The sequence below is a fragment of the Streptococcus sp. KHUD_010 genome (assembly GCF_040207525.1).
In the GTDB taxonomy this organism is placed as follows: Bacteria; Bacillota; Bacilli; order Lactobacillales; family Streptococcaceae; genus Streptococcus; species Streptococcus hominis.
This window is the reverse complement of the sequence record NZ_CP157941.1, coordinates 401814-459484: the sequence shown is the minus strand read 5'-3', so window position 1 is coordinate 459484 and position 57671 is coordinate 401814. Positions and strand designations below refer to the sequence as shown.

49 protein-coding genes and 2 pseudogenes (2 of these 51 cut by a window edge) are annotated in these 57671 nt (G+C 39.8%); 6 read left to right on the top strand and 45 right to left on the bottom strand.

From position 1 onward, the window contains the following. From ABKA15_RS02235 to ABKA15_RS02200, 8 genes are all read right to left on the bottom strand, one after another. On the bottom strand, positions 1-375 hold the 5' portion of the coding sequence (locus ABKA15_RS02235; RefSeq protein WP_049514238.1) for a class I SAM-dependent methyltransferase. The gene continues 360 nt to the left of window position 1, outside the view; the window shows 375 of its 735 coding nt (coding positions 1-375); the start codon lies at positions 373-375; the stop codon falls past the left edge of the window. An 87-nt stretch (positions 376-462) separates the two neighbouring features. Further along, positions 463-828: a ribosome silencing factor gene (gene rsfS, locus ABKA15_RS02230; RefSeq protein WP_049514109.1), complete on the bottom strand. Its 366-nt coding sequence runs from the start codon at positions 826-828 to the stop codon at positions 463-465. Further along, the gene (locus ABKA15_RS02225; protein WP_049514110.1) at positions 829-1341 is read right to left on the bottom strand and encodes a cysteine hydrolase family protein; all 513 of its coding nucleotides are present in this window, start codon (positions 1339-1341) and stop codon (positions 829-831) included. Continuing rightward, a complete protein-coding gene (gene yqeK / locus ABKA15_RS02220) occupies positions 1338-1934 on the bottom strand; it encodes a bis(5'-nucleosyl)-tetraphosphatase (symmetrical) YqeK (RefSeq protein ID WP_049514112.1) in 597 nt (198 codons plus the stop codon). The genes ABKA15_RS02225 and yqeK overlap by 4 nt, the downstream gene beginning before the upstream one ends. After that, the gene (locus tag ABKA15_RS02215) at positions 1924-2565 is read right to left on the bottom strand and encodes a nicotinate-nucleotide adenylyltransferase (protein WP_003028835.1); all 642 of its coding nucleotides are present in this window, start codon (positions 2563-2565) and stop codon (positions 1924-1926) included. Before ABKA15_RS02215 ends, yqeK begins: the two co-directional genes overlap by 11 nt. Positions 2566-2577: 12 nt before the next feature. Next, entirely contained in the window at positions 2578-2889 is a 312-nt protein-coding gene (yhbY, locus tag ABKA15_RS02210; RefSeq protein WP_003039538.1) for a ribosome assembly RNA-binding protein YhbY, read from the bottom strand. Between the two features lie 159 nt (positions 2890-3048). Next, positions 3049-4155, bottom strand: a complete 1107-nt coding sequence (yqeH, locus tag ABKA15_RS02205) for a ribosome biogenesis GTPase YqeH (protein ID WP_049514113.1) — start codon at positions 4153-4155, stop codon at positions 3049-3051. Positions 4156-4157: 2 nt separating this feature from the next. Continuing rightward, positions 4158-4685: a YqeG family HAD IIIA-type phosphatase gene (locus ABKA15_RS02200; RefSeq protein ID WP_049514115.1), complete on the bottom strand. Its 528-nt coding sequence runs from the start codon at positions 4683-4685 to the stop codon at positions 4158-4160. Positions 4686-4834: 149 nt separating this feature from the next. Between ABKA15_RS02200 and ABKA15_RS02195 the strand changes: the two genes are divergently transcribed. Further along, positions 4835-5461, top strand: coding sequence for a TVP38/TMEM64 family protein (locus tag ABKA15_RS02195; RefSeq protein WP_049514116.1), 627 nt, complete (start codon positions 4835-4837; stop codon positions 5459-5461). A gap of 31 nt (positions 5462-5492) precedes the next feature. Here ABKA15_RS02195 and ABKA15_RS02190 read toward each other — a convergent pair. The 8 genes and pseudogenes from ABKA15_RS02190 to ABKA15_RS02155 all read right to left on the bottom strand — a co-directional run bounded on the left by ABKA15_RS02190 (position 5493) and on the right by ABKA15_RS02155 (position 14752). After that, a pseudogene (locus ABKA15_RS02190) lies at positions 5493-6406 on the bottom strand (DMT family transporter). A 75-nt stretch (positions 6407-6481) separates the two neighbouring features. After that, a complete protein-coding gene (gatB, locus tag ABKA15_RS02185) occupies positions 6482-7915 on the bottom strand; it encodes an Asp-tRNA(Asn)/Glu-tRNA(Gln) amidotransferase subunit GatB (protein WP_049514117.1) in 1434 nt (477 codons plus the stop codon). Beyond that, positions 7915-9381, bottom strand: coding sequence for an Asp-tRNA(Asn)/Glu-tRNA(Gln) amidotransferase subunit GatA (gatA, locus tag ABKA15_RS02180; protein WP_049514120.1), 1467 nt, complete (start codon positions 9379-9381; stop codon positions 7915-7917). The genes gatB and gatA overlap by 1 nt, the downstream gene beginning before the upstream one ends. Continuing rightward, positions 9381-9683 carry an Asp-tRNA(Asn)/Glu-tRNA(Gln) amidotransferase subunit GatC gene (gene gatC / locus ABKA15_RS02175; protein WP_003028817.1) on the bottom strand — a complete coding sequence of 101 codons (303 nt, stop codon included), beginning with the start codon at positions 9681-9683 and terminating at the stop codon, positions 9381-9383. The genes gatA and gatC overlap by 1 nt, the downstream gene beginning before the upstream one ends. A 76-nt stretch (positions 9684-9759) precedes the next feature. Then, the gene (gene aspS / locus ABKA15_RS02170; protein WP_049514121.1) at positions 9760-11499 is read right to left on the bottom strand and encodes an aspartate--tRNA ligase; all 1740 of its coding nucleotides are present in this window, start codon (positions 11497-11499) and stop codon (positions 9760-9762) included. A gap of 510 nt (positions 11500-12009) precedes the next feature. Then, positions 12010-12585 carry an isochorismatase family cysteine hydrolase gene (locus ABKA15_RS02165; RefSeq protein WP_049514123.1) on the bottom strand — a complete coding sequence of 192 codons (576 nt, stop codon included), beginning with the start codon at positions 12583-12585 and terminating at the stop codon, positions 12010-12012. Further along, on the bottom strand, positions 12585-13373 hold the full coding sequence (gene codY / locus ABKA15_RS02160; RefSeq protein ID WP_003028802.1) for a GTP-sensing pleiotropic transcriptional regulator CodY: 789 nt from the start codon (positions 13371-13373) through the stop codon (positions 12585-12587). The genes ABKA15_RS02165 and codY overlap by 1 nt, the downstream gene beginning before the upstream one ends. Positions 13374-13537: 164 nt before the next feature. Next, a complete protein-coding gene (locus tag ABKA15_RS02155) occupies positions 13538-14752 on the bottom strand; it encodes a pyridoxal phosphate-dependent aminotransferase (protein ID WP_049514125.1) in 1215 nt (404 codons plus the stop codon). Between the two features lie 151 nt (positions 14753-14903). Here ABKA15_RS02155 and ABKA15_RS02150 point away from each other — a divergent pair, with 151 nt between their 5' ends. Beyond that, positions 14904-15356: a universal stress protein gene (locus ABKA15_RS02150; protein ID WP_003028799.1), complete on the top strand. Its 453-nt coding sequence runs from the start codon at positions 14904-14906 to the stop codon at positions 15354-15356. A gap of 43 nt (positions 15357-15399) precedes the next feature. On the opposite strand, the gene ABKA15_RS02145 is transcribed toward ABKA15_RS02150, so the two are convergent. After that, positions 15400-16788, bottom strand: a complete 1389-nt coding sequence (locus ABKA15_RS02145; protein WP_049514127.1) for a Cof-type HAD-IIB family hydrolase — start codon at positions 16786-16788, stop codon at positions 15400-15402. Positions 16789-16852: 64 nt separating this feature from the next. Between ABKA15_RS02145 and ABKA15_RS02140 the strand changes: the two genes are divergently transcribed. Continuing rightward, entirely contained in the window at positions 16853-17815 is a 963-nt protein-coding gene (locus ABKA15_RS02140; RefSeq protein ID WP_049514128.1) for an asparaginase, read from the top strand. 331 nt (positions 17816-18146) lie between these two features. On the opposite strand, the gene recG is transcribed toward ABKA15_RS02140, so the two are convergent. The 9 genes from recG to celB form a co-directional block, all read right to left on the bottom strand. Then, on the bottom strand, positions 18147-20162 hold the full coding sequence (recG, locus tag ABKA15_RS02135; protein WP_350015372.1) for an ATP-dependent DNA helicase RecG: 2016 nt from the start codon (positions 20160-20162) through the stop codon (positions 18147-18149). A gap of 103 nt (positions 20163-20265) precedes the next feature. Next, entirely contained in the window at positions 20266-21372 is a 1107-nt protein-coding gene (gene alr, locus ABKA15_RS02130) for an alanine racemase (protein ID WP_049514131.1), read from the bottom strand. Next, positions 21359-21724, bottom strand: a complete 366-nt coding sequence (gene acpS / locus ABKA15_RS02125; RefSeq protein ID WP_003039726.1) for a holo-ACP synthase — start codon at positions 21722-21724, stop codon at positions 21359-21361. The genes alr and acpS overlap by 14 nt, the downstream gene beginning before the upstream one ends. Before the next feature lie 108 nt (positions 21725-21832). Beyond that, positions 21833-22876 carry a 3-deoxy-7-phosphoheptulonate synthase gene (locus tag ABKA15_RS02120; RefSeq protein ID WP_049514134.1) on the bottom strand — a complete coding sequence of 348 codons (1044 nt, stop codon included), beginning with the start codon at positions 22874-22876 and terminating at the stop codon, positions 21833-21835. A 22-nt stretch (positions 22877-22898) separates the two neighbouring features. After that, positions 22899-25418, bottom strand: a complete 2520-nt coding sequence (secA, locus tag ABKA15_RS02115; protein WP_350015371.1) for a preprotein translocase subunit SecA — start codon at positions 25416-25418, stop codon at positions 22899-22901. A gap of 127 nt (positions 25419-25545) precedes the next feature. Further along, the gene (locus tag ABKA15_RS02110) at positions 25546-27393 is read right to left on the bottom strand and encodes an APC family permease (protein WP_049514138.1); all 1848 of its coding nucleotides are present in this window, start codon (positions 27391-27393) and stop codon (positions 25546-25548) included. A 252-nt stretch (positions 27394-27645) separates the two neighbouring features. Beyond that, a complete protein-coding gene (manA, locus tag ABKA15_RS02105) occupies positions 27646-28590 on the bottom strand; it encodes a mannose-6-phosphate isomerase, class I (protein WP_049514140.1) in 945 nt (314 codons plus the stop codon). Between the two features lie 32 nt (positions 28591-28622). Continuing rightward, entirely contained in the window at positions 28623-29348 is a 726-nt protein-coding gene (locus ABKA15_RS02100; RefSeq protein WP_049514142.1) for a GntR family transcriptional regulator, read from the bottom strand. Between the two features lie 33 nt (positions 29349-29381). After that, the gene (gene celB, locus ABKA15_RS02095; protein ID WP_003039647.1) at positions 29382-30650 is read right to left on the bottom strand and encodes a PTS cellobiose transporter subunit IIC; all 1269 of its coding nucleotides are present in this window, start codon (positions 30648-30650) and stop codon (positions 29382-29384) included. Between the two features lie 143 nt (positions 30651-30793). On the opposite strand from celB, the gene ABKA15_RS02090 reads away from it, so the two are divergent. Beyond that, positions 30794-32191, top strand: a complete 1398-nt coding sequence (locus tag ABKA15_RS02090; RefSeq protein WP_049514144.1) for a glycoside hydrolase family 1 protein — start codon at positions 30794-30796, stop codon at positions 32189-32191. A 126-nt stretch (positions 32192-32317) separates the two neighbouring features. Here ABKA15_RS02090 and ABKA15_RS02085 read toward each other — a convergent pair whose 3' ends face one another. The 8 genes from ABKA15_RS02085 to ABKA15_RS02050 form a co-directional block, all read right to left on the bottom strand. Further along, positions 32318-32638, bottom strand: a complete 321-nt coding sequence (locus tag ABKA15_RS02085) for a PTS cellobiose transporter subunit IIA (protein ID WP_021002019.1) — start codon at positions 32636-32638, stop codon at positions 32318-32320. A 10-nt stretch (positions 32639-32648) separates the two neighbouring features. Then, complete coding sequence (locus ABKA15_RS02080) at positions 32649-32963, bottom strand: PTS cellobiose transporter subunit IIB (RefSeq protein WP_022525145.1); 315 nt, start codon at positions 32961-32963, stop codon at positions 32649-32651. Between the two features lie 211 nt (positions 32964-33174). Further along, entirely contained in the window at positions 33175-34935 is a 1761-nt protein-coding gene (locus ABKA15_RS02075; RefSeq protein WP_106388169.1) for an ABC transporter ATP-binding protein, read from the bottom strand. Further along, entirely contained in the window at positions 34925-36691 is a 1767-nt protein-coding gene (locus ABKA15_RS02070) for an ABC transporter ATP-binding protein (protein WP_049514148.1), read from the bottom strand. Before ABKA15_RS02070 ends, ABKA15_RS02075 begins: the two co-directional genes overlap by 11 nt. After that, entirely contained in the window at positions 36684-37142 is a 459-nt protein-coding gene (locus tag ABKA15_RS02065) for a MarR family winged helix-turn-helix transcriptional regulator (protein ID WP_003039423.1), read from the bottom strand. The genes ABKA15_RS02070 and ABKA15_RS02065 overlap by 8 nt, the downstream gene beginning before the upstream one ends. A 155-nt stretch (positions 37143-37297) precedes the next feature. After that, a complete protein-coding gene (locus tag ABKA15_RS02060) occupies positions 37298-37708 on the bottom strand; it encodes a peptide deformylase (protein WP_003026163.1) in 411 nt (136 codons plus the stop codon). 67 nt (positions 37709-37775) lie between these two features. Continuing rightward, positions 37776-38675 carry a fructokinase ScrK gene (gene scrK, locus ABKA15_RS02055; protein WP_186832676.1) on the bottom strand — a complete coding sequence of 300 codons (900 nt, stop codon included), beginning with the start codon at positions 38673-38675 and terminating at the stop codon, positions 37776-37778. A gap of 433 nt (positions 38676-39108) precedes the next feature. After that, entirely contained in the window at positions 39109-41007 is a 1899-nt protein-coding gene (locus tag ABKA15_RS02050; protein ID WP_264341001.1) for a sucrose-specific PTS transporter subunit IIBC, read from the bottom strand. A 191-nt stretch (positions 41008-41198) separates the two neighbouring features. On the opposite strand from ABKA15_RS02050, the gene ABKA15_RS02045 reads away from it, so the two are divergent. Then, positions 41199-42656: a sucrose-6-phosphate hydrolase gene (locus ABKA15_RS02045; RefSeq protein WP_186832678.1), complete on the top strand. Its 1458-nt coding sequence runs from the start codon at positions 41199-41201 to the stop codon at positions 42654-42656. Then, positions 42637-43602 carry a LacI family DNA-binding transcriptional regulator gene (locus ABKA15_RS02040; protein WP_117644842.1) on the top strand — a complete coding sequence of 322 codons (966 nt, stop codon included), beginning with the start codon at positions 42637-42639 and terminating at the stop codon, positions 43600-43602. Before ABKA15_RS02045 ends, ABKA15_RS02040 begins: the two co-directional genes overlap by 20 nt. Positions 43603-43675: 73 nt before the next feature. Here ABKA15_RS02040 and ABKA15_RS02035 read toward each other — a convergent pair. The 11 genes and pseudogenes from ABKA15_RS02035 to tig form a co-directional block, all read right to left on the bottom strand. Continuing rightward, positions 43676-44500: pseudogene (locus ABKA15_RS02035) on the bottom strand (Cof-type HAD-IIB family hydrolase). A 142-nt stretch (positions 44501-44642) separates the two neighbouring features. Then, positions 44643-45566, bottom strand: coding sequence for an ATP-binding cassette domain-containing protein (locus ABKA15_RS02030; RefSeq protein ID WP_049514159.1), 924 nt, complete (start codon positions 45564-45566; stop codon positions 44643-44645). A 10-nt stretch (positions 45567-45576) separates the two neighbouring features. After that, positions 45577-46644: an ABC transporter ATP-binding protein gene (locus ABKA15_RS02025; protein ID WP_106388162.1), complete on the bottom strand. Its 1068-nt coding sequence runs from the start codon at positions 46642-46644 to the stop codon at positions 45577-45579. A gap of 8 nt (positions 46645-46652) precedes the next feature. Continuing rightward, positions 46653-47579: an oligopeptide ABC transporter permease OppC gene (gene oppC, locus ABKA15_RS02020; RefSeq protein WP_106388161.1), complete on the bottom strand. Its 927-nt coding sequence runs from the start codon at positions 47577-47579 to the stop codon at positions 46653-46655. Continuing rightward, on the bottom strand, positions 47579-49075 hold the full coding sequence (locus ABKA15_RS02015; RefSeq protein WP_106388160.1) for an ABC transporter permease: 1497 nt from the start codon (positions 49073-49075) through the stop codon (positions 47579-47581). Before ABKA15_RS02015 ends, oppC begins: the two co-directional genes overlap by 1 nt. 373 nt (positions 49076-49448) lie before the next feature. Continuing rightward, positions 49449-51428 (bottom strand): peptide ABC transporter substrate-binding protein, encoded by a 1980-nt coding sequence (locus ABKA15_RS02010; protein ID WP_106388159.1) that lies wholly within the window; start codon positions 51426-51428, stop codon positions 49449-49451. A gap of 196 nt (positions 51429-51624) precedes the next feature. After that, positions 51625-53601, bottom strand: coding sequence for a peptide ABC transporter substrate-binding protein (locus ABKA15_RS02005; protein WP_049514169.1), 1977 nt, complete (start codon positions 53599-53601; stop codon positions 51625-51627). A gap of 164 nt (positions 53602-53765) precedes the next feature. Next, the gene (locus tag ABKA15_RS02000; protein WP_065428430.1) at positions 53766-54452 is read right to left on the bottom strand and encodes a phenylalanine--tRNA ligase beta subunit-related protein; all 687 of its coding nucleotides are present in this window, start codon (positions 54450-54452) and stop codon (positions 53766-53768) included. A 162-nt stretch (positions 54453-54614) separates the two neighbouring features. Then, entirely contained in the window at positions 54615-56225 is a 1611-nt protein-coding gene (locus ABKA15_RS01995) for a CTP synthase (protein WP_049514174.1), read from the bottom strand. A gap of 184 nt (positions 56226-56409) precedes the next feature. Continuing rightward, complete coding sequence (rpoE, locus tag ABKA15_RS01990) at positions 56410-57003, bottom strand: DNA-directed RNA polymerase subunit delta (RefSeq protein WP_049514176.1); 594 nt, start codon at positions 57001-57003, stop codon at positions 56410-56412. A 239-nt stretch (positions 57004-57242) separates the two neighbouring features. Further along, positions 57243-57671 carry the 3' portion of a trigger factor gene (gene tig, locus ABKA15_RS01985; RefSeq protein ID WP_049514177.1) on the bottom strand. The gene runs 855 nt beyond the window's last position, so only the last 429 of its 1284 coding nucleotides appear in the window; the start codon falls outside the window, past its right edge; it ends in the stop codon at positions 57243-57245.

Sequence of the window (57671 nt, the reverse complement as noted above, 5' to 3'; positions counted from 1 at the left end):
AACTTGCTGAAAGACATCACCGACTTCAATTTCATCGGCCATGTAGCAAATTGAATCAGAGTAACAAGTCACCAAGTCGTATTTCCCAGCTTGCGATAAATCAAGCATGTTGCCCTGTCTGAATTCAATAGCTTCATCTGCTGCTTTTGCGCGTTTTCTTGCGATTTCAAGCATCTCCTCACTCAAATCAAGCCCTGTCACGTCAAAGCCAGCTTTGGCAAAGCGTACGGATTGAATTCCTGTTCCACAAGCTAATTCTAAGAGCTTTTTCTTATTTTTGGGAAAATGGCGGAGCGAAAAATCGGTCCATTTATCATAAAGACTATCATCCATAATAGCATCATAGACTGATGCGAAGGTTTCATAAGTTGTCATCTTATCTAAAAGTACCAAAAGGGTACTCTTCCTTTCTTCTCATTGAAAGAGGTTGGGACAATGTCCTCAACCCTCATCGTTTTTTATCTACAAGGCTTGTTTCTCAAGCAATGGTGTCACATCCACACCAACGGCTTCATGCCAGAGTTTTTCAAGGTTGTAGTGATTCCGCATTTCCTCAGAAAAAATATGAACAACCACCCCGCCTAGATCCAAAAGCACCCAGCCTCCAGCAGAGTTTCCTTCTACATGGCTAGCTGATTGCCCTGCTTCTGTAACTTTTTCACGAATATTATCAGCAATCGCTTCTAGTTGACGGCTGTTCATAGAGCTGGCAATGACAAAATAGTCTGTCATCGTCGTCAATTCTTGCAAATCTAGCACAGTAATGTCTTCTGCTCGTTTTTCATCCGCTGCTTTTACAACAATTTCTAATAGTTCTTTTTTATCCATTTAATCCTCTTTTAAAATTTCTTCTAAATCAGCCACTTGGGCAAAACGTCCGTTCCAAGTATTTTCATAATGCTGTATTAATTGTTCTGCTGTAATTTCTCTTTCAGCAAAGGTAGTCGTGCCATTTTTAACAACTGCCAAATCATAACCAAACTCAAACGCCACCTTAACAGTCGTATCAATGCAATAATTCGTTGCCATGCCAATGATAATCAGCCGCTCAATAGCTTGGCTATCCAGATAAGTCTGTAAATGAGTTTCTTTAAAAGCACTATTATAATGTTTATCAAAGATTTTTTCGCCAACTTCTGGAGCAATAGCTCCGTAAATTTCCCAGCCATGACTTCCTGTCAGTAGTTCGTCGTCATTGTGGCGGACATAAATCACTTCAATGTTTTTCTCACGACAAGTGGCGATTGCTTTTTGCCAGACAGATAAGCAGTTATCAACAGCATACGGTTTAGCCTCTATCAAGGCTGTTTGAATATCAATCACTAACAGAGCCATTTTCATTTGTCATCTTTCATAAAGCCAACATACGCATTATAAGTCTCAATGGTTTGTGGGAAGATAGGCAAGCCCTTATGTGCCAGGTGCCCTACCGTCCGCGCTGTTTCGTAGGCAACCGCCTTATTTAACGATTTTTTAGCAATTTCACGTGCTTGCTCCACTCCTGGAAAGTTCCGATTAGGCTCAATATAGTCTGCTACGTAGACCACCTTATCTAAATCGGACATTTGGGCAGAACCTACGGTATGAACTTCGATAGCTCGTAAAATTTCTGGATCTGTCAATCCTAAATCTTCCTGAATTTTATAAATGCCGACCATGCCATGCCAGACATTATTTCCCCAATCTTTCAACGCCGGATCCAAAGCATACTTATCGATTAGCGCCAGAAATTCTTCGTCAGAGAACTTTTTTGCATAATCATGGAGCAGACCTGCCAAACCAGCTTTTTCTACATCTACACCGAAGCGCTCTGCCAAGTCAATCGCTGCTTGTTCCACTCCTAGGCAATGTTTAAAACGCTTCTCTGGCAAAAGCTGCTGCATTTTGACTAAAAGCTGCTCACGAGAAATTCCCACGTAAGTTTCATATCCCATTATTGTAAAGCCCTTCTTTCTCAATATAGTCTAAAACTGGCTTGGGTAGGAGAAAATTAGGCGTCCGACCTTGAGCCAGAAAATCTCGAACCATACTCGAAGAAATATCCATCAACGGCACATCTACCCAGATAACTGGATAAGAGGTACCAGCTTTATAACGGGGACGCTGAACCCCAACAAATTGAACCAAATCAACTAATTCGTCAATTCGATGCCACTTGGGAAGGTAATCTACCATATCCGCTCCGATGATGAAATAATAATCTGTATCTGGATGTTTTTCCGTCAAGAATTTCATCGTATCATAGGTGTAACTAATACCCTTTCTCTCTAACTCAATGGTTTCAATTCCCAGACCTTCAATGCCTTCAATTGCCAACTTCAGCATCTTCAGTCGGTGCTTCTCATCAATCGTTGATTTCTTATCAACATGTGGTGGCTCATACTCAGGCATCAGCAAGACCTGATCTAAACATAATTGTTGACGAACTTGATCCGCCACAACCAAATGGGCATTATGAACTGGATTAAAGTTTCCACCTAAAATCCCCACCTGCTTTCTTTTTTTTGCTTTTACTTCTGGTTCCAACTTCACCTTGGTGAAGGGAGTCAGTAATTCAATTGCCATAGGCTGCTTCCTCTAAATTTCTTTTACCTTTACTGAAATTTTGCGGTTTTCCTTTTTGCTAGACTGTTTGTAGAGAATTAAAATACGGCCAATTTTTTGAACAGTGTCCACACCGATTTCCTCTTCGAGAATTTCTGCTACTTCATGGATGTTCTCATCTGTATTTTGTAGAAGAGTTACTTTAATTAATTCTCTAGCATCTAGAGCTTGACGAACACTCGTTTTAATCTGGTCGTTGAGACCGTTTTTGCCAATTTGAATGATTGGTTTGAGGCTGTGAGCCTGACTATTCAAAAAAGCTCGCTGTTTAGATGTTAATGACATAATAAGATACAAAGAGCGTCAAAACCGACAGAAAATTAGAAAATTCGACGAAGAATCAATGATTTTCTAAGAGAATTTTTCTATTTTCCAAAGTTTTAGCTCGTGTTCAATTCCTTTCTAAAAATTGGTTTAACTGTGACGGTTTCTTACTAGAATTCCTTAGATAATGGCTTTTCGGGTCACTACTGCAACTCCCTCTGGTGCCCAGGCTACAATCTTTGCTGGCCCTGTCACGCGAATCCAGCCCAAGCCTGAAAAGACTACATCTGTTTTGGTTTCAATTTTCAACTCATGTTTGACGAGCTGAGGAAAATCTGCCACTTCTTTTTTAGAGGGCGGTGCTAGCAAAGAGCCAACATGCTTTTCATAAAATTCTCCCGCTCCTACAAGCTTGGTGCGATGCAGCTTTAGTTCATTGTCAAAATAAGCTGTAAAACCTTGCTTGTCACCCGATACAAAGTCAAAGCGCCCCACCCCCCCTAAAAAGAGGGTTTGTTCAGGATTGAGTTGGTAAGTTTTGGGTTTGATTTCCTTTTTCGGACTGACATATTTAAGATTTTTAGCAGACAGATAATGAGCCATTTGGTGGCGGTGAATAATCCCTGGTGTGTCGTAGATATGACTACCGTCAGCCAGCGGAATCTCAATCTTATCCAGCGTGGTACCTGGAAATCGTGAAGTCGTAATAACTTCCTTATCTCCGGTAATTTCCTGAATAATGGCATTGATAAGTGTGGACTTACCAACATTGGTCACGCCGACCACATAAACATCTCGGCCTTTCCGATATTGCTCAATCTTTTCAATCAATTCTTTAATCGCTTGCTTGTTTTGAGCTGAAGTCAAAACTACATCAACAGGGCACAGTCCTTCCTCGTGAGCCCGCTCCGTCAGCCATTGGGCAACCTTGCTCGTCTTAACCGACTTAGGGAGAATATCTTTTTTATTCCCAACCAACAGCACATCGTTGCCAGCCACAAAGCGTGGCAAACCCGGAATCACCGAACCATTAAAATCAAAAATATCTACTACATTGACTACGAGAGCATTGCTGTCCCCGACTTCGTGGAGAAGTCTGAGAAAATCATCGTCTGTCAATTGCACATCGGTAATTTCGTTGTAGTGACGCAGACGGAAACAGCGCTGACAATACAGCTCACCTGTCTCCATTCCCTTTTTCAAAGCCGACTGAGGGGTGTAGCCAAGCCTATCCTTATATTTTGTCTGAATCGGTGCTCCGCACCCAATACAGAGAATGTCTTCCATGTTTAAATTCCTTTTTTATACTCAATCGATCCATATTTTTCGGTGATTTTTTTCAACACACGACGCTCACGAGCTCGGTTAATCTGCGTCTTTATTGAATCATGCTCAACCAGTGGCTTAACCAAAATCGAACGAATTCCGGCTCTATGAGCAGCTCGAATGTCAGTCATGAGCTGATCTCCCACCATGACAACTTCATTTTTTTCAAAATGAAATTCTTTCAGCGCCCGATCAATCCCCCAAGTGAATGGTTTCATAGACCAACAGACATAGTCAATTTCAAACTTTTCAACTGCTCGTTTTACTCGTTTTTTAGTGTTATTGGACACCACAATAATCCGAATCCCTGCATCGCGTACATCATGGAGCCACTGCTTCATTTCTGGCGTTCCATCGGGATTGTTCCATGCGATAAGAGTATTATCTAAATCCACCAAAACAGCCTTGATACCGTGTTTTTTTAAACTTTCAACTGTCAAATCGTAAACTGCCTCAATCACAAAATCAGGCATGTAGTTTTCAATTGCCACATTTCTCTCCAAACATTATACTTCTACCTATTTTAACATAAAAAAAGAGTTTTCGCACCCTAGATTTTTTCATCGGTTTTATGTACAATTTGCCAAAAAATGTTTAAAAATGTTATAGTAAGAATAGAGAATTTAACACGGAGGAACTTATGGCAAATACGAGTAAGAAAATGACTGCCGTTTCCCCTTTTTTACAAAAATTTATCAACTGGTCTTCTATTATCGGAGCAGTTGGGACGGTGATTTTCTGTATCTGGGCCTATTATGCTGGCATTTTACAATCCAAAGAAACCCTGTCCGCCTTTATTAAACAGGCTGGATTTTGGGGACCGCCACTCTTTATTTTCCTGCAAATCCTACAGACAGTTGTTCCTATTATTCCTGGAGCTTTGACTTCGGTTGCTGGTGTTTTTATTTATGGTCATATCGTTGGAACCATTTATAATTATGTCGGCATCGTCATCGGCTGTGCTATTATTTTTTATCTGGCGCGTACCTACGGACCAGCTTTTGTCCAATCTGTCGTCAGCAAACGCACCTATGATAAGTACATCGGTTGGCTGGATGAAGACAATCGTTTTGAGCGTTTTTTCATCTTTATGATGATTTGGCCTATCAGCCCAGCTGACTTCCTCTGCATGCTAGCAGCCCTGACGAAGATGTCTTTTAAAAAATACATGATAATTATTGTATTATGCAAACCAATCACACTGGTCATTTATACTTACGGTTTGACGTATATTATTGATTTCTTTTGGCAATTATTTTCAAAATAAAAGGCAGAGCGAAACAAACGGCTCTGTCTTTTTATAAAATGCCTTTTCGTTTTTCCAATATCAAATCTTTTATAGAAATCAAGGCAACTGCTGATAAAATCATGAACATCCCGACAAAATCCAAAAAGTAAAATTGCTCGTGCATTATGAGAAAGGCAAAAAACACAGCCGATATAGGCTCAACAGCTGCTAGAAGGCTAGATTTTATCGGTCCAACCAAACTAGTTCCTTTGAGAAATAGCGTATAGGCGATAATTGTCCCTACTAGGATAATCCCCACTAAAGCCAGATATACTTCCATTGACAACTGCCAATGAAAACGCAAAATACCGCTAAATGGCGTTAAGACAATGCCTGCTAGCATCATGCCCACTCCAATCACTGAAATACTGCTCCACATCTTTATCAGCTGAATCGGAATAAGAATATACAAAGCGTAAGTGAATGCTGCAAACAGTCCCCAGAACAGTCCTGCAGGCGTGACAGATAACTGATTGAGCTGCCCGTGAGTGGCAATCAAAAAAGTACCACCAACCGCTAATATCATAGACAATACTTCTGTCACAGTAGGTGCAACACGGTCTTTGAGACAAGTGTAGGCAAGGATTCCAACCGGACAGACATATTGTAAAACAGTTGCTGTTCCTGCATTGCTTTCATAAATAGACTTTAAATAAGCAAATTGATTGAGCAACAATCCTAATAAAGCAAACAGCGTCAAAGACATCATCGCTTTTTGATCTTTTAGCATTTCAATCAATTTTCTACGATTAGTTAGCAACATATACAATACCAACAGAAGTCCTGCAATTAAAAGTCGAATATTCGTTAAAACTAAAACAGGAAATCCATGCGTCATCAAGTATTGTCCGCTCGTCCCAGACACTCCCCCCATGCAATTCCTGCGACTAAGGTTAAAATGGTGCCTTTTGCTATTTTTGACATATCCTACCCCCAAGCTTTTCCATTCTATGATTATAGCACAAAAAATCAGCCGAAACGACTGATTTTTTTTAGATTTTACAACTTTGCCAATTCTTCATTAAGAAGTTTTTGAGCTACTTGTGGATTGGCTTGACCTCTGGTAGCTTTCATGAGCTGACCGATCAGGGACTTGGCTGCATTCTTGTTGCCACCCTTGTAGTCGTTGATTGCTTTTTCATTATTGGCAAAAACCTCTTGGATGATTGGAAGAAGTTGTGCTGGGTCAGAAATCTGCACTAAGCCAGCTTTTTCAACGTATTCCTTGGCTGAACCACCATTCTTCGCCAAATGAACAAAGACTTTTTTGGCAATTTTAGAGGAAATTGTACCGTCTGCCACCAAACTCAACATTTCAGTCAAGTTGACTGGTGTCAAACCGATTTCTTCAATCGTTTTACCTTCAGCATTGAGGTATTGAGCAACCTCACCTTGGAGCCAGTTTGACACAGATTTTGCGTCTCCGCCCGCTGTTACCGCAGCTTCAAAGAAATCTGAGATATTCTTCGTCGCTGTCAATTGCTTGACATCATAGTCTGACAATCCAAAGTCTGCCTTGTACTTAGCCCGACGTTCTTTTGGAAAGGCTGGTAAATCTGAGCGTACTGCCTCAATCCAGCTGTCATCAATCTCAAAAATTGGTAGGTCTGGCTCCGGGAAGTAACGATAGTCAGCCGAGCCTTCCTTGACCCGCATAAGTAGGGTTTCACCCGTTGCTTCGTCATACCGGCGAGTTTCTTGACGAATTTGACCGCCACTACGCAAAATCTCAGCCTGACGTTTTTCCTCAAAAGCCAAGCCCTTGCGAACAAAATTGAAAGAGTTGAGGTTTTTCAATTCTGTCTTGGTTCCAAATTCTTCTTGACCATAAGGACGGATAGAAATATTTGCATCCACCCGCATGGAGCCTTCCTCCATCTTTACATCGGAAATGCCCGTGTATTGGATAATTTCTTTGAGCGCTGTTAAGTAAGCGTAAGCTTCTTCTGGACTGCGCATGTCAGCTTCTGAGACAATCTCGATCAAAGGCACTCCTTGACGATTAAGGTCAACATAAGAATAACCGTCACTGCCATGGGTATTCTTACCAGCGTCCTCTTCCAAATGAGCCCGCTCAATGCGAATTTTCTTAGTCGTGCCGTCTTCTAGTTCAATCTCAATCCAGCCATTGTAGCCAATTGGCTCGTCAAATTGAGAGATTTGGTAAGCTTTCGGATTGTCTGGATAGAAATAATTCTTGCGGTCAAAGTGCATCTTTTGATGAATGTCCATATTGAGCGCCAGAGCAGCCTTAATACCGTAATCAATAACTCCCTTGTTCATCACCGGCAAGACACCTGGGAAAGACCAGTCAATGATATTGGTGTTGGTATTTGGATCTTCTCCGAAATGAGCCGGTGCTGGTGAGAAAATTTTTGAATTTGTTTTTAATTCAACGTGGACTTCCAGTCCAATAATCGTTTCAAAGTTCATTATTTTTCACCTCCAAAAATGACTGGTTTTTGCTTGTGGTAGTCTGTCGTTGCTTCAAAAGCAGCTGCCACTTGATAAATCGTTTCTTCATCAAAATGATTTCCAATCAATTGCAGACCAACTGGCAAACCGTCCGCAAAGCCTGCTGGAATGGAGATACCAGGAAGCCCTGCCAAATTGACCGGAATTGTCAAAAGATCAGCCAAATACATAGCTACTGGATCATGACTTTGAGTTCCTAAGTCGTAAGCAACCGTCGGTGCAGTTGGTCCTAAAATCAAATCATACTTTTCAAATACCTTGGCAAAATCCTGCATAATGAGCGTCCGAACTTGACCTGCTTTCTTGAAATAAGCATCGTAATAACCAGAAGATAGACTAAATGTTCCCAACATAATCCGGCGCTTCACTTCCTCACCAAAACCTTGGCTACGAGACTTGACATAGACATCTTCTAAGTTCTCAATTTCATCTGCCCGATAGCCATAACGAATCCCATCGAAACGTTGCAAGTTAGAGCTGGCTTCAGAGGAAGCGATGATATAGTAAACCGCTACCCCGTATTTGCTGTGCGGCAGGCTGACTTCTTCAACAATCGCTCCCAGACTTTCCAAATGTTTAGCAGCTGCCAAAATGCGTTCCTTGACTTTTTCATCAATCCCTTCACCCATATATTCTTTTGGAAGAGCAATTTTCAATCCTTTAATATCTTGACCAATCTTGCTAGTGAAATCAGGAACAGTTCGTTGAGAAGAGGTTGAGTCTTTTTTATCATTGCCTGCAATTACGCCCAAAAGCTGAGCGTTTTCTTTGACCGTCTGAGCAAAAGGTCCGATTTGATCCAACGAGCTACCAAAAGCAATGAGCCCAAAGCGAGAAACTCGTCCATAAGTTGGCTTCAGTCCGACCACTCCGTTAAAGGAAGCTGGCTGACGGATCGAGCCACCGGTATCAGAACCTAGAGACAAGCGAACCTGACCAGAAGCAACTGCTGTCGCTGAACCACCAGATGAACCACCGGGAACTTTGGTAGCGTCCCAAGCATTTTTCGTAGTCTTAAAATAAGAATTTTCACTGGAGCCACCCATGGCAAATTCGTCCATATTGGTTTTACCAATGACAATCATATCCTTTTCATAAAGCTTTTCGACACTAGTCGCATCAAAAATTGGTTTATAATTGTAAAGAATTTTTGATGCAGCTGTCGTTAAAATCCCCTTAGTAGAAATATTGTCCTTAACAGCCAGTGGAATCCCGCTCATAAGATTATCTGCATCAATTCCCTTAGCGTCTACTGCCACTGCTTGCGCCAATGCTTCTTCTTCACTAATCGTAATAAAGCTATCAACTGCACTTTCTCGATTCTTAATATCTTCCAGAGTAACTTTCGTCAGCTCAACTGCTGAAAGTTCCTTTTTGACAAGGAGATTATGCAATTCTTCAATTGTTTTTTGGTTTAAAGTCATTAGGCATCTCCTCCGTCATCTAGAATAGCAGGCACTTTGATATAGCCTCGCTCTTTTTCAGGTACATTTTGGAAAAGTTCTTCTCGATTCCAACCTGCAACTGCTACATCTTCACGCATATAGTTGACATTTTCTGCAACATTTGATGTAAAAGGCACGCCAGTTGTATCAACCTCGTTTAACAACTCCACCATGTCCACAATTTTTGACAAAGTTGTCGCAAATTCTGCTGTTTCTTCAGGTGAAAAAGCTAGTTTTGACAGGTTGGCAACATGCGTTACTTCCTCTTGAGTAATTTTCATCTCTGTTTCCTTTCTCTTCTTTTATTTTTCAGCATAACCGAAAAACAGTCATCTTCTTATTTTATCACAAATAGGCTTAGTTCTTCAATTCCAAATGAAGTTCTTTCACTTGACTCGCATCTACTTGGCTGGGACTTTCTAGCATAGGATCAAAACCAGTTCCATTTTTAGGAAAGGCAATGACCTGACGGATATTTTCTTCACCAGCTAAAATCATGACCAGTCGATCCAAGCCCAGTGCTAGACCACCATGCGGCGGGAAACCATAATCAAGCGCTTCTAAGAAAAATCCAAAGTCCCGCTCGTAATCTTCTTTTTCCATGCCCAAGAGTTCAAACATGGCTTCTTGACTCTTTCGATCATGAATCCGCAGGCTACCGCCCCCAATTTCATAACCATTAAGGACAATATCATAGGCATGACTTTTGATTGAAGCTAAATCTTCTTTATTATTTTCAAAAATTCCTTGGGTGAATGGGTGGTGCATGGCTTGATAGCGTTCCTGCTCCTCATTCCACTCTAGCAAAGGCCAATCCAGCACCCAGAGAAAGTTCAGTAAGCTCTGGTCAATTAAATCAAGATATTTTGCCACTTCTAAACGCAAGTGCCCCAAGGCTTCCTGAGCTTGTCTTTTCTTGGCGATGACCAGTAAAAGCAAATCACCGTCTTGCGCTTCCAATCGGTCTATGAATGCAGCTGCTTCTGCTTCAAAAGTTGAAGCCAAATCCCCTTGAAGTTCACCTGCTTCCACTTTAAGACTAGCAAACCTACTAGCTCCAAATTCTTTCATTTCCTGATAGAAATGACTGAGTTGCTTCTTCGTGAAAGAATCCGCAGCATTTGGAACACAGATACCCCATAATTCTTCATGACGAGCAAAAGCCTGTTTGAGCAAAAGAGAGGGATTATCCTGACAGAGATTGGTCAAATTTTTCAATTCCAAACCAAAACGCGTATCCGGTTTATCTGTACCAAAGCGACTCATAGCTTCCTCATAACTGATAGTTGGAAAAGCTTCTGTCAGTTCCAAACCATGAGTTTTCTTGACAACAGCTTTGAGCATCTCTTCTACAAGCATGCGAATGTCTTTTTCACTAGCAAAACTCATTTCCATATCGACCTGAGTAAATTCAGGCTGACGGTCTCCCCGTAGATCCTCATCTCGAAAGCAACGAACAACTTGATAATAACGCTCCAGACCAGCTCCCATTAGGAGTTGCTTCAGCATTTGGGGACTTTGAGGCAAGGCATAAAATTGATTTTTAAAGACGCGGCTAGGAACCAAAAAGTCTCTGGCTCCTTCTGGTGTAGACTTTGTCAAATAAGGTGTCTCCACTTCCAGAAAATCCTTACCGTTCAAGTAGTCACGAATTGTGCTGGTTACTTGATGACGAAGTTTGAGGTTTTCTGTCATCTTACTTCGACGCAAATCCAGATAGCGATATTTCTGCCGCAACTCTTCTCCTGTATGGGCGTGCTGATCGACTTCAAAAGGAAGAGGCTTACTGTTTGCAAGGATTTGAATTGCCTCTGCTCGTAGTTCCACCTGCCCAGACTTGATAGCTTTGTTGACAAAGCGACTTTCTCGCTCGACAACTTCTCCTGTAATAGCAATCACATCTTCCTTATGTAGATGATCAATTTCCGCAAAAGCTGGGCTATCACCTGCGACAAAAACTTGAAGCAGTCCTTCTCGGTCTCGTAGCTCTATAAAAGCCAATTTCCCATGATTTCGGATATTTGCAACCCACCCAGTCGCTGTCATTTTCTGACCAACCTGTTCTAAACCGTAGTTTCCAATAAAAACTTCTTTCATGTTTTCTGCCTCTTTCTAAATTCATTTCAGTTAAATCGTCAACTTGCCGCAAATTACTTATAGAAATCTACGTCCGACACTCCAAATACCTGATTATTATGTATTTTAGGTTTACAGCTTTTGTCCAACGGACAAAATTGCAACCGCTCCTCTAAGTACTAAGAATTATAAGGAACGTAGACTTTACTGCTTAAATCTATGCCCACGGCTCTAAACGCTAAAGCATTAAGAGCTATGGAAAAACGGCTTTCGTCTGTATAAACAGACGAAAGCCGTGGTACCACTGTTATTCGTTGCATTGCAACCTCTGGCTCGTAACGTGAGCAGACGTTTGTGCTTTGATTCACACAAATTATTTACAATGATCTAATAGTTTCAGACAATATCATCCTTTGCCATTAATAGTATAGAAAAAAACCATTTTATCATTGACAGTATGTTCTTCGGATTTTGCTTCCTTGGCGCTACTCTCAGCTTTCAGCACTCTCTGTTCAAGTCAACAAGCCTACTCTACTGCTTTTTTACTTTTAAATTGTTATCTATTATAGTCGAACCTAAAACATTTTGCAAGTGGTTTAGAGCAAATTTATGATTTTCTTCTGAAAGAGAAGCCACAGCCGACTCTACCACCTCAATTTGATACCCCAAATTATAGGCATCAATAGCTGTGTGGAGAACGCAAATATCCGTCAGAACACCAGTCAAAATCACCGTGTCAACTTTTCTTTCTCGCAGACGAATATCCAAATCTGTTCCCGAAAAAGCTGAATAATGCCGTTTATCCATCCAAAAGACGCGAGAATCTGCTTTATGCTCCTGATAGAAATCAGCCAATGATCCATAAAGGTTACGTCCACTAGTTCCCTTGATGTTATGTGGCGGAAAGAGTTTGCTCTCTGGGTGAAAACTATCCCCCTCATCATGGGCATCAATGGCAAAAAAGATATAATCTCCTCGATCAAAAGCAACCTTTGTTACCTGTGCAATGGTTTCAGAAATTGACTGAGCTAGCGCACCTGCTGTTAATTTCCCATCATCCGCTACAAAATCCACCGTATAATCAATCGAAATCAATGCTTTTGTCATCAGTAATCTCTCTTTTTAATCTCTTCAAAGACATCTGGAATAAGGACTTTAAGATAGGTTCCTTTCATTCCTAGAGAGCGACTTTCAATAATACCTGCACTCTCTAGTTTGCGTAGAGCATTGACAATCACTGAGCGAGTAATTCCAATACGATCCGCAATGACCGATGCTGTTAACTGACCTTCATTGCCGTTTAATTCACCCAAAATAGCTGAAACAGCTCGTAATTCTGAATAAGACAAAGTATTCACAGCCATGGTTACCGCTGTTCTGCGACGAATATTTTTTTCATCTTCTTCTCGTTGGAAATTGAGTAACTGAATACCAACCACTGTACTTGCAATTTCTACTAAGATTAGATCATCATCATCAAATTCTTTATCATTGCGCCAAACAATCAAGGTCCCTAAGCGAATCCCTGAAACATGAATAGGCGAAATCGTCGTCAAGCCGTCTGGAAATTCATCTTTGGTTTCGACAGGAAAAATTGACAAATCATGATTGACAGGAAGATTGGCTTCTGTGTCATACATTAAATTCGCTGTGCGAACATATTCTTCTGGGAAGATTTTCGTTTGATAAAATGCTTCCACTCGGTCATTATTCGTCTTGTAGCGCATGAAATACCCCAAAAGACGCCCTTTACTGTTTACAATGCAGGCATTGCAATCCATAATTTCAGCTAACTGCTGGGTAATTGCATTGTAAGGTAATTCATCCTGTAATCGCTCATCTGAACGACGCAAAATAGATGTAATTTTTCGTGTTTTTGCTAATAAGTTTGCCATAATTTACCTCGCATATAATCTTATTGATTATATCATAAAGCGCTTTAATCTTCAACAATTATCTGAAAATTGTTTATTGAGATACAATTGTGTGCAATTAGTTCTGCTAAGTTTATTGCTCTTTTATTTCAGCAACAAAAAAGCAGCCTTTCGGCTGCTCTTCGTCATCTCCGATATTGCCTTAAGAAACGAGTCATCTTCTCTTGAATTTGTGCCAATTCATCTACACGAGGTAGATAAACAATCCGGAAATGATCTGGATCTTTCCAGTTAAAGCCTCGTCCGTGCACCAGCAAAATCTTTTCTTGCTTTAAGAAATCAAGCACGAATTGCTCATCATCGTCCACTCGGTACATTTCTCTGTCAATTTTAGGAAAAATATAGAGCCCCGCTTTAGGTTTGGTTGCTGACAAGCCTGGAATTTCATTGATAGCCTTGTAAATAAAGTTTCGTTGCTCATAAATGCGCCCACTAGGAAGCAGCAATTCATCAACTGATTGATAACCACCAAGCGACGTTTGTACCACATGCTGAGATAAGACGTTTGAGCACAAACGCATATTGGATAGCATGTTTAGCCCTTCAATATAATCTTTCACGTGATATTTAGGACCAGATAACACCATCCACCCGACACGAAAACCCGCGATACGGTGTGATTTAGACAAGCCGTTCATGCTGACACAAAAGAGGTCAGGAGCCAAACTGGCGATAGCCGTATGTTTCTCACCGTCCATCACTAAACGGTCATAAATCTCATCTGCAAAAATAATCAAGTTGTTTTGCCGCGCAACTTCAACAAGTTCTTCCAACACCTCTTTAGGATACAAAGCTCCTGTCGGATTGTTTGGGTTGATAACGACAATAGCCTTTGTATTAGAGGTAATTTTTGATTTAATGTCATTAATATCTGGATACCAATCTGCCGCTTCATCACAAAGATAATGAACTGCATTTCCTCCTGCTAAACTGACCGCTGCGGTCCAGAGTGGATAATCCGGCATAGGTACCAGCACCTCATCACCATTATCTAGCAAACCTTGCATAGACATGACAATCAGCTCGCTGACTCCATTTCCAAGGTAGACATCGTCAATATCAACATTTGGAATATTCTTTAACTGGCAATATTGCATAATAGCTTTCCGAGCAGAAAAAATCCCTTTCGAGTCAGAATACCCCTCGCTATCACGTACATTCATAATCAAGTCATGAATCACCTCATCTGGCGCTGTAAAACCAAACTCAGCTGGGTTTCCTGTGTTTAAACGGAGGATTTTCTCACCGTTTGCGCGCATCCGCATGGCTTCTTCTAAGACGGGACCACGAATATCATAAGCCACATGTTCTAATTTTGTTGATTTATTAAATTCTTTCATCGAATTTTTCCTCATTTCAAAAGAGTAAATTTATTATAACGTAATTTTTCTAAAAAATCTAAAAAACTTCTTGTAAAGTCTGCATGAAAATGCTTTACTTTTTTCATGTAAAGGGTTACAATATAACTAAAGAAAGAATGGAGGTATTCCTATGCTACAAAGATATCAAAACATTATGGTCGCTGTTGACGGTTCTCACGAAGCTGAGCTTGCCTTTGAAAAGGGTGTCAATGTTGCGCTTAGAAATAATTCACGCCTAACAATTGCCCATGTAATTGATACACGTGCCTTGCAAAGCGTTTCTACATTTGATGCAGAAGTCTATGAAGAATTGCAAGAAGATGCAAAGAAACTCATGGATCAATATGCTGAAAAAGCCAAAGAAGCCGGCGTGGGAAATGTTGTCACAGTTGTTGAAATGGGAAATCCGAAAACCCTTCTTGCCACTGATATTCCAGAAGAACAAAAAGTTGATCTCATCATGGTCGGTGCTACCGGGCTCAATGCCTTTGAACGGTTACTGGTTGGTTCCTCATCTGAATACATCTTGCGTCATGCAAAAGTTGACTTACTTGTTGTTCGTGATAAGGAAAAAACATTATAATACAAAGATAGAGAGATTGGCATAAACAAGTCTCTCCTCTTTTTTATTCTTCATTTTTTTCACAATTTCGTTGATAAGCTTGAATTTGACGTTCAAGCTCTTTTTTGATAGCAGGTTCCGGTGCATAATTTTTTTCCCAATCATCTGGTTTTAAAATTTTATGAGTAACTGGGTCAAAGTGCGCTTTACCATCTGGGAAGAGTTTCCCCATATTCGCTTGGTGTACAATTTCAAATAAACGCTCAGGATCTACTCCCATTAACACAAAACTGCCATAGGTAAAATACAACATATCAATCAGTGCATCTACTTGCCCAACTAAAGACATCTCTGCTTTGCTCTTCTTTTTGACTTTTTCAGCAGCTTTGTCCACAGCTTCGTGCAAAGATTGAACAGACTGTTCAAAGACCTCTTCAGAAGGACTAGCTGCCCGCAAAAATTCCACTAATTCTTCTACCTTGAAGCCTGCACGGTGACGAGCACCTTCTGTTGTCCACAGAATAGGTTCTTCCTGCGTGCATTCGTCCATTGTCCCATGAAATTCTTTGACCTTATTAAAATGGTGATCACTACTGATAAAGACTTTTTCACTCGCTAAAATACCAAAGTGTTCCAAAGCTTTATGAATCCCGTCCTGACTATTACTGCTGGTTGTATGTTTTGCAACTTCTTTCACTCGACTGGTTCCATTTCCCATGGCAATAGACATGCCAACACCCGCTAACATCTCAACATCATTATCAGAATCACCGAAAGCCATGACTTGATTGATGTCAAAACCGTATTCTTTTCCGACGAGCTTAATCCCTTCTAACTTTGACATTCCTTGATTGACAATATCTGCCGCAAAAGGACTGCTACGAGTAAATTTTAAATCTGGAAAATCCGCTTCGATAGCTTGTGTTTCTTTTGGTGTTGCCAGCATCAGTACTTGATAAATCGGCTCTTGAATAGATTTCAATAAATTATCCTGCTGTTGAGGAAGTGCCTTACTAATCACATTGTTGAAACTTTTATTGACCAAGTGTGTCATCTTCCTCGGAACAAAGCGACTGGTCCATTGAGAAAACTTGCTCATGCCAAATCTCATGATTTTGGAGCCAACCATTCCTGATTTTGTCCCAAACGAAATTTCTATGTTATGCTGGCGAGCATACTGAATCAAGTGACGCAAACTGGTTTTATCAATTGGCTTAGCAGAAATGACTTTCTCTTTTGAAAAAATATATTGTCCATTATAGGTTACTGCAAAGTCCAAATCCAACTGCTCCATAAAAGATTGAACAAAAAATGGACCCCGACCTGTCGCTAAACCAACTAAAATACCTTGCTGTTTTAAACTATGAATCGCTTGTTCTGTGGATTTCAAGACTGTCCGACTATCATTTACTAACGTCCCATCAATATCAAAAAAGACTGCTTTAATTTCCATTCATTTCTCATCTCTTTCTTTTATGATACAATAATTATAGCATAGATTCAGGAGAAGCTCACTTATGACCAAAAGAATTTTAGTTTTACATACTGGCGGTACTATTTCCATGCAGGCGGACATTACTGGAAAAGTCGTCACAACTGAACACAATCCCATGAACCATGTCACAGTTCCTCTAGAAGGTATTCAAGTGACGGCTCTTGATGTTTTCAATATTCCTAGCCCTCACATAACACCACAGCACATGCTGCAATTGTATCAAAAAATCAAGACAGACGGGAAGTATTTTGACGGGGTTGTCATTACTCATGGAACGGACACTCTGGAAGAAACAGCTTATTTTTTGGATACCATGGAACTTCCAGATATTCCTGTTGTCTTGACCGGTGCCATGCGAAGCTCCAATGAACTAGGAAGTGACGGAGTTTACAATTACTTATCTGCACTTCGTGTAGCAAGTGATGACAAAGCACGTGGAAAAGGCGTTCTGGTGGTTATGAATGATGAAGTCCATGCTGCCAAATACGTGACAAAAACGCATACGACCAATGTCAGCACTTTTCAAACACCAACTCATGGACCACTCGGACTGATTATGAAGCAAGAAATCCTCTATTTCAAAACAGCTGAACCACGCGTTCGTTTTCATTTAGATAAAATTTCTGGATTAGTACCGATTATCCCAGCTTATGCTGGAATGAAAACTGAACTGCTTGATATGCTAGACTTGGAAAAGATAGACGGTCTCATCGTTGAAGGCTTTGGCGCTGGAAATCTACCACAAGAAGTTGCCCAAAAGCTCAGACAACTTGCGAATTCTGGATTGCCAATTGCACTTGTATCACGTTGCTTTAACGGGATTGCAGAGCCAGTTTACGCTTATGAAGGAGGTGGCGTGATGCTTCGTGAAGCAGGAATTATGTTTGTTAAAGAATTAAATGCTCCTAAAGCTCGTATCAAACTTCTCATCGCCCTTAACGCTGGACTTCAAGGGCAGACCTTAAAAAACTACATAGAAGGCTAGGTTCTTACATAGATAAAAAGCCTCGAGTGATTCGAAGCTTCTTAGGATATTTTATGTTTAGGAGATTTATGAAAAAAAGTTTTTAGCTCTTTTGTTTTTTAGTTATTTGCCATATATTTCTGATTCCTTTCCTGTTTTTTTGAATGTTTTGTTATAATTTACTTTAATGTTTACTGTCATTGGACTTACCTCTTTCTTTTTGATGAATTTAGTATAGCCCGAAAAACTTAAAGCAGACTTATAGATTTCTTTCAGAAAACTTAATTTAAAAAACTTCATCCAAATGAAAATGGTGAAGTTTTTTTGTTTTATACATAATGATAGACCAAAATCAATCCAAATAATCCTGTTGTTCCAAATGAAGTACTACGATATGCCAGTCTGCATTCGTTCGCCAATCAGGAGTGGACACAATTTGACTGGCGACCTTTCTGGCCTCTTCTAAAATTGGATAATCCTCCAAAATATCCGCTACCTGAAATTCCGGCAAACCAGACTGACGAGTGCCAAAGATTTCACCAGAACCACGCATTTTCAAATCTTCCTCAGCTAAGACAAAACCGTCAGTTGTTTCCGTCATGATTTTCATGCGTTTCTTGCCAGATTCCGTCTTGGGATTAGCCACGAGAACCGCATAAGACTGCTTATTCCCACGACCTACTCGACCACGTAACTGATGAAGCTGACTGAGCCCAAATCGATCCGCATCCATGATTAGCATGACCGTAGCATTGGGCACATTGACACCGACTTCAATAACAGTCGTGGAAACCAAAATGTCCGTTTTCCCTTCCTTAAAATCCTGCATAATGGCATCTTTTTCATCGCTCTTCATTTTACCGTGTAGTAGTGCTACATGAGCTTTGTCACCGAAATAAGCCTTTAGTTCCTCTTCCAAAGCAATCGCATTTTTCAGATCCAGCGCTTCTGACTCCTCAATCAAAGGAGAGATGACATAGACTTGAGCACCTCGTTGCAGCTCTTTTATCAACCAATCCAGAACTACTTCCAGCTGCTCATGCTTGACCCAACGGGTGATGATTGGCTTACGTCCTGCTGGCATTTGATCAATAATGGACACATCCATATCGCCAAAAGCAGTAATAGCAAGCGTTCTAGGAATGGGCGTTGCAGTCATCATGAGGACATCAGGATTATTTCCTTTTTCTCGCAAAATTCGCCTCTGCCCCACTCCAAAGCGGTGCTGTTCATCAATAATCACCAGACCGAGCTGATGATATATCACACTTTCTTGAATCAAAGCATGAGTGCCGACAATCATATCCACCTGACCAACCTCAATAGCTTCTAGTGCCGGTCTGCGTTCTGCTGGCTTCATTCCTCCTGTCAACAGAATTATCTGCAGTTCAGGAAAAAGTTGGCTCAAGCTATCAAAGTGCTGCTCTGCCAAGATTTCAGTCGGTACCATGAGAGCAGATTGCAAACCAGCTGTATAAGTAGCATACATAGCTAAACCTGCAACCACTGTCTTTCCGCTTCCGACATCTCCCTGCAAGAGCCGGTTCATGTGAGCTGGCGATTTCATATCCTGTAAAATCTCGTTTAGACTGCGCTCTTGAGCAGCCGTCAGCTCAAAAGGTAGAGTAGCTTTTTTCTTTTCTAGCAAGTCTGCCTGCCAAGGAATAATTAAGCCCTGACTAACATCTTTTGTTTCACATTTGAGAACCTGCAATTGCATTTGAAAGTAAAAAAGCTCTTCAAACTTGACCCGACGCAAAGCCTGCTTGTACTCTGCCAAATCCCTTGGACAATGCATCGCTCGCACTGCCTGATTCCGTCCTAGCAACTGATAGCGTTCTAACAATACTTGGGGCAAATTTTCCTCTAAGAGCAATTCCAACCCCTGATCAAAGGCTGTCTTAATGACCTTCACCAAACTAGCTTGACTAATCCCTTGAGCCACCCGATAAACAGGCTGCAAATCATCTTCTACTTGTGCTAGAATTTTCATCCCGGTCAAACTAGCCTTTGCCTTATCCCATTTTCCGAAAATAGCAATGGTTGAGCCAACCTCCACCTTGTCTGCTAGATAAGGTTGATTAAAGAAGTTGACTGCAAGTACCACCTCTCCCTGCTTTATGGTAAAACGCAGGCGATTGCGCTTGTAGCCATAGTACTGGACATTTGCTGGTGTAGCCACCACCCCTGAAATAACTGCCTTTTCACCATCTTCCAGTTCTAACACATTCTTACTTTTAAAATCTTCATAGCGAAATGGAAAATAGAGCAGCAAATCTTGCAGGCTTTCAATTCCCAGCTTAGTAAATTTTTCAGCAGATTTCGGTCCTACACCCGGCAGAACCGTTAAAGGTTGGTGTAAATTCATAATTCCTCTTTCAGTTCTGTTTCTTAAGAGTTTGTAAAAGCAGATTGGAATAACCATGCTGAAAATAGCTTTCTAGATTTTTCTAACTGCTTTTTAGTTTCAATCAATTTTTATAAACTCTAGGCACACGATCACTAATCAAGCAAACCACCTCGTAGTTGATTGTTCCTCGTTTTTCTGCTACATCTGTTGCCGAAATAGATTTTTTACTGCTTTCTCCAATAAAAACGACAGGTGTACCAATAGGATAAGCTTTAGGTAGACGAACAGTAATCTGATCCATAGACACACGCCCAACAATAGGACAAGGTTGCCCGTCAATCAAAACATTAAAACCTTGCATATCTCGCGTCCAACCGTCTGCATATCCTAACGGGATCGTTCCAATATACTGCGAATTTTCACTTGTATAAGTAGCTCCATATCCCACATCTGCCCCTGCTTCCAGCTGCTTGACATGAACTAATTCCGACACCAGAGAAAGAGCCGGCTTCATTTCATAAGGAAGCTGCAAGGTACGACCGCTAGGATTGAGACCATAGATAATATCACCCAGACGCACCGCTTTCATCACAGTCTCTGCATGCCAAAGAGTCGTTGCAGAATTACTAGCGTGAACAATCGGTGGAACGGTTTCTAATTGCTCTAAAATTTCTTTAAAATGTGCCAACTGTGCCTCAAATTTATGGGTATCTGCTTCATCAGCTGTCGCAAAATGGGTGAAGATGCCTTCTACCTGAGCACCCGCTTTTTCCAAACGATGAATGGCTTCTTGAGCGTCTTGACTATCTCGAAAACCAATCCGTCCCATCCCAGAATCAATTTTTATGTGAACAACCAAGCTAGCTACATCTATATTTGACTTCAAGAGCAAATCAATCCATTCTAAACTAGCAACCGTACAGGTCACTTTGCGCTCAATTGCCAATGAAATGGCATGAATATCTGACACTCCTAATACCAAAATCTTTTTCGTAATGCCAGCATCACGCAACTCTACAGCTTCATCAATATTGGAAACACAAAAGCCATCTACAATGGACTCAATATAGCGTGTAACAGCAACCGCACCGTGACCATAAGCATCTGCCTTCACCACAGCCCACTTTTCCACATCGTTTGGAATGTGGGCAGCAATTTGCTTAATATTAAAGCTGATAGCAGCTAAATCAACAACGGCCTTAGTAGGTCGATGATTACTCGTTTTCATGATGTTCCTCCAAAATAACACTAGCTGTAACAATATTTCCTGCATGGCTGAGCGACACCCAGACCTTGCCAGAAAAAGGCGATTTGGTAAAAACGGGCGCTCCCTTTTCATCGTTTAAAATTTCTAAATCCTGAAAAGTGACACAGCCAATACCAGTCCCCCACGCTTTAGAAAAAGCCTCTTTAGCAGACCAACGTCCCGCCAAATATTCCATTTTTCGCTTGCCCGTCAGCTTTTCAAATCGGTCAAATTCTGCGGCTGTCAAAACCTTTTGGGCAAAGCGAGCATTTTTTTCGTAAACTTTTTGAATAGAAGAAATTTCCTCTATATCAATACCATGTCCTTTAATCATCTTTTTAAAAAGAGGCTGGGACAAACGTGTGCCAGACTCAGTTACTTTCTAAAATAAAACTTAATGCGCTAATACTATCAGATTTTACAAATCCACTCCCCATCTTTTTTATTTTTTATTTTTAGAAGATAGGGTAGTATAAATTTCCTTGACCAGTCTGACTGTATTATCCCAACCCAGACAAGGGTCTGTAATGGATTTTCCAAATACTTCAGGCTCGTTTTGACGACCGTCTTCTAAGTAAGACTCAATCATAAATCCGCGTACAACTTTTTTGATTTTTTCATTCCAATCACGATTGATTAAGGTTTGACGGACAATCCGCACCTGCTCTAAATACTGCTTACCAGAATTATCATGATTGGTATCAATGATGATAAAAGGATTTTCCAAGCCCATTTTTTCATATTGGTCAATCGTGTCTAGCAAATTATCATAGTAATAATTTGGAATGTTTTTTCCATACTCATCAAGTCCACCACGCAGAATAGCATGTGCCAGAGGATTCCCTGAAGTTTCTACTTCCTTACCAGCAAACAAAAAACTTTGCTTGTTTTGCGCTGCGTAAATCCCGTTAAACATGACATTGAGATTTCCAGACGTAGGATTTTTCAAACCAGTCGCAACATCAGCTCCACTCGCTACAAAACGGTGTTGCTGATCTTCCACAGAACGCGCCCCAACAGCCATATATGAAATCAAATCATCTACCAACGGAAGATTTTCTGGATAGAGCATTTCATCGGCTGTCGTCATTCCTGTCTCCGTAATGACACGATAATGCAAATTCCGAACAGCCTTAATCCCGTTGATTAGGCTTGGAGCAGCCTTAGCATTCGGTTGATGAATCAATCCTTTATAACCATCGCCATTAGTACGAGGTTTTGCCGTATAAACACGCATGACCATGAAAATACGGTCTTTCACCTCTTCTTGGAGGGTAGATAAACGTTTTGCGTATTCCAGAACAGCAGCCTCATTATCAGAAGAACATGGACCAATAACCAACAGAATGCGGTCATCCTCTCCACGAATAATCGCATTTAACTCGCGATCTCGTGCCTCTTTTTTAGCTAAAGCCTCTCCTTCCAACTTTGATAAATTGCGAACCTTTGCTACATCAATTGGCTCGCTAGTTACCTTAAATGTCATAATCTTCCCCTCTTTACACTACTTATCTGTGACGTCCATGACAATTTTTAAACTTCTTACCAGAACCACATGGACATAAGTCATTGCGCTTCACTTTTGTCAAATCAATATCGCTAGGCAAGCCAGAGTGTTGTGCTGCAATATTGCGTGTCGCTGTTGTGCTGATATGATACTCCGTACGTGGACGTTCTTGCTCGTGAATTTGAGCCTTCATCATCAAACGCGTCACATCAAATTCGATCGAACCAATCATGTCATTAAACATACGGAAACTTTCAGCTTGGTATTCAACGACTGGGTTATTTTGAGCATAACCACGAAGTCCAACTGCGTTCCGAAGTTGATCCAAAGCATCGATATGATCAGTCCATTTGCTATCTACAACGCGTAAAATCAGAACTTTTTGGAATTCTCTGACGGACTCTTCATCGCGAAGTTTCTCCACTTGACTATCGTAAATCTCCAAGGCACGTTTGTATAAATCTGCCTTGATATCTTCATCAGACAAGCCTTCTAAATCTGCGATTTCAATAGATTCTTCTGGAACAAGATTGTATTTTGCAAAATTAACAATTGCTTCTAATTTTTCATCTTGTTCTGCACGACTGTTGCCATCCACAAAACGGTTGATTGTTCGCTTCATCATGGCATGAATTTCCGGTGCCAAATCACGATCAGCCGTAATGACATCATAACGCTGCGCATAGATAATTTCACGTTGCTCACGCATAACATCATCATATTGAAGGACTTGTTTACGTGTATCATAGTTGTTCCCTTCAACACGCTTTTGAGCTCCTTCTACTTGACGCGTCAGCATACGAGATTTGATGACAGACTCTTCTTCGCTGAGGTTCATGCGATCCAAAACAGCTTTAATCCGTTCCGATCCAAAGCGACGCATAAGTTCATCTTCAAGTGATAGATAGAATTGTGATTCACCAGGATCTCCTTGACGACCTGAACGACCACGAAGTTGATTATCAATACGACGGCTTTCATGGCGCTCTGTACCAATAACACAAAGTCCACCAAGCTCACGAACACCTTCACCAAGCTTAATATCCGTACCACGACCGGCCATATTGGTTGCAATCGTTACAGCACCTCGCTGACCAGCATTCATAATGATTTGCGCTTCTTTATAGTGATTTTTCGCATTCAATACTTCATGAGGAACTCCAGCTTCGACTAATTTTTTAGAAATATAATCACTTGTTTCAACTGCGACTGTCCCTACAAGAACAGGTTGTCCTTTTTCATGACGAGCTTTCACATCCTCAACAACCGCTTTAAATTTAGACTCAATACTTGGATAAAGAAGATCTGGATAGTCAATACGAGCTACTGGACGATTTGTCGGAATCGGACTGACCCGCATATTATAAGTTTCTCGGAATTCTTCCTCTTCTGTCTTAGCTGTCCCTGTCATCCCTGATAATTTCTTATACATACGGAATAGATTTTGGTAAGTGATAGAAGCCGAAGTCTTTGTTTCATCCTGAATTGGCACACCTTCTTTGGCTTCAATTGCTTGGTGAAGTCCGTCTGAATAGCGGCGACCTTCCATTGTACGACCTGTAAATTGATCCACAATCAAAATTTCTTGCTCTTCACTCACCACATAGTCAATATCTAACAGCATGATATAGTTTGCACGAAGGGCATTGTCAATAAAGTGAGTCAGTGCTACATTTTCAATATCATACAAGTTTTCTAACTTGAAGTAGCTTTCTGCTTTATCAATCCCAGAGTCAGAAAGTCCAATGGTTTTAGACTGCACATCAATGATGTAGTCATCTTTATTAAGAGACTTCACAAAGCTATCCGCCATGTGATAAAGTTGGTTCGTATCAGACGAAGTTGGTCCTGACACAATCAAAGGCGTACGAGCTTCGTCAATCAAAATGGAGTCTACTTCGTCAACCAAAGCGTAGTTGAGCGGGCGTTGCACCATGTTTTCAGCGCGCACTACCATGTTGTCACGCAAATAGTCAAAACCAATCTCTGCATTGGTTGAATACGTGATATCACATTCATAGGCCTCTTTTTTCTCTGCGGATGACTTCGCAGCAAGATTGATACCGACAGAAAGCCCCAACCAAGAGTACAGTTCCCCCATTTCCGTTGCGTCACGCTCTGTCAGATATTCATTTACTGTGACAACGTGAACCCCTTTTCCAGACAAGGCGTTCAGATAAACTGGCATAGTCGCTGTCAGGGTTTTTCCCTCCCCTGTACGCATTTCTGGAACATCTCCATGGTGTAAGACAATCCCACCCATAATCTGTACTGGGTAAGGAAAAAGTCCTAACACACGCTTTGCACCTTCACGAACAACCGCAAAAGCTTCATAAAGCAAGTCATCTAATGACTCGCCATTTTGATACCGTTGCTTAAATTCATCCGTCTTTGCTTTCAAAGCTTCATCTGACAAAGCAGCCATTTCATCTTCATACGCCATGACTTTCTTTGCCATTTTTTCTAATCTTCTTAATTCACCTTTATCATTTTCGATAATTCTTCTTAAAATATTCGCCATTTTTTTCCTTACTTGTTATAATTCTTATTTTAAAATGTTCTTTTCATTATAGCATTTTTCACTATATCTTTCAAGAAAATAAAAGGACTAAAACGGCAGTTCCATTCAAAACTACCGTTTTATGTTCTTACTCTTTTAAGTGATAAGAATAACTGGCCACAACGACATTTTCATGCCATCTGAGAAAATATTTCAATTTCAAGCTCATTTGATTGTGCAGCATATTTTGCCAGCTATGATTTGGGATAAATTGCGGTACCAGCACTGTTACGGTATAACCTTTCTTCTGCGCACCACGAGCGATTTTTGTCACATACTGTACGGTTGGTCTGATGATATTACGGTAGCTTGTTTCCACATTTACAAATTGAATATCCGGAAAATATTGTTTAAATTCACTTGCTACTTCTTCATCTTTTTCTTGTGTTTCTTTGGTAGATACGTGCATGGCAATCACCTCATCACCGATACTACGGGCATAATTCATTGCACCAACACTAACGCGTGTGACATTCCCGACAAGCACCAAAACCAGATTTCCTGCATAGTCTACGCGTTCAATTTCTTCATTCAAACGTAGCTGTTTCGCCACTTTATTGTAATGATTTTTAATGCTCAGGAAAATCCATAATAAAACGATGATAATCGGGAAGAATGGCCAGATATCTCGCAAACGAAAAAGTAGCAAAATCGCTACAATGGTGTAACAAATCGCAGCGCCTAAAATATTTGCTACTGAATATTTTAAGAAATGTTTTCCGTACTGCTTATGCCAATGCACAACCATTCCCGTTTGAGAAAGAGCAAAAGGCACAAACACACCAATGGTATAAAGCGGAATGAGCCGTTCAGTGTTTCCGTTGAAAATAAGCAACAGAAGAATAGCACCGATAGCTAAGGTCAAAATCCCGTTTGAATAACCAAGGCGTGCTCCTTTTTCCATATACATGTGTGGCATATATTTATTTTTTGCCATATTGTAGGACAACATAGGAAAGGCTGAAAAGCCTGTATTAGCTGCTACAGCAAGGATGAGAGCTGTTGATAATTGGAAAATATAAAATAGAAGTCGTCCAACAGGTGAATTTCCCAAAATAGCTTGCGCCATTTGAGCGAGCGTTGTAACACCTTTTACCGGAACGATTCCAATCCAGTAATTCAAAAAGGTAATGCCAGCAAACATGAAACCTAAAATGGCTGCCATAATTGCCAAGGTTTTCGCTGCATTTTCAGCTTTGGGTGTTTTGAAAAATGGTACAGAATTTGAAATGGCTTCCACACCTGTCAGAGAAGCCGAACCACTCGTGAAAGCGCGTAGCAGGAGCACTAAGCTGACACCTGAAATAGATTTTCCGATAGGAGCTGTTGCATGGTAGGATAAGTTCCCCAGTAATAATTGCAATAAACCAAAGCCAATCAAGAAAACAGTACTTGCAATAAACAAGTAGACTGGTATCATCAGAGAAACCGCAGATTCTCGCAGTCCGCGTAAGTTCATTAGCATTAAAACCAACACTAAAATAATCGAAATGTGCAAATTGTACGGATGCAAAGCAGGAATTGCTGACGTAATCGCATCCGCCCCAGACGAAACAGATACCGCTACTGTCAACATATAATCAACTAGCAAACTACCACCTGAAACTAGACCAGCTTTAGGGGAAAGATTTTCCGTTGTGACCATATAAGCCCCACCGCCTTGTGGGTAAGCATGAATCACCTGACGATATGAAATGGTTAAACTAGCCAGCAAAATCAGCACCACAATACCGATTGGCAAAGACCACCAAATTGCACCAGCAGATACGGATACCAAAACCAAAACAACTTGTTCAGGACCATAGGCAATCGAAGACAGAGCATCGCTTGACAGCATAGCCAAGGCTTGTAGCTTAGTTAGTAAATTCCCTTCATCTCCCTCATCGCTTGATTTTAAAGGTCGACCAATAAAAATATTCTTCAACTTGGAAAACATCTTTTTCTCCTAAATTTTCAATATCAGCTATTATAACGCTTTTCTGAAATAGTATCAACGTTTTCTGAAAATGACATCATTTCTTAATATAACTGACAATTCCTGCAAAAATATAAGGATTATACAGATAGGGTTGTTTCACAGATACCTTTAAAAATCTGTAGAACAGTAGAGAACTACGCCATAATGCTTTACCTTATGATAAAAGAGGTCAAGGACTTTTCCTCAACCTCTGATGTTCTATAAAAGCTATTACGGATGACTAACAATCATTTCAAGGTCTTGCCCTTCGAATGTCCACTCTTCCACATCGCTTGGCAGGATAAAATGGTCTCCTTTTGCGATTGGATACGTTTCTCCATCTACGGTCAGCACACCTCGCCCTGCTAGCACACTTACTAGTAAATAAGCAGCTGTTTTCTTGATATCCACTTTTCCTGATACTTCCCATTTGTAAACAGCAAAGAAATCACTAGCTACTAAAAGCGTTGACGTCAAATCATCTGCTTTCAGCGTAACTGGGCGGCTATTGGCTGGCGCACCGATATTGAGCACATCAATGGACTTTTCCAAATGCAGCTCGCGCAGATTGCCTTTAGCATCTTTTCGGTCAAAGTCGTAGACACGATAGGTAGTGTCGCTAGACTGTTGCGTTTCTAAAATCAAAATACCTGAGCCAATCGCGTGCATAGTACCACTTGGAACATAGAAAAAATCTCCAGCCTTGACTGGCACTTTGGTTAAGAGCTTGTCCCATTCTTTCTTTTCAATCTGCTGGCGTAATTCTTCTCGTGATTTGGCATTGTGCCCGTAGATAATTTCTGCTCCTTCATCTGCAGCAATCACATACCAGCACTCCGTTTTTCCTAATTCTCCTTCGTGCTCCATAGCATAATGATCATCTGGATGAACCTGAACACTCAACCAATCATTAGCGTCCAAAATTTTGGTTAAAAGCGGAAAAACAGGCTCACTACTATTACCAAATAACTCTCGATGCTCTGCATAGAGCTGATCTAAGCCCGTACCAGCAAAACGACCATTTTTGATCGTTGATACACCATGCGGGTGAGCCGAAATCGCCCAGTATTCGCCTACTTTGTCACTGGGAATTTCATAGCCAAATTCGTCTCGTAGTTTCGTTCCACCCCAAATTTTTTCCTGCATAACAGATTGTAAAAATAATGGTTCTGACATCATTGCCTCCTTTTCATTGTACAAATAATGACTTAAATATTTTTAACATCTAAAAGAGAATATCCTCTCGTGTCAAAGCGATTGCGACTTCTCGAATATTCAATCGGACGTCCATTTTCCAGATAAACAACTTGCTCCACCTGTAAAATCGGGTCTGTTTCTTGGCAAGCTAAATAGGTCTGGTCATATTCATCTGGCTTTTCAGCTGTAATATGGCGATAACTTCCAGCAAATTTTAAGTTTAACTCATCCCATAGATAAGCATAGATAGACTGAAGCAAAATCTCCTCATTCAATCCTGGTACCAAGTCACACGGCATATACGTGTGTTCCAACACATAAGGTTGCTCATCCAACAGACGCAAACGTATGATTTTGTAAACCGGTGCCGTTACTTCCACTTGCAGGCGCTCTGCAAGATCAGCTTCTGGAAATTCAACTGCAAATTGAATAATCTGGCTCGTTAATTTTCGCTCATCATTTTTTAAATCTTGACTCAAGCCATTGTAGTTATTCAAGCGAAATTTTGAATCTTCTTTATCCCAAAAGGAGGAATTTAACACTCTCGTTCCATTTCCTTGTTTAGAAAAAATGAGTCCTTCAATGGTTAAAATCTCAACGGCTTTTTTGATGGTCATTCGGCTGACGCCAAATTCTTTTGATAATTCGGACTGAATAGGCAACATGGAGTCTACTGGGTAGACTCCACTTGCAATTCTATCTCGAAGTATATTGGCGATTTCTTCGTATTTAGGCATAAGATAGCTCCTGCAAATCTGTCTTTCATCTCATTATAATACAGAATCAGGTTGTTTGTCCAGCATACGAAGGAATGGATACCAGATAAATCCAACAATCACCATATCCACTAACTGAAGGACACCACCTAAAATGGAATTGGTTGCTAGCATTCCGCTAAAGAATACGGGTACCGTCCAAGGAACTGCCACTCCTGTTGGAGCTGGAACAATTCCTACTGCCATCACAGTATAGTTAAACGCAGTCACAACAATCGGTGCTAAAACCCATGGAATCAGAATAGTCGCATTCAAAACGATTGGCAAGCCAAAGATAACTGGTTCATTGACATTGAATAGCCCCGCACCAAGAGCAAGTCGTCCAACGTCCTTATACATTTTCTTTTTCAGAATAAAAGCCATAATGATAACTACAGCTAGCGTCATCCCAGAACCACCTAAACCAACAGTAAATGTTTCCATAAATGATTTGGAAATAATGTGTGGCAAATGCTTGCCAGCCTGATAAGCCTCTAAGTTATCCAACATCAATGTATTCCAAATTGGATCCATGACAGAATTAACAAGAATTTGTCCATGAAGTCCAAAGAACCATAAAAATTGAACAAAGAAGATTGCCACTAAAGTTGCCCAGATACTACTTCCCAAGCCAACTAGCGGCGTTTGAATAACCTTATAAATAATATCATGAAGATTTGCATTGAAAAATCCTGTCAAACCAGCATTGACAAACAAGAATATGGAAAGAGTCAATACGGCAGGAATCAAAGCCGCAAACGACTTGGCTACTGCAGGCGGAACGCTGTCTGGCATTTTAATCTGCCAACCTTTTTTCGTTGCCCAGCAGTAGATTTCCGCTGCCAAAAATGCAACCAGCATGCCAAGGAACATCCCTTTAGCCCCTAAACGGTCTAAACTCAATACGCCTGAAATTTTTTCACCTTTTTCTGACATGGTATAAAAAGGTGTCAAGAGAAGAAAACTAGAAAAGGAAACGGCTCCTCCAAAGATTCCCTCTACATCATAAGATTTTGATAAATAATAGCCAATACCAAACGTTACAAACACTGTCATAATAGACATTGTTGCACTTTGACCGCTACCAAACAGATTAGATAAAGTTGCTTTCGTTGCATCATTAAAAAATGGCAAATTATTAAATACTACTACGATTGAGCCAAACATCGTTAATGGAAAGGAGAGCATAAAAGCATCCCGTAAAACAGCCAAATAACGATTGGAAGCGAGCTTGTTTGCCAATGGCAACAACTTATCACCGATTTGATCTAGAAACTTGTTCATCAATCTTCCCTCTTTTTCTTTTTTTGATACTCTAACTATACTATATTTTTTGTAAAATGTCTATACTTTTTTAATAAAAGATTGACTTTTTTTCTAAAAAGTATAGAATTATATTATAGAGAATTTTTTAAAGGAGAAAATATATGACATTTCTAACATTTCCAAAGGGATTTTTCTGGGGGACTGCTTCCAGCGGTCCGCAAACAGAAGGGCGTTTTGAGGGGGACGGAAAGGGAGAGAATATCTGGGACTATTGGTACGATAAAGAGCCCGAAAAATTCTTCAATCATATTGGCCCAGATAAAGCTTCTTATAATTATCAGTATTACAAAGAAGATGTGCAATTGATGAAAGCAACAGGGCATAATTCTTTCCGCACTTCTATCCAATGGAGTCGCCTAATCCCTGAAGGCGTTGGCGCTGTTAATCCCAAAGCTGTAGATTTTTACAACTCATTCATTGATGAACTGATTGCAAATGGTATTGAGCCATTTATCAACTTGTACCATTTTGACATGCCAATGACACTGCAAGAAAAAGGCGGTTGGCTCAATCGGGAAACGGTTGATGCTTATGTAAATTTCGCAAAAACCTGCTTTGAGTTATTTGGAGACCGTGTCAAATATTGGTTTACCCATAACGAGCCGATTGTCCCTGTTGAAGGTGGCTACCTCTATAACTTCCATTATCCTAACGAAGTCAACATGAAACACGCTGTTCAAGTGGCTTTTCATGAAATGCTCGCCAGTAGCTTAGCTGTCAAAGCCTATCATGAAAACCAAGACGGAAAAATCGGGATCATCCTTAACTTAACTCCAAGCTATCCGCGTGATGAAAACAATCCCGAAGATGTCAAAGCTGCTCAGATTGCGGATGCTTTCTTTAACCGCTCTTTCTTAGATCCTGCTATCAAGGGCGAATATCCGGCTGACTTGATTGCCCTTATTAAGGAATTAGACATGGTGCCAGAACACACAAGTAAGGATTTGCAGACTATTAAAGAAAACACCATTGATTTGCTTGGTGTCAATTATTACCAGCCACGTCGGATTAAAGCAAAAGAAAATCCTGCCGGTAAAGATCCGCAGAATCCTATGCCAGATGATTTCTTTGACTACTACGATATGCCGAATAAAAAAATGAACCCTTATCGCGGTTGGGAAATCTATGAAAAAGGGATTTACGATATTATGATTAACGTTCGTGATAACTACGGTAATATTCCTTGCTACATCTCAGAAAATGGTATGGGCGTTGAAGGTGAGGAGCGCTATATCAATGCCAATGGTCAAATCGAGGACGATTACCGTATTTACTTTATCAAAGATCATCTCCGTTACCTTCATCAAGCGATTAACGAAGGAGCTAACTGCCTTGGTTATCATCTCTGGACCTGTATGGACAATTGGTCCTGGTGCAATGCCTATAAAAATCGCTATGGACTTATTGCCGTTGACCTAGACCAACAAGGTAAACGAACGATTAAAAAATCGGGTTATTTCTTTAAAGAACTGTCTGACAAAAACGGTTTTGAAGATTGAATTTAGCAAAACTCCCCAAGGGTTCCGATACCTTGGGGAGTTTGAGTTATCTTAAAAATAAACCTATAACATGTAACTAGTTTGCACAAATGTTATAAGTTTATTCTTAGGAGGTTTAGCAATAAATTATTTTTCTTCTAGCTTTTTATATAATTCAAGCATTTCTAATGCCACTTCACGTAATGTCATCGTTGTCATCAAATGGTCTTGTGCATGAACCATGATAATCTCGATCTTAATCTCAACACCACTTGCATAATCTTGCAACAATTTCGTTTGTGCGTGATGCGCTTCAACCAACTCTGTATTCGCAGCTTCCAATTTTTGAGAGGCTTCATCGTAGTGACCAAGACGCATCGCTGCAAATGCTTCGTGTACTGTTGCACGCGCCGTTCCACTATGAAGAATGATTTCAAACGCTGCTACTTGTAATTCTTCTGTATTCATAAAACCCTCTTTATAGATTGTCCGTTACAACTTTGGCTAAGGCTGCGACCCCTGTTGGGATAGGCACATAGGCTTGAGGCGGAATTTGAACAACTGGGCGTCCAACTCTTTCACCGAGGTCAGCAAATTGTTTGAAATACATTCTTGTTTGAGGACTAATTAAATAAAGATCAAACGCTGCAGATTCAATCACTTTATTTCCTTCTGTTGCACCAATTGCTTCAACGGTAATGTCTTGTCCTTGACCTTGAAGGTATTCAGTTGTCTTTTTTGCCATAAGAGAGGAAGACATCCCTGCCGCACAGATAATTAACGCTTTTGCCATGAAAATTCTCCTTAAAATATTGTATATTAGGTAATTTTTTATTAACGAATTGCCTATCATTGATATTAGTATAGCACAGTTTTCGTTAAATGTCTAGTCTTTTATATATAAAGATTATACTTTTTTCGAAAAATTTAATAACAAAAAACTCTTTCCGGTCAAATTTTGACTAGAAAGAGTCCCTATTGCAATTTATCGTTTGTCATTTCCTTTACGCATATTCTGCGTCTTCATCAAATTGACTATTGTAAAGATCAGCATAGAAGCCGTTTTGTTCCATCAATTGTTCATGATTGCCTTGTTCAATGATATTGCCATCTCGCATAACCAAAATTAAGTCAGCATTACGAATCGTTGACAAACGGTGAGCAATGACAAAGGAAGTCCGTCCTTCCATTAGTTTATCCATCGCTTTTTGAATCAGCTCTTCCGTCCGTGTATCAACAGATGAAGTCGCTTCGTCCAAGATAAGCAATGGAGCATCCTTAAGAAGGGCACGCGCAATGGTTAGCAATTGCTTTTGCCCAACAGAGAGGCTCACAGTATCGTCCAGCACCGTATCATATCCTTTTGGCAAAGTCTTAATGAAGTGATGAACCCCAACAGCTTTGGCAGCTGCCACAACTGCTTCGTCAGAAATATTTTTCTGATTGTAAATCAAATTTTCCTTAATCGTTCCCTCAAATAACCAAGTGTCTTGAAGAACCATGGAGAAGGCATCATGTACCTCGGAGCGTTTCATTTGCTTCGTATCAATACCATCAATCGTAATCCGCCCTTTCTCAATCTCATAGAATTTCATCAGCAAATTGACAATCGTCGTCTTCCCAGCACCGGTCGGGCCGACAATGGCAATTTTTTGCCCTGCTTTTGCATTGGCAGAAAAATCATGAATAATCGTTCGATCTGGATTGTAACCAAAGAATACCTTATCAAAGGCAACATCTCCTTTTAAGGTCGTGAGTTGTTGCGCCTTGTGCTCATCGTTTTCCATTTCAGGCTCTGCTAAAAATTCAAACACGCGTCCCATAGCAGCGCTAGCTTGTTGAAGAGTGGTAATCCCTTGCGCAATTTGTGACAACGGTTGAGAGAAAGTCCGTACATACACCATAAAGGCAACAATCGTTCCCATAGTGACATCGCCATTCAAGGCCATGCTCGCTCCAACCAAAACAACCATAACGTAACCGAAGTTCCCTACAAACATCATAAGCGGCATCATAATCCCTGAAATAAATTGGGATTTCCACATGCTGTTGTAAAGATTCGTATTGAGCGTTTGAAAGGCTGCTTTGGATTCGTCTGCGGCATTGTAGCTGACAATGACATTATGCCCAGAGTACATTTCTTCCACATAGCCATTGACGCTGGCAAGATTTTCTTGTTGTGCTCGGAAGAATCGTTGAGATTTTCCCATAATCAAAGCAACAAAGACAAAGCCAATCAAGACTGATCCAATCGTTACAAAGGAGAGAACGACATTATTGTAAAACATCATAAAGAGAACCGCAACGAGAAGCAAACTTGATGAAATCACCGTTCCTAAACTTTGGTTCAGAGATTGTCCAACAGTATCCACGTCATTGGTGACCCGTGAAAGAGTGTCCCCTTGGGAATGGCTGTCAAAATAGCGCAGAGGCAATTTATTGATTTTTTCAGCAATAGCAGTCCGCAAACGCTTGGAGAAATGCTGAATCACTGAAGAGATGATAAAGGATTGAGTATAATTTAATAAAGCCCCTACTGCATATAAAATTGCTAAGAAAAGAGCAATGTTGGAGATTGCTTTCAAATCAATCTGACTTCGCATGCCTTCTGTGATGAGATTGGTAATTTCTTTTAATTTGTCCGGTCCATAAACTGTAATAATACTAGATAGTGCCGCTCCCACAAATGCAATGAGCAATGGAAGCTGAAAACCTTTGAGATAAGGTTTCACTTGGCTAAATAAAGACGATTTTTTATTTTCCATTTTCCAATTCCTCCTTTGATAATTGTGAGTAAGCAATTTCTTGGTAAACATCGTTTGTTGCTAGCAATTCTTTATGAGTACCCTGACCGACTACTTTTCCTTTATCCAGTACCAAAATCTGATCAGCATCCATAATCGTTGATATCCGCTGCGCCACAATCAATCTGGTTGTGTCCTTCACTTTTTTCGCTAATTCTTCCCGCAAAATGCGGTCTGTCTTATAGTCTAGCGCTGAAAATGAATCATCAAAAATCAAAATTTCAGGCTTGCGAGCAAGCGCACGCGCAATTGCCAAACGTTGCTTTTGCCCACCAGAGAAATTCGTACCGCTTTGTGCAACTTCAGATTGCAAACCGTCTTCTTTTTCTTCAACAAATGATTTCGCTTGTGCCAAGTCCAATGCAGACCACATTTTTTCATCATCCAATGGACTTTCATTGCTTTGTCCAAAGTCCAAATTACTCTTTATATCACCAGAGAAGAGGACAGCTTTTTGTGGAATGTAGCCAACTTTATTATGCAAATCTTCTAGCTGATAATCTTTGACGTTTACGCCGTCTACTAAAATTCTTCCTTCTGTCACATCATAAAAACGAGGAATTAAGCTAATTAGAGTAGATTTCCCAGAACCGGTTGAACCAATGAAAGCTACGGTTTCACCTGCTTTTGCTGTAAAGCTGACATGCTCAATGACAGCCTCAGAGTTTTTAGCATAGCGGAAAGACACATTGTCAAATACCACTTCCCCTTTGACATCTTTCGCTATTTTTGGCTCTGTTGGAGACTCAATCGTTGAATATAAATCAAGCACTTCATTGATCCGTCCAGCAGACACCAAGGTACGAGGTAGAATGATAAAAAGAGCCCCCATAAGCATGAAGCCTATCACCACTTGCATGGCATAAGACATAAAGACGACCATATCACTAAAGATAGGCAAGCGCTCTGGTAAGGCTGCGTCTTGAATCAAGTAAGCCCCAATCCAATAAATCGCCAAAGTCAAGCCGCTCGAAATCCCCATCATAATTGGATTTAAAATCGCCATGAGACGACTGACAAAGAGATTCAAACGAGTCACTTCATCATTAGCTCCTGCAAACTTGTCATCTTGATAGTCTTCAGCGTTATAAGCCCGAACAACACGAATCCCTGTTAGACTTTCACGCGTAATACTATTTAACTTATCAGTCAACCGTTGAATAACGGATTGCTTTGGAAAGGCCAGCGTCATCAGAACTGTTGTCATGATAATATTCACAATAACCGCCACAATAACCGCCCAGAGCCAGTATTCTGATTTCCCAATGATTTTCGTAATCGCCCAAATCGCCATGATTGGCCCACGCGTCACAACTTGCAAGCCCATTGTAATCATAAGTTGAATTTGCGTAAGATCATTGGTTGTCCGGGTCAAAAGACTCGGAATAGAGAATCGCTTAATCTCAGCGTCTGAATAATCCAGCACACGATTGAAAATATCTGACCGCAAACTCGTTGTAAAGCTAGCCGCCAATCTAGCCGCAATAAAGCCAACTGTCACAGCACTAAGAAAGCTCGCAAAAGACAGCCCAATCATTTTCAAACCTGGATTCCACAAATCAGAAACTACTGTCCCCCTCATCTGTAGGAGTTCCGTAATTTTTGAAATATAAGTTGGAACCTCTAATTCCAAATAAACTGTTAAACAAGTAAACAAGATACTGATGACAATCATCCCTACTTCTTTGACAGTTAAACGTTTAAACAATTTAACCATTCGTTTCTCCTTTTTCTAATTTTTCAATATTCTGGTAAAATTTCCCCATCACTTGAAAAAAAGTAACCAAATCTTCTTCTGAAATATCTGTCAATAGGCAACGATCCATTTCATCAAAAAAATCACGAATTTTATTCATGCGCTCCTTTGATTCCGGCGTTAAACGAATAATCTTAGCGCGTTTATCGGTCTCACTTACTTCCAGATAAATCAAGCCATTCTTCACCATTCGCTTCATTAAATTACTGGCAACGGACTTAGTAATGCCCAACTCCTGCTCAATATCTTTAATAAAGGTCATCTTATCACAGTCTTCGCGGTGATTCACAAAATGCAATACTTGCCCCTGCGGACCCGCCATAAATTCAATCCCTCGCTCTTTGGCAATTTTTTGAATCATCAGATGTGTCTTCCGTCCAAATCGCTTGAATTCTAATAATGGTTTTTCCATTTGATTTCCTTTCAAATAGTTCGCTAGAGAACCAATTGGTTTCCATGAGAACTATTCTACTATAATTCAAACGAATGTCAAGAAAAAAGTTCCTATAAGAACTATTTTTTGACCAATTAAAAACCCAGTACTATAAAAGCTGAGTTTTCAGGTCATTAAATCAAAATCCCTTCCAAATGATCCAGTTCATGCTGGCAGATTTGTGCAGGAAAATCTTTCAAAGTCAGCGTTTGCTTTCGCCAATGTTGATCCAAATATTCAACTGTAATTTCCTTATAACGAGTTGTCAAGCGACTCCCCGCAAGTGATAAACAGGACTCTTCCGCTCGGTAAGGAGATGACTTCCTTTTCAAAATAGGATTGAACATGATAACAGGAATCACGTCGTACATCAATATAATGATGCGTTTTTGAACTCCAATCATATTGGCTGCCATTCCGACACACTTATCTTGGTTCGCTCTTAAGGTATCGAACAAATCTTGCCCAATTCCGACATCTTCTTTGCTTGCTGGTTGTGCTTTCTGCTGCAAAACCAACATATCTTTTACAATTGGTTTAATCATTTTCTTCCTTATATCAAAAAAAGAGCAAGCTTATTCAATATTCACTCACTTGCTCTCAATTACTCAATTATCCTTTGTTTTTTTCGCTGACTTTTTTAGCTAAGACAAAGTTTCCAAGTGTCGCTGACCCATTTCCTGCAACCGCTGGCGTTACAATGTAATCACGTACATCTGGAACAGGCAAATAACCATTCAACAAAACTGTGAACTTTTCACGAACGCGATCCAACATGTGCTGTTGCGCCATAACACCTCCACCAAAGACAATCACATCAGGGCGGAATGTCACCGTTGCTTGAATTGCTGCTTGCGCAATGTAGTAGGCTTGAATATCCCAAACAGAGCTGTTTAGTTCAATATTTTCACCTCGAATGCCTGTCCGGGCCTCTAAACTAGGTCCAGCAGCTAATCCCTCTAAACAGCCATTATGGAATGGACACACTCCATTAAATTCTTTTTCTACATCCATTGGATGTTTTGCAACATAGTAATGCCCCATTTCTGGATGACCCATTCCACCGATGAATTCTCCACGCTGAATGGCACCAGCACCGATTCCTGTTCCAATAGTATAATAGACCAAATTTTCAATTCGTCCGCCTGCATTATTTCGCGCCACCACTTCACCATAAGCAGAGCTATTGACATCTGTCGTAAAGTAAATCGGCACATTTAAAGCACGCCGCAAAGCTCCCACAATATCAACATTTGCCCAATGTGGTTTAGGTGTCGTCGTGATAAAACCATACGTTTTTGAATTAGGGTCAATATCAATCGGTCCAAAAGAACCAACTGCAAGACCGGCTAAATTCTCAAAACGAGAGAAAAATGCAATCGTCTTATCCAACGTTTCAATCGGTGTGGTCGTTGGAAATTGTGTTTTCTCAACTACTTCAAATTTTTCATCCCCAACTGCACACACAAATTTTGTACCACCAGCTTCTAGGCTTCCATACAATTTTGTCATTTCAAAACCTCTTTTTATTTTGTTTTCTTCTCTATTCATTATAGCATATCTTCGTATGACTTCTGAGTAAAAATCTTACTTTTTCTTCTCTTTTTCAAAGAAAAGGGAGTGGGAAAGAACCGGAAAGAGTTCGTTTCCCACTCCTGCACAGTTGATTGACAACTTTGAGACATGAAACGAGCAAAGAAAAGAATCAACCGCTGTGTTAATGTGTTTTGTTAACTAAAAGTGAAGAAGAGAGTGGGACAGAAATCAATCATTCGAAGAATGTGATTTCGTCGTCCCACCTCCGCACAGTTGGTTAGGATAGCCGCTATCATCGGTATAGCAAGGGATAAGGATATCCAACCAACCACTGCGTCTTGCAAGCTAAACTATAAAATATATGAGGCTGGGAACTTTTGTCCCAACCTCCTCTTATCACATGATACGGTTAGGCTTTCAACTCAATCACAGCATCACCTTTAGCCACTGTACCCTCTGCAACAGGAGTGACAGAAGCATAATCAGCTGTATTGGTAACAATCACCATAGTTGTGTCATCAAGACCAGTAGCTGCGATTTTAGCAGTGTCAAATGTTCCAAGAACATCGCCAGCTTTCACCTTATCACCTTGAGCAACTTTTTGATCAAATCCGTCACCGTTCATAGAAACTGTGTCAATACCTACGTGAATCAAGATTTCAGCACCATTTGCCGTTTTCAAGCCGTAAGCGTGACCAGTTGCAAATGCAATTGTCACTTCTGCATCCGCAGGAGCATACACAACACCTTCACTAGGTTTTACCGCAACTCCTTGTCCCATAGCACCGCTAGAGAATACTGGGTCATTGACATCTTTCAAGTCAACCACTTGACCAACGATTGGAGAAACAATTGTTTCATCAGAAAGGACTGGAGCAGCTGCTTCATTAGCTTCTACTACTTCTTTTGCTTCAGTCACTTCTTCTTCAGCATCTTTGTAACCAAATGCGTAAGTCAAACCAAATCCAAGACCAGTAGTTACAAGTACCATGAAGATATATTGAAGAACTTGCCCATTCAGATAGAGAAGTGTACCTGGGATAATAGTAATACCAAATCCAGTACCAGCAAGTCCAAGAATAGAAGCTAACCAACCACCAGCAGCACCGGCAACAAGACCAAGTACAAATGGTTTACCATAACGTAAGTTTACCCCGAAAATAGCTGGTTCAGTAATTCCAAGACCTGCAGAGAGAGCAGCTGGGAATGCAAGAGCTTTTAGTTTTTTAGATTTTGTTTTTACACCAACTGCAAGAGTTGCACCCGCTTGGGCAGTCATAGCAGCCGTGATGATTGCATTAAAGGCATCTTTCCCTTCGCTTGCAATCAATTGCGCTTCTAGTAAGTTGAAGATATGGTGAACACCGGTTACCACGATAAGCTGATGCACACCACCAAGGATGAGACCTGCTAAGCCAAACGGCAAGGCAAGAATAGCTTTTGTCGCAGCAAGAATAACATTTTCAAGCGAGTGGAAGATCGGACCAATGACAAAGAGTCCAAGAACTGACATCACAAGGAAGGTCAAGAATGGCACAACGAGCAAATCAAGCACATCTGGAATTTTCTTATGCAACCATTTTTCAAGTTTCGCACCAAGTAGTCCAATGAAGAAGGCTGGCAATACTGAGTTTTGATAACCAACTACCGGAATGAAACCAAAGAACATGATTGGCTTTGCAGCACCAGAAGCTACATCCCATGCATTTGGAAGAGCTGTATTGACCAACATCAAACCAAGTACAATACCAATAACTGGATTACCACCGAATACACGGAAGGCTGACCAAGAAATCAAAGCTGGGAAGAAGGCAAAGGCTGTATCTGTCAACACAACTGTGTAAGTATAGAAGTCTGACGCAGCAAAGGCTTTTGAAGTTGTTCCAAATAACCCAAGAATCGTATCGTTATTAATCGCACCACGAATCCCCATGAAGAGACCTGTTGCTACGATTGCTGGCAGGATTGGCACAAATACGTCACCAAATGTACGAACAGCACGTTGGAACCAATTTCCCTTTTTAGCCGCTTCCGCTTTTTGTTCACCAGTTGAAGACGTAGGCAAACCAAGCGCTACCACTTCATCATAGATTTTATTCACTGTACCAGTACCAAAAATAATTTGATATTGGCCTGAGTTAAAGAAAGCTCCTTGAACCTTTTCAAGATTCTCAACTCTATCTTTATCAATCTTAGCTTCATCTTTGACCATGACACGCAGACGGGTCGCACAGTGAGCAACACTACTTACATTGTCACGTCCGCCAATGGCCTCAATGACTGCTTTTGCAATGTCCTTATTTTCCATTTGCATCTCCTTATTGAAAATAATTAAAATTTATGAAAGCGATTTAATCGCTCCTACGACTATTATTTTAACATGATTTCAAAATATGTCAAGCGTTTTGCAGAAATTTAATTTTTTTCTATTAAAAAGTTGATTTTTTCAGAGAAAACGTTTACTATATAAGTAAGAAAATTATCTCGGAGGACAAAAGATTGGCTTGGACTACTGAACAACGTTACAAACGCTATGAACAATGGACTGAAAACGAAATCCAACAGATAAAAAATAAAATCGCTACGTCGCCTTGGCGTGCTACCTACCACGTAGAGCCTGATACGGGACTGCTGAATGACCCAAATGGTTTTTCCTATTTTGACGGAAAATGGATTGCCTTCTATCAAAATTTTCCATTTGGTGCAACTCATGGGCTCAAGTCTTGGGTACAGCTTGAAAGTGATGACCTCGTACACTTCACAGAAACCGGTGTTCGTGTTCTGCCAGATACCCCATTAGACAGTCACGGTGCTTACTCTGGCTCTGCCATGCAGTTTGACGACAAACTTTTCCTATTCTATACTGGGAATGTCCGTGATGAGAATTGGGTTCGTCACCCTTACCAAATCGGTGCTTTGCTGGACAAAGACGGACATATTCAAAAACTAAACAAAGTATTGATTGAACAACCTAAGGATACTACAGATCATTTTCGTGATCCTCAGATTTTTAACTACCACGGACAATTTTATGCCATTGTTGGGGGACAAAACCTTGACAAAAAAGGCTATATCAAGCTTTATAAAGCGGTTGACAATGACTATACAAACTGGGAAGAAGTCGGTAATTTAGACTTTGAAAATGATAACACTGCCTACATGATGGAGTGCCCAAATCTTGTCTTTATTGATGAGAAGCCTGTTTTGCTCTACTGTCCTCAAGGTTTATCAAAAGAAATTGTCCCTTATGACAATATTTATCCAAATATGTATAAAATAGGTCAATCGTTTGACATAAAGAAAGCAACAATTATTAAACCTAGTCCTCTGCAAAATTTAGATTATGGATTTGATTGCTATGCCACCCAAGCTTTCAATGCCCCAGATGGCCGTGCCTTAGCTGTCAGCTGGCTGGGGTTGCCAGATATTGCCTATCCATCTGATCGTTTCGACCACCAAGGAACATTCTCTTTGGTCAAAGAATTAACCCTAAAAGACGGTAAACTCTATCAATACCCTGTCCTAGCTATCACATCCTTACGCACAGATAATATCCAAACGTTTGCTAATCAAGCGCAGACAACGAACTGCTATGAATTAGAACTAGAATTTACAGCTGATTCACAAGCTGAAATCGTCCTCTTTGCAGATCAAGAGCATAAGGGGTTACGCATTTGCTTTGACATCAAAAATGGTCAAGTAACAGTTGACCGTAGTCAAGCCGGTGAGCAATACGCTCTTGAATTTGGTACCGTTCGTAGTTGTACGATTGAAAACCAAGCTACAACTGCTACTATCTTCATTGATAAGTCAGTTTTTGAAATTTTTATTAACAAAGGAGAAAAAGTATTTTCAGGCCGCGTTTTCCCTCATGAAAATCAAAACGGTATTTTTATCAGCGAGGGAAATCCAACTGGAACTTACTATGAGTTAGATTATGGTCGCGAAGTTAACTGATGTTGCAAAAATTGCTGGGGTCAGCCCAACCACTGTGTCTCGTGTAATTAACAAAAAAGGCTACCTCTCAGAAAAAACGATTACAAAAGTTAATGAGGCCATGCGCGAGTTGGGATACAAGCCCAATAATCTCGCTCGTAGCTTACAAGGAAAATCCGCTAAACTGATTGGATTGATTTTCCCAAATATCAGTCACATTTTTTATGCCGAACTCATTGACAAATTAGAGCATGAGTTATTCAAAAGAGGCTACAAGACAATCATCTGCAATAGCGAGCACAATTCAAGTAAGGAAAAAGAGTATCTGGAGATGCTAGAAGCCAATCAAGTGGATGGCATTATCTCAGGCAGCCACAACTTAGGCATCTCTGATTATGACCGTGTAACAGCTCCCATTATCTCTTTTGACCGCAACTTATCCCCTTCCATTCCTGTTGTATCTTCGGACAACTATGCTGGTGGTGTCTTGGCTGCAGAAACCTTGGTCAAATCCGGTGCCCAAAATATCATTATGATTACCGGAAATGATAATTCAAACTCCCCGACAGGTCTCCGCCATGCAGGTTTTGCTTCCATTCTACCTGATGCACCAATTATCAATGTATCAAGTGACTTCTCTCCTATTCGCAAAGAAATGGAAATCAAAAATATTTTAAAACATAGAAAACCTGATGCCATTTTTGCTTCAGATGATTTGACAGCCATTTTAATCATGAAAGTCGCTCAAGAATTGGAAATCAAAATTCCAGAGGAGCTAAAAGTCATTGGCTACGACGGAACTTATTTTGTAGAAAACTACTATCCCCAACTAGCCACTATACAGCAACCATTGAAAGATATAGCTTGTTTACTGGTAGATTTGTTGCTTCGAAAAATTGCTGGTGAAGAAGTTGTGACAACCGGCTACTTTCTTCCCGTCCACCTCTCTTCAGGAAAGAGTATTTAATACTGTGAGATAGTTAAACCCCCACTTAAGTATTGAGAAATCTTAAGTGGGGTTTAGTGTTTATTCGTTGTTCTTATATTTTATCTGCCAGAAGCACATCATCAATAGCCTGTGCACAGCCACCGTGATCGTTATCTGCCACAATAATATCTGCCTAACCTTTGATATTCTCATTGGCATTTCCCATAGCAACACCAAAACCTGCTTCGCGAATCATGCTTTCATCATTGTCAGCATCCCCAACAGCAATGATTTGCTCCATAGGAAGATTCAATTTTTGAGCAAAGTGAGCTAAACCTTGCCCATTTTCAACTCCTTGCGCTGTTAGTTCAAGGCCACTTACTTCAGCTTTTATCATTGTTATTTTTTCAGACAATAAAGTTTCATAAGATTGATCTCGATCCCTTGCCGTAAAGTGATAAATATTGATTTTGTCAAAATGTTCTCTTTCCTTCACTAACAAATCGTAAATATTATCCACCAAGATAGCTGTTTTATCATAAAGTTCAGTATAGATTTCCATATAGTAGTTAGCAATATTCTCAAAATGTGATTTTTGAAGATAGCCTTGTCTGTCAATCATACAAACCAGCATCAAATCTTGAGCTTCTGCTATCGTCTTCACCTTATCCACTGCTAAAGCAGGCAAGGTTTGCTTGGCTAAAACGCATTTGGCCTCCAAATCATAAATCAATGCACCACTTGCAAGAATAGCATAGCGAATCCCGTGCAAATCATCTCCATAAGGAATCACTTCTGACAAAGAACGTCCTGTTGAAAGCACAACTTGTTTACCAGCATCTTGAGCTATCCCAATCGCTTCAACGCTGCTTTTTGCAATTGTTTTTTTACTAGTCAAAAGTGTTCCATCCATATCAAACGCAATCAATTGATACATTCCATTACTCCTCTTTTCTATCATATCTAGTATAGTACAGTTTAAAATAGAATCGTCCAGAAAAAGATAACATGAATTCAAAAATCACTCTAGATAACCTCTAAAGTGATTTTTAAGATTCTATCAAAGTCAAAGAATGATGTTATAATTCTTTTTTATATTTTTCAACTTCTGCTTTATTAGCCCACACAAAGTGTCCAGGACGAATTTCGACCATTTCTGGCTTATCCGTTGAATAATCATGCTGATTAGCATCATAGACTTTCAACACTTTCTTCCGTTCCAAGATTGGGTCTGGAATTGGCACAGCTGATAATAAAGACTGAGTATAAGGATGAATCGGATTGTTAAAGAGTTCTTCTGTTTTAGCTACTTCGACAATCACACCCTTATAAATTACCGCAATACGATCTGAAATGAAGCGTACAACCGATAAATCGTGAGCAATAAAGAGGTAAGTTAAACCTAATTCTTTTTGGAATTTTTTCAGTAGGTTTAAAACTTGCGCCCGCACAGACACGTCCAAGGCTGAAATCGGCTCATCTGCAATGACAAAATCTGGTTCCATAACAAGCGCACGAGCAATCCCAATCCGCTGACGTTGACCACCAGAAAATTCATGCGGGTAACGCGTTAAATGCTCTGATAACAATCCAACTTCATGAATAATATCTTTCACTTTTTTCTTGCGCTCTTCTTCATCTTTAAATAAGTGGAAATTATACAAGCCTTCCGAAATGATATAATCAACTGTCGCACGTTCATTCAAACTAGCAGCAGGGTCTTGGAAAATCATTTGAATTTTACGAATGATTTCTGACTCTTCTTCTTTTGATTTTTTGCCATTAATTTTTTTCCCTTCAAAGAAAATCTCTCCATGACTCGTATCATTTAAACCAATAATCGCACGACCAATTGTCGTTTTACCAGAACCAGATTCTCCTACAAGTGAAAACGTTTCTCCTTTATTGATAAAGAAATTAGCATTTTTAACAGCAACAAATTTCTTGCTTCCCTCACCGAAGGAAATTTCCAAATCTTTAACTTCTACTAATTTTTCAGGCATTTCCTTCCTCCTAGGCGTCTAAATGGGCAAAGCCCATTTTTGAGCTAATTTTTTCGTGTAAATCATCAATAACAGCTGGCTTATTCACTTTTGGAGCGTTCTCATGTAACAACCATGTTTTTGCCCAATGGGTATCCGTTACATAGATTTGAGGTGGCTTCTCTTCAAAGTCAATTTCCATAGCATAATCCGAACGCAAGGCAAATGCATCTCCTTGTAAATGCGAATAGAGAGATGGCGGCGTTCCAGGAATTGAATACAGTTCACCCTTATCATCTGCCAATTGAGGTAGACTAGATAACAAACTCCAAGTGTAAGGATGACGTGGATCGTAAAAGACTTCTTCTACTGTTCCGTATTCAATGATTTCACCAGCATACATAACCGCAACCTTATCGGCAATACTTGCTACCACTCCAAGGTCGTGGGTGATAAAAATAGTTGTGAATTCATATTCTTGTTGCAAAGATTTCAACAAATCAATGATTTGTGCTTGAATTGTAACGTCAAGTGCTGTCGTAGGCTCGTCACAGATTAGAATGTCAGGACGACAAGCAAGCGCAATAGCAATAACAATCCGTTGACGCATTCCTCCTGAATATTGAAATGGGTATTCATAAAAGCGCTTTTCAGCATCAGGAATGCCGACCTTATTCATATAGTCAACAGCCATTTCTTTCGCTTCTTTAGGCGTTTTCTTTTGGTGCTTGATAATCACTTCTGTAATTTGGCTACCGATTGTGTTAATAGGGTCCAAACTTGTCATCGGATCTTGGAAGATTGTCGCAATTTTAACACCACGTATAGGTTCCCAATCTTTATTTGACTTCAATTTTGTCAAATCTTGCCCCCGATAATCAATCGTTCCTTGAGCAACTCGACCATTTTCTTCTAACATTCCTGTAAATGTCTTTGTTAAAACAGACTTACCAGAACCAGATTCTCCTACAAGTGCAAGAACTTCACCTTCAATGAGGTCAAGCGAAACACCACGAATAGCTGTTAAGACCTTATCACGAACGTCAAATTCCACGACAATATCGCGAGCAGTCAATATTACATTTTTTTCCTGTGTCATATTTACTCCTATCTATGTGTACGTGGATCACTAGCATCCGCTAAGTTTTGACCAACAACGAATAATGAGAGGGAAACCAAAATCAAGGTTGTCAATGGAATCCAGAAAAGATACGCATTTGTTGTCACGTTTTGTGAATAATCTGAAATTAACCGTCCCAAACTTGGTACTGTGACAGGAAGCCCCAAACCAAAGAACGATAGGAATGCTTCATAAGAAATGAAATTTGGCAGCAGTTGTGAAGCCGTGGTCACAATAACAGAAACCAATTGTGGCATGATATTTTTTACAATGATTTTCAGTGTTGGCGTTCCTAAGGTACGACTGGCAAGGTTGTATTCCAAGTCACGATAACGCATGATTTGGATACGAATCGTATAAGCAATCCCAACCCAACCTGTGATGGTCATAGCAAAAATCAAGTTCCAGAAACCAGCACCAATTGAATAAGTCAAGACAATGACAATCAAGAGAGATGGGATGTTAGAAATGATATTGTACACTTCCATCATAATACGGTCAACGGTTTTTGAAATTCCCCAGATACCACCAATCACAATACCAATAACTAAGTTAATCACGGTTGCAATGACAGAAATGAGGATAGAGTTACGAGCTCCAAACCATACTCCGTCAAAAAGAGATTTTCCGTTGCTATCTGTACCAAACCAATATTGCCCATTTGGTTTAATATAACGCGCACCGAAATCATTCACCTTGCTGACATCGTTAAAGTCAAAATCTGAGAAAATCGGATAAATGAAACTCATCAAAATAATAGCGACCAAAATTCCCAACATGATAACTGTTGATTTCTTTTTTAGGAACTGACGCATAACTGATTTCCAGTAAGAATAGGCTGGAGCATCAATCGTTTCAGAGGCAAAATCATCGCGTTTGACAAATTGGAACTTAGTCTTATCAATTGTAGCCATTATTTACCTCCTTTTGATGTTAATTTAATACGTGGGTCAAGTACTGTCATCAGAATATCACCCAATAGAAGAGCGAAGATAGAAAGACAAGTAAAGATAAAGACAAGACCAACGACCATAGAATTGTTTGAAGCTTTAACAGAGTCAATCAACATCTTACCCATACCAGGGAAAGCAAAGACTGTTTCAGTCAAAGTTGCACCTGTAATAACCCCAATAACTGAGTTTGGAATGCTGGATACAAGTGGCACCATGGCATTTTTGAAAATATGTTTATTAGAAATTTCTTTTTCAGAAAGACCTTTTGCACGTGCAAAACGAACAAAATCTTGTGATTGCAAGTCAATCATATAACGGCGAATCCAAACGGCTGTCCAAGGCGCACTCAAGAGTCCAAGAATAACTGCCGGCAGCACATAAGAGCGCCAATCACCTGCTCCCAAAATAGGAAATGAATCAGGCAAGCCAATCGCTGAACCAATCAAGCGAATGATATAAACCAAGGCAATAGTTGGCAGTGACATTAAGAAAGTCAAAGCACCGGTTGAAATACTATCAAACAATGTATTCTTAAAGCGAGCCATATAAGATCCAAGTGGAACGGCGATTAAGTATGACAAGGCCAAACCAATCAACCCAACAATAGAAGAGCTCACAATCATAGATGGATATTGATAATTGCTCTCTGTCGCCGTATAAGGATCATCTTTTCCGTAATTAGCAACATCGCGTGCATCGGCTTGTTTTGGAGACTTATATGTACGTGTATAAATATTAACAGATGATGTTTTCTTTCCTGTTGGAAATTGAACTTCTGAAGTCTGCGTTTGACCTTGCCCTTGTGAAATAACTTGTAGGACAGGGAGATTTGCATAGGTTGGATAAGATGTTCCCAAATTTAATCTTACAAAATTTTGATGGATAAATGGAAATTGACTGTTGAAATATAACAAGTATTTATGTTTCGTTCCAGAACCAACAACAGACCAACCAATAGCAGGATCATTTTCAATACGAAGATAACGCTTCAAGTTTGGATTAGAAGCATCTTTCACAGCCCCTGTATGATCAATTTGAATCAAATTACCATAGAAACCAAGAACGCGTTCATAGACCGGAACCTCTCGAGTTGCATAAAATTGCTTACTTTCTTTGAATTGCTGCAATTTCCAACCACGCCCCAACTTTTTGATGTAAGCTTCATAGATTTTTTTATTTGCATTAGTAGGCTCCACTGTTACTGAGGAATTCGCTTTACTAGCTTTTTCTTGCAATTCCTTCGTATCATAGTAGTCAATGTAACCCATGCGCTCAAAAATCGTATTTTCGTAATTGGTCTTTTTATCAGGAGTTGTCGCTATTTTGTTATAGTTTGGGTCCTGTTTGAAAATCAACTTCCTAGGCACCATGGTATAGATAATGGTGTAAGTCAGCGTTGTTACCATGAAAATAGATACTAAAGAGCGTAAGATACGCATAAAAATATATTTCTTCATTTACCGTTTCCTTTAAAATCCCAAAAGAACTTTCCCTCCTGTTAGAGAAAGTTCTGATGAGAAGTTTATTTTACATGATCTGCTAATTCTTTGGTATTTACTGATTTAGCATGAGTCACATCAGATATTCCACTTTAATAACTATGGTTAAGTTATTAAACATAACCTGTCAGCCAAGACCGAAGGAACTGATAGAGAAATGCCACGCGTCACGACAAATACCTATTTTCAATTTTAGAATACCTTCAATTTTTAAACTGATTGTTTAAAATTATATCACAATTCTGGTTAATTGTAAAATCAATTGTCAGAATATTTTTATCATAATTGAACTTTTTTGTTTTTCTGTTAAATTTTATCTAATTTTTTTCAATTATTTAACATGATCTGCAAGTTCTTCTTGAGCCTTTTTATTAGATTCTGTGCGCTTTTTATTCCATTTTTTCATTGCTTTCTTGTATTGATTTTGAGTCACAGGCTCATCTTGGAGTTCAAGATATTTATATAGGATGATTTCACTATTCCCTTTGTTTCCTGACCAAGCAAATGGATTAGTAAATGGCACTGTGCGAGAAAGAATTGGGCGACCCGTTAGCGTTGTTGTTGGAATGACTAATGCATTATCTGTCAACCAAGCTTGTGCTGCAGCATATTTTTCATAGCGTGCATTCGTATTAGTGGTTTCTTTTTCAGCCTCATTCAACAGCCTTTCATATTCGTTCATACCAACTTGTGCTGCTGCAGTGTTATTCGTGCCTGCATCAAATCCTAGATAAGTCTTAGTGTTTTCACCACTTGAAGGTTTGATGACATCAAGATAAGTAGATGGGTCTTGGAAGTCTGGACTCCAACCAACATTATCAGAAAGGTCCCAATCTTCTGCTGCTGCAGATTCAGCAAAGTAAGTGATATTATTCACGTCGTCTTTAGACATTTGTTGAATATCAATCACAACATTTTCTTTACCAAGATTTTTTTCAATAGATTGTTTCAATGATTGCACACGTTGAACTTTGTTAGTTGCTGTTTGGTCAACTGGCATATCAATGTGAATTGGGAATTGAACGCCATCTGCTTGAAGCGCTGCTTTCGCTTTCGCTAATTTTTCTTTAGCTTTAGTTGGATTATAAAGCCCATCTTGTGCATCATCTAAGTTGACATCTTTCCAACTTTCATCGTAGCCAACTAATTTTTCTTTGACCAATTCCCCAAAGCTCTTGTCATCTGTTTGAACAAATGTTGGTGGTACAAAGAGATTACGAAGCATCTTCGTCGCACCGTCTTTACCATTTACTTGTGACGCATAAGCTGTGCGGTCAAATGCAAAGGTAATGGCTTGACGGAAGTCTTTGTTCAGCAAAGCTTTCTTAGTAGAAGTTTTTTGAGCATCTGTTGTCTTTGAAGTATGATTGTAAGATTGACGATCAATATTTGTAGATACTAGGTAAGTCGTTGCATCTTGTGGAGTATAAACGATGTTGTTTTTATATTTCTTGCTAACAGATGAATAACTTGGACTTGTTGGAAATACTTTGGCATTGGTAAATGAGCCATCACTAAATCCTTTAGCAAGTTTATCTTGGTCTTGACCATCATAGTAGGACAACTTAATGTTATCAATGTGCACATTTTTCTTATCCCAGTAGTTTGGATTTTTAGCAAATTCAACAGACGATTTCGCTGTGATAGATTTTAGCAAGTATGGACCATTATAAAGCAGACTAGACGGATCTGTTGCTTGTGCAAATTTATTGCCTTTTGATTTCAAAAATTCTGCATTAACTGGTGCTAAAACGCCCATTGTTGTTTTAGAATTCCAAAAGCTTTCTGGTCGATTAAGCGTGTATTGAACTGTGTAATCATCAACTGCTTTGATACCGACAGAAGAGAAATCTTTATTTTCACCCTTCATGTAAGCATCCAAGCCTTTGATTGAATCTTGCACCAAGTAAATAGCATCAGATTTATTGTCCGCAGCATATTTTAAGCCTGTCACAAAGTCTTGTGCCTTAACTTCTGCATACTCTTCGCCTTCCGATGTGTACCACTTCACACCCTTACGAAGTGTATAAGTATAAGTCAAGCCATCTTTAGAGACGGTCCAATCCTTCGCCATAGAAGGAACTAGATTTCCATAACGGTCATTTTCCAAAAGTCCGTCAATAACATTGCTGGTAAGATTTGCAGTAGCTGCTTTCCCAGTTGTCAAATAGTTCAAATTATCTGGATCTTGCTCATAAACATATGAGAATGTTTTATTCCCAGAGCTTGTTTTAGAGCCAGAACAAGCTGCTAGAGTTCCTGTTGCAAGCAAGGCTAGCGCTGCAAGGGTAATGATTTTACTTTTTTTCATAAATATTCCTCCCAAAATCATTATTTTTGTACATTCTAGCACACAAAAAGTAAAAAGTAAATAGAATTTTCTAAATTTTATGACATTTTTTTCAGACCTAGTATCAAGGGGATTATATTAACCTTACAATTTTATAGATAGAAAAAAGCAGGTTTTCCTCACCTTTTAGTGAGTTTTACCTGCTTTTATCATTGTATTATTTTACATGATCAGCTAATTCGTCTTGAGCTTTTTTATTAGACTCAGCTTTTTCTTTTTGCCATTTCTTCTTAGCTGCTTCATAGTCTTTCTTCGTGACAGCATCTTTACCGACTTTAATGTATTTATAGTAGGTTGAGCTACCTTTACTACCTGTTTGCGCAAATGCACCTGAGAACGGTTGAATGCGTGACACAAAAGTTCCGGCACCTGTTGAAGCCATTGTTGGTAAGACAAGTGAACTGTCTGTTAACCAAGCTTGGGCTGCTGCATATTTTTCATAACGTTTTGCAATGTCTGTTGTTTCTGCACCTGCTTCATCGACTAATTTATTATATTCGTCCAAGCCAACTGCTTTAGCACCAGCATTTTCACTACCAGAGTCAAATCCAAACCAAGTTTTCGTATTATCAGAAGATGTTGATTTCAAAATATCAAGATAAGTAGATGGATCTTGATAGTCGGGATTCCAACCAACAGCGCCTGAGATATCCCAGTCTTCTCCAGCTGCATTTGGAGCATAGTAAGTGATGTTATTAAAGTCGTCTTCTGACATCATATTCAAGTCCATGACAACATTTTCTTTGCCAAGCACTTTTTCAACAGATTGTTTTAAAGACTGCATCCGAGCAACGTAGCTCTTAGAAGTTTCCACAGTAGGAACATCTAAGTGGATTGGGAACTGTACACCTTGAGCTTGCAGAGCTGCTTTTGCTTTTGCAAATTTTTCTTTTGCTTTTGTTGGATTGTACAAGCCGTTTTGTGAATCAGCTAGTTTGACACCCTTCCAGTCATCGCCATAGCTTGCTAATTTTTCTTCTACAGCATCACTAAATGATTTTTCTCCTACTTGGACAAAATTAGATGGTACAAACATATTGCGGATTGCTGTGGCAGCACCATCTTTACCATTTACTTGTGCTGCATAAGATTCGCGATCAAGTGCAAAGTTCAAAGCTTGACGGAAGTCTTTGTTCAACAATGCCTTTTTCGTTGAATTTTTTTCTTCATCTGTTTTCTTAGCCGTATGGTTGTAAGATTGACGGTCAATATTAAGGGCTAAAGCAGCCGTTCCAGAGCCTGCTTCTGCTGTATAGATATTGTCCTTGAATTGTTTTTCAAAAGTTGCAAAGTTTGAACTTGTTGGGAAGAGGCGTGCGTATGAGTATGCCCCATCTTTGAAATTACGAGCCAATGAGTCTTGGTCTTGACCATCATAGTAAGCAAGCTTGATGCTATCCACTTTTACATTATCTTTATCCCAATAATGTTTATTTTTAACATATTCTACCGCAGATTTTGCTGTGATAGCTTTCATCAAGAATGGTCCATTATAAAGGATGGAGTTAGTATCTGTTGATTGGCCAAATTTATTTCCTTTAGATTTCAAAAATTCGGCATTGATTGGCCACATAATGGCAGAGGTTGTCTTTGAATTCCAATATGGCTCTGGCTTGTTCAATGTATACTGAACAGTATAATCATCAACTGCTTTCACACCTACCGTTGAAAAATCTTTTGTTTGACCATTCACGTAAGCATCTAAACCTTTAATTGAGTTTTGAACCAAATAAAGCGCCTCAGATTTTTTATCGGCAGCATGTTTCAGTCCAGTTACAAAATCTTGCGCCTTGACTTCAGCATATTCTTCACCTTCTGATGTGTACCACTTGGCACCCTTACGAAGTTTATAAGTATAGGTTAAACCATCTTTTGATACAGTCCATGACTTAGCCATTGATGGTACAAGATTTCCATATTTGTCATTTTCTAACAATCCGTCAACTCCATTTGTCACAAGATCGCTAGTGGTTGCTTTTCCTGATGTTACATAATCCAAAGTTTCTGGATCACCAGAATATACATAACCAAATTTTGTTTCAGCTGAGTTCGATTTCGAACCCGAGCAAGCAGCTAAAAGGCCAGAAGTTAAAAGAGCTAACCCCGCAACTGCGATGATTTTACTTTTTTTCATAGATACCTCCGAAAGTATGATATATACTAATTATACTATATCTTCTAAAAAAGTAAAGAATTTTCAAACAAATCTTTTAATAAAAAATGTTGTTGTGAGCCGAAATACTTTCAAACAACAAACTCATTTCTTGTTCCCTATCAGTGAATATACTGCTTTTTAGGTCATTTCCCCTCTGGACGAATGACATACGTTTCAAATTCCAGATTTGGCATACATTCTGCCAAATCTTTCTCAATGCGCTTGAGTGCTTCTAAACGCATTTCAACAGAGGTATGAGCATTTCCTTGAATGATAAAAATGGCATTCTTTGTCTCATCATCAAATTTATAGTTTTCTCCGTCACGAACATCTAGCCATGCTAAAATTCCTTTTTGATCACGATAAACATAATCAGCCTGTGAAACGTGTTTTTCCGTAGATAAAATCGGTAGAAAAACATCTTCTTTTTGACTAACCGTAAATTCAATTTGCCCCGCTATTTTATCCAAATCATGCCCACCAATGGCTAATAAAGAATGTAAAGATTCAACATTATAAATATCAATAATACTATTAATATTCGGGATGGATCCACGATGTCGAATATTCCGAATAAGCGCCAAAACGGTAGGAGGATTCTTCTTGACACTACGTCCGACACTTTGCAATAAATCCTTGTAGCCTTGAATGACTGGAGTATCAGACACCTCATCGATATCGCAATTCAATGCCCACTTTTCCATCTCTTTTTGCTTTTTCAAAAATGAAGCAGGTAAAGGTGCACGTGGATCTACATTTTTAGCGATGCCAATAACCACATTTTTAATCCCAAGCATTGCGAGACTTTCATTCAGTATAAACTTCATCATGATCCACCTCCGTTTTATTATTTATTGAGTTCATCAACTATTCAAATTGTATCATTTTTAGGATAAAATTTCTTACTTTAGTTTTAAAATGCTGTCTTTCATTCATATTGACAAATTTTTCTCCTATGAGAAATGCTAAAAAGACTGGAATTGCTTTCAATCTTATTTCTCACTATTTTCAACTGCTGCTGTAACAAAAGCTGTATAAAGTCCTTCTGGACGATTAGGACGGCTAGATAATTCTGGGTGGTATTGACAAGCCACAAAGAATTTATTTTCTGGAACTTCAACAATTTCCACCAAGCGATTGTCCGGTGAAACTCCTGAGAATACAAAACCAGCATCTTCAAATTGTTGACGGAATTCATTGTTAAATTCGTAACGGTGACGGTGACGACGCTGAACAACTTCTTGATTGTCATAAGCTGCAGCCGCTTTGGAACCGCGTTTCAACTTAGACGGATACAATCCTAAACGAAGCGTCCCTCCCATATCTTCTACATCAATCTGATCACGCATCAAATCTATAACAGGATGTTTCGTATCTGGATTTAGTTCTGAAGAATTAGCATCATCAAATCCCAACACATGGCGAGCAAATTCAACACAAGTCAACTGCATACCAAGGCAAATTCCAAGCATTGGCACATCATTTTCCCGTGCATATTGAATAGTCGCAATCTTTCCTTCGGTCCCACGATGACCAAAGCCACCCGGCACAATAATACCGTCTGCATCTTTCAGCAATTCAGCAACATTTTCAGTTGTGACATCATTCGCATTGACCCACTTCAGCTTGATTTCCGCATCGTTGGCATAACCAGAGTGCTTGAGAGCTTCTACAACAGAGATGTACGCATCTGGTAGTTCCACATATTTCCCAACAAGCGCAATTTTCACTTGTTTCTTCAAGTTCATGACTTTATCAACCATAGCAGACCACTCTGTCATATCTGCTTCTGGCACGTCCAACTTCAAGTGATCACAAACGATTTGGTCCATGTTTTGCGCTTGTAGGTTTAGCGGAATTTGATACAAATGTTCCACATCTAGCGACTCAATCACTGCTTCTGGTGCTACATCACAAAACTGCGCTAATTTGTTCTTAATATTTTGACCAGCTGGCTTTTCGGTGCGAATGACCAGCATATTCGGTTGAATTCCAAGACCACGCAATTCTTTTACAGAGTGTTGAGTTGGCTTGGTTTTCATTTCCCCAGCTGCCTTAAGATATGGAAGCAAGGTCGTGTGAATATACATCACATTGTCTGCTCCGACATCTGCCTTCATTTGACGAAGCGCCTCTAAGAATGGCAAACTTTCGATATCTCCAACAGTTCCTCCTACTTCTGTGATAATCACATCAGAGTCTGTTGTCGTTGCAGCACGTTTAATCTTTTCTTTTAAAGCGTCTGTAATGTGTGGAATGACTTGAACAGTCGCTCCAAGGTACTCACCTTTACGTTCTTTGCGAAGAACTTCACTATAAATCTTACCCGTTGTGACATTTGAATATTTATTTAGGTTAATATCAATAAAGCGTTCATAGTGCCCCAGATCCAAGTCTGTCTCTGCACCGTCGTCCGTCACAAATACTTCCCCGTGTTGGTAAGGGCTCATCGTTCCTGGGTCAATATTGATATATGGATCAAACTTTTGAATAGTCACCTTAAGGCCACGGTTTTTCAAGAGACGACCAAGACTTGCTGCTACAATCCCTTTACCAATCGAACTAACTACACCACCTGTAACAAAAATATATTTTGTTGCCATAAATACTCCTTATCTAAAATACAACGTCCATTGCTGTTTAAGACGTGTTCATGAATAGCAAAACAAAAATAGCTCCCTAGAGCTAGGGAGCCTCGACTTCTTATAAAAGAAGTGCCCAATATTATAATATCGCAGAATAAAACTTTTGTCAAATAAGAAAATAAGAATACATCATTAAATTTGACTATTCTTCCTCTTCTCCGTCTACTTCATCGTCAGAATACTCTTCGTCATCATCTTCTTCATTCAATTCGACTTCTTCACCTAAATCATCAGGTGCGATTTCATTGATTTCAGCATCATATGCTTCAACTTCACTCTTCTCATCGTCCGGATTGTCCTCGTCGTAACTTAGAGCAGGATCAGCTTCGTATGAATCTTCGTCTTCTGGGTCATCATCACTGTAATCAATAGCATTTTCATCACCGTCCATAAAGGCATTTACACGTTTCTTCTTCCGTTTCTTCGGAGTTTCTTCATCGTCTTCTTCAAGTGTGATAATTTCTTCATCCACCTCGTCAATCGCATACCATGAACGTAAGCCCCATTTGTTATCTCCAAGAGGAATGAAACTGCCGTCTACATTTAGCTCTGTATAAAAAAGCGGCAAGGCTTCACGAATATCACTATTTGATTTTTCAAGGTAATTTTGAATTTCATTGACAAGATCATTAAAATACATTTCATGATGACGACCACGTGTTTCTAAGATAGCACGCGCTACTTCAATCATAGAAAGTTCACTTTTTTCTTGTCCAGCAAATACTTCTAATTCCAAAGTCGATCTCCTTTTAAGTCTGAGAGCTTCTGCTCTATTGGTTCTCAAAAATTTAATTTATTGAATTTTTCGCTACTTTTTATTGTACGATAAAAATCCTCTTTCGTCAAAGGAATTTCATCCGCAATTCAAGAAAATCACCATTTTTACTAAAATGGCTTTCATTTTTTCTATTATAAAGAAGCAAAAAGGCAATTCAGCCAATTCTCCGACTGAACTTGCCTTATGTTATCGCTCGATTATTTTACTTTTGCAGTACTTGTAATCAATTCAACGGCTTTTTTAATCACAATATCATGTTTCAACATATCTGCTGAAAGAAGTTGACGAACGCGTTCTACTTCCATATTGTAATCAGCGGCAAGAGAAGCAATTTCTGCTTCAATATCTTCATCACTTGCTTCAAATCCTTCTGCTTTCGCAACAGCTTCAATCACAAGGTTTGTCTTAGTTCGTTTTTCAGCGTCAGCTTCATGTTGCTTATGAAGATCTTCTTGCGTTGTACCAGTGATTTGGAAGTACATGTCTGGTGAAATGCCTTGACGTTGCATGTTCCCAAGGAATTCATTCACAGAACGGTGCACTTCTTCGTGAACCATTTCTTCTGGCAACTCAACGATTTCTGCATTTTCTACTGCAAGATCAAGTGCTGCAGATTCGACTGCGTC

Excerpts from the sequence above, each read along its gene's own strand:
- rsfS (WP_049514109.1), bottom strand. The coding sequence starts at position 828 with ATGGATAAAAAAGAACTATTAGAAATTGTTGTAAAAGCAGCGGATGAA.
- ABKA15_RS02225 (WP_049514110.1), bottom strand. The coding sequence starts at position 1,341 with ATGAAAATGGCTCTGTTAGTGATTGATATTCAAACAGCCTTGATAGAG.
- yqeK (WP_049514112.1), bottom strand. The coding sequence starts at position 1,934 with ATGGGATATGAAACTTACGTGGGAATTTCTCGTGAGCAGCTTTTAGTC.
- ABKA15_RS02215 (WP_003028835.1), bottom strand. The coding sequence starts at position 2,565 with ATGGCAATTGAATTACTGACTCCCTTCACCAAGGTGAAGTTGGAACCA.
- yhbY (WP_003039538.1), bottom strand. The coding sequence starts at position 2,889 with ATGTCATTAACATCTAAACAGCGAGCTTTTTTGAATAGTCAGGCTCAC.
- yqeH (WP_049514113.1), bottom strand. The coding sequence starts at position 4,155 with ATGGAAGACATTCTCTGTATTGGGTGCGGAGCACCGATTCAGACAAAA.
- ABKA15_RS02195 (WP_049514116.1), top strand. The coding sequence starts at position 4,835 with ATGGCAAATACGAGTAAGAAAATGACTGCCGTTTCCCCTTTTTTACAA.
- gatB (WP_049514117.1), bottom strand. The coding sequence starts at position 7,915 with ATGAACTTTGAAACGATTATTGGACTGGAAGTCCACGTTGAATTAAAA.
- gatA (WP_049514120.1), bottom strand. The coding sequence starts at position 9,381 with ATGACTTTAAACCAAAAAACAATTGAAGAATTGCATAATCTCCTTGTC.
- gatC (WP_003028817.1), bottom strand. The coding sequence starts at position 9,683 with ATGAAAATTACTCAAGAGGAAGTAACGCATGTTGCCAACCTGTCAAAA.
- aspS (WP_049514121.1), bottom strand. The coding sequence starts at position 11,499 with ATGAAAGAAGTTTTTATTGGAAACTACGGTTTAGAACAGGTTGGTCAG.
- ABKA15_RS02165 (WP_049514123.1), bottom strand. The coding sequence starts at position 12,585 with ATGACAAAAGCATTGATTTCGATTGATTATACGGTGGATTTTGTAGCG.
- codY (WP_003028802.1), bottom strand. The coding sequence starts at position 13,373 with ATGGCAAACTTATTAGCAAAAACACGAAAAATTACATCTATTTTGCGT.
- ABKA15_RS02155 (WP_049514125.1), bottom strand. The coding sequence starts at position 14,752 with ATGAAAGAATTTAATAAATCAACAAAATTAGAACATGTGGCTTATGAT.
- ABKA15_RS02150 (WP_003028799.1), top strand. The coding sequence starts at position 14,904 with ATGCTACAAAGATATCAAAACATTATGGTCGCTGTTGACGGTTCTCAC.
- ABKA15_RS02145 (WP_049514127.1), bottom strand. The coding sequence starts at position 16,788 with ATGGAAATTAAAGCAGTCTTTTTTGATATTGATGGGACGTTAGTAAAT.
- ABKA15_RS02140 (WP_049514128.1), top strand. The coding sequence starts at position 16,853 with ATGACCAAAAGAATTTTAGTTTTACATACTGGCGGTACTATTTCCATG.
- recG (WP_350015372.1), bottom strand. The coding sequence starts at position 20,162 with ATGAATTTACACCAACCTTTAACGGTTCTGCCGGGTGTAGGACCGAAA.
- alr (WP_049514131.1), bottom strand. The coding sequence starts at position 21,372 with ATGAAAACGAGTAATCATCGACCTACTAAGGCCGTTGTTGATTTAGCT.
- acpS (WP_003039726.1), bottom strand. The coding sequence starts at position 21,724 with ATGATTAAAGGACATGGTATTGATATAGAGGAAATTTCTTCTATTCAA.
- ABKA15_RS02120 (WP_049514134.1), bottom strand. The coding sequence starts at position 22,876 with ATGACATTTAAGGTAACTAGCGAGCCAATTGATGTAGCAAAGGTTCGC.
- secA (WP_350015371.1), bottom strand. The coding sequence starts at position 25,418 with ATGGCGAATATTTTAAGAAGAATTATCGAAAATGATAAAGGTGAATTA.
- ABKA15_RS02110 (WP_049514138.1), bottom strand. The coding sequence starts at position 27,393 with ATGTTTTCCAAGTTGAAGAATATTTTTATTGGTCGACCTTTAAAATCA.
- manA (WP_049514140.1), bottom strand. The coding sequence starts at position 28,590 with ATGTCAGAACCATTATTTTTACAATCTGTTATGCAGGAAAAAATTTGG.
- ABKA15_RS02100 (WP_049514142.1), bottom strand. The coding sequence starts at position 29,348 with ATGCCTAAATACGAAGAAATCGCCAATATACTTCGAGATAGAATTGCA.
- celB (WP_003039647.1), bottom strand. The coding sequence starts at position 30,650 with ATGAACAAGTTTCTAGATCAAATCGGTGATAAGTTGTTGCCATTGGCA.
- ABKA15_RS02090 (WP_049514144.1), top strand. The coding sequence starts at position 30,794 with ATGACATTTCTAACATTTCCAAAGGGATTTTTCTGGGGGACTGCTTCC.
- ABKA15_RS02085 (WP_021002019.1), bottom strand. The coding sequence starts at position 32,638 with ATGAATACAGAAGAATTACAAGTAGCAGCGTTTGAAATCATTCTTCAT.
- ABKA15_RS02080 (WP_022525145.1), bottom strand. The coding sequence starts at position 32,963 with ATGGCAAAAGCGTTAATTATCTGTGCGGCAGGGATGTCTTCCTCTCTT.
- ABKA15_RS02075 (WP_106388169.1), bottom strand. The coding sequence starts at position 34,935 with ATGGAAAATAAAAAATCGTCTTTATTTAGCCAAGTGAAACCTTATCTC.
- ABKA15_RS02070 (WP_049514148.1), bottom strand. The coding sequence starts at position 36,691 with ATGGTTAAATTGTTTAAACGTTTAACTGTCAAAGAAGTAGGGATGATT.
- ABKA15_RS02065 (WP_003039423.1), bottom strand. The coding sequence starts at position 37,142 with ATGGAAAAACCATTATTAGAATTCAAGCGATTTGGACGGAAGACACAT.
- ABKA15_RS02060 (WP_003026163.1), bottom strand. The coding sequence starts at position 37,708 with ATGATTAAACCAATTGTAAAAGATATGTTGGTTTTGCAGCAGAAAGCA.
- scrK (WP_186832676.1), bottom strand. The coding sequence starts at position 38,675 with ATGACAAAATTGTATGGAAGCCTAGAAGCTGGTGGTACAAAATTTGTG.
- ABKA15_RS02050 (WP_264341001.1), bottom strand. The coding sequence starts at position 41,007 with ATGGAAAATAAGGACATTGCAAAAGCAGTCATTGAGGCCATTGGCGGA.
- ABKA15_RS02040 (WP_117644842.1), top strand. The coding sequence starts at position 42,637 with ATGGTCGCGAAGTTAACTGATGTTGCAAAAATTGCTGGGGTCAGCCCA.
- ABKA15_RS02030 (WP_049514159.1), bottom strand. The coding sequence starts at position 45,566 with ATGCCTGAAAAATTAGTAGAAGTTAAAGATTTGGAAATTTCCTTCGGT.
- ABKA15_RS02025 (WP_106388162.1), bottom strand. The coding sequence starts at position 46,644 with ATGACACAGGAAAAAAATGTAATATTGACTGCTCGCGATATTGTCGTG.
- oppC (WP_106388161.1), bottom strand. The coding sequence starts at position 47,579 with ATGGCTACAATTGATAAGACTAAGTTCCAATTTGTCAAACGCGATGAT.
- ABKA15_RS02015 (WP_106388160.1), bottom strand. The coding sequence starts at position 49,075 with ATGAAGAAATATATTTTTATGCGTATCTTACGCTCTTTAGTATCTATT.
- ABKA15_RS02010 (WP_106388159.1), bottom strand. The coding sequence starts at position 51,428 with ATGAAAAAAAGTAAAATCATTACCCTTGCAGCGCTAGCCTTGCTTGCA.
- ABKA15_RS02005 (WP_049514169.1), bottom strand. The coding sequence starts at position 53,601 with ATGAAAAAAAGTAAAATCATCGCAGTTGCGGGGTTAGCTCTTTTAACT.
- ABKA15_RS02000 (WP_065428430.1), bottom strand. The coding sequence starts at position 54,452 with ATGATGAAGTTTATACTGAATGAAAGTCTCGCAATGCTTGGGATTAAA.
- ABKA15_RS01995 (WP_049514174.1), bottom strand. The coding sequence starts at position 56,225 with ATGGCAACAAAATATATTTTTGTTACAGGTGGTGTAGTTAGTTCGATT.